This is a genomic window from Paeniglutamicibacter sp. (assembly GCF_046714615.1).
Taxonomy (GTDB): domain Bacteria; phylum Actinomycetota; class Actinomycetes; order Actinomycetales; family Micrococcaceae; genus Paeniglutamicibacter.
In genome coordinates, this window is the sequence record NZ_JBKKAP010000126.1 from 57,672 (window position 1) to 115,342 (window position 57,671).

General features: G+C 62.6%; 50 protein-coding genes (1 of these 50 only partly in view). 21 read left to right on the plus strand and 29 right to left on the minus strand.

The window, feature by feature from the left end:
• The 8 genes from ACLQ7E_RS15040 to ACLQ7E_RS15075 all read right to left on the minus strand — a co-directional run.
• A protein-coding gene (locus ACLQ7E_RS15040; RefSeq protein ID WP_411733388.1) for a DUF5937 family protein crosses the window boundary here: on the minus strand, positions 1-933 show its 5' portion. 165 nt of this gene lie to the left of the window's left edge; 933 of the gene's 1,098 nt are visible here — the first part of the coding sequence; the start codon lies at positions 931-933; the stop codon falls past the left edge of the window.
• A 65-nt stretch (positions 934-998) separates the two neighbouring features.
• Entirely contained in the window at positions 999-2,363 is a 1,365-nt protein-coding gene (locus ACLQ7E_RS15045; RefSeq protein ID WP_411733389.1) for an alpha/beta hydrolase domain-containing protein, read from the minus strand.
• Between the two features lie 46 nt (positions 2,364-2,409).
• Positions 2,410-3,213: an ATP-binding cassette domain-containing protein gene (locus ACLQ7E_RS15050; RefSeq protein ID WP_411733390.1), complete on the minus strand. Its 804-nt coding sequence runs from the start codon at positions 3,211-3,213 to the stop codon at positions 2,410-2,412.
• Positions 3,210-4,064, minus strand: a complete 855-nt coding sequence (locus ACLQ7E_RS15055) for an ABC transporter ATP-binding protein (protein ID WP_411733391.1) — start codon at positions 4,062-4,064, stop codon at positions 3,210-3,212. Before ACLQ7E_RS15055 ends, ACLQ7E_RS15050 begins: the two co-directional genes overlap by 4 nt.
• A gap of 4 nt (positions 4,065-4,068) precedes the next feature.
• The gene (locus ACLQ7E_RS15060) at positions 4,069-5,022 is read right to left on the minus strand and encodes an ABC transporter permease (protein WP_411733392.1); all 954 of its coding nucleotides are present in this window, start codon (positions 5,020-5,022) and stop codon (positions 4,069-4,071) included.
• Positions 5,022-5,906: an ABC transporter permease gene (locus tag ACLQ7E_RS15065; RefSeq protein WP_411733393.1), complete on the minus strand. Its 885-nt coding sequence runs from the start codon at positions 5,904-5,906 to the stop codon at positions 5,022-5,024. Before ACLQ7E_RS15065 ends, ACLQ7E_RS15060 begins: the two co-directional genes overlap by 1 nt.
• A gap of 116 nt (positions 5,907-6,022) precedes the next feature.
• Entirely contained in the window at positions 6,023-7,588 is a 1,566-nt protein-coding gene (locus ACLQ7E_RS15070) for an ABC transporter substrate-binding protein (protein WP_411733394.1), read from the minus strand.
• A 759-nt stretch (positions 7,589-8,347) separates the two neighbouring features.
• Entirely contained in the window at positions 8,348-9,136 is a 789-nt protein-coding gene (locus tag ACLQ7E_RS15075) for an IclR family transcriptional regulator (RefSeq protein WP_411733395.1), read from the minus strand.
• A gap of 151 nt (positions 9,137-9,287) precedes the next feature.
• On the opposite strand from ACLQ7E_RS15075, the gene ACLQ7E_RS15080 reads away from it, so the two are divergent.
• The 3 genes from ACLQ7E_RS15080 to ACLQ7E_RS15090 are packed head-to-tail and all read left to right on the plus strand — an operon-like array spanning position 9,288 to position 11,813.
• Positions 9,288-9,992, plus strand: a complete 705-nt coding sequence (locus ACLQ7E_RS15080; RefSeq protein WP_411733396.1) for a CoA transferase subunit A — start codon at positions 9,288-9,290, stop codon at positions 9,990-9,992.
• Positions 9,993-9,996: 4 nt separating this feature from the next.
• The gene (locus tag ACLQ7E_RS15085) at positions 9,997-10,647 is read left to right on the plus strand and encodes a CoA transferase subunit B (RefSeq protein WP_411733397.1); all 651 of its coding nucleotides are present in this window, start codon (positions 9,997-9,999) and stop codon (positions 10,645-10,647) included.
• A complete protein-coding gene (locus ACLQ7E_RS15090) occupies positions 10,644-11,813 on the plus strand; it encodes an acetyl-CoA C-acyltransferase (protein ID WP_411733398.1) in 1,170 nt (389 codons plus the stop codon). Before ACLQ7E_RS15085 ends, ACLQ7E_RS15090 begins: the two co-directional genes overlap by 4 nt.
• A 96-nt stretch (positions 11,814-11,909) precedes the next feature.
• Here ACLQ7E_RS15090 and ACLQ7E_RS15095 read toward each other — a convergent pair whose 3' ends face one another.
• Both ACLQ7E_RS15095 and ACLQ7E_RS15100 read right to left on the minus strand, forming a co-directional pair.
• On the minus strand, positions 11,910-12,191 hold the full coding sequence (locus ACLQ7E_RS15095; protein WP_411733399.1) for a HigA family addiction module antitoxin: 282 nt from the start codon (positions 12,189-12,191) through the stop codon (positions 11,910-11,912).
• 12 nt (positions 12,192-12,203) lie between these two features.
• Positions 12,204-12,482, minus strand: a complete 279-nt coding sequence (locus ACLQ7E_RS15100) for a type II toxin-antitoxin system RelE/ParE family toxin (RefSeq protein WP_411733400.1) — start codon at positions 12,480-12,482, stop codon at positions 12,204-12,206.
• A 407-nt stretch (positions 12,483-12,889) separates the two neighbouring features.
• On the opposite strand from ACLQ7E_RS15100, the gene ACLQ7E_RS15105 reads away from it, so the two are divergent.
• Genes ACLQ7E_RS15105 through ACLQ7E_RS15120 form a run of 4 tightly spaced genes read left to right on the plus strand, consistent with a single transcriptional unit; the run spans position 12,890 to position 18,055 of the window.
• Positions 12,890-13,540 (plus strand): TetR/AcrR family transcriptional regulator, encoded by a 651-nt coding sequence (locus ACLQ7E_RS15105; RefSeq protein WP_411733401.1) that lies wholly within the window; start codon positions 12,890-12,892, stop codon positions 13,538-13,540.
• 40 nt (positions 13,541-13,580) lie between these two features.
• Positions 13,581-15,191: a carboxyl transferase domain-containing protein gene (locus ACLQ7E_RS15110; protein WP_411733402.1), complete on the plus strand. Its 1,611-nt coding sequence runs from the start codon at positions 13,581-13,583 to the stop codon at positions 15,189-15,191.
• A gap of 6 nt (positions 15,192-15,197) precedes the next feature.
• The gene (locus tag ACLQ7E_RS15115) at positions 15,198-17,234 is read left to right on the plus strand and encodes a biotin carboxylase N-terminal domain-containing protein (RefSeq protein WP_411733403.1); all 2,037 of its coding nucleotides are present in this window, start codon (positions 15,198-15,200) and stop codon (positions 17,232-17,234) included.
• Positions 17,231-18,055, plus strand: a complete 825-nt coding sequence (locus ACLQ7E_RS15120) for an HpcH/HpaI aldolase/citrate lyase family protein (RefSeq protein ID WP_411733404.1) — start codon at positions 17,231-17,233, stop codon at positions 18,053-18,055. Before ACLQ7E_RS15115 ends, ACLQ7E_RS15120 begins: the two co-directional genes overlap by 4 nt.
• A 48-nt stretch (positions 18,056-18,103) precedes the next feature.
• Here the strand turns inward: ACLQ7E_RS15120 and ACLQ7E_RS15125 are convergent, their stop codons facing one another.
• Positions 18,104-19,150 (minus strand): NAD(P)-dependent alcohol dehydrogenase, encoded by a 1,047-nt coding sequence (locus ACLQ7E_RS15125; protein WP_411733405.1) that lies wholly within the window; start codon positions 19,148-19,150, stop codon positions 18,104-18,106.
• A gap of 222 nt (positions 19,151-19,372) precedes the next feature.
• On the opposite strand from ACLQ7E_RS15125, the gene ACLQ7E_RS15130 reads away from it, so the two are divergent.
• Positions 19,373-20,728 (plus strand): D-serine ammonia-lyase, encoded by a 1,356-nt coding sequence (locus tag ACLQ7E_RS15130; protein WP_411733406.1) that lies wholly within the window; start codon positions 19,373-19,375, stop codon positions 20,726-20,728.
• 161 nt (positions 20,729-20,889) lie between these two features.
• Here ACLQ7E_RS15130 and ACLQ7E_RS15135 read toward each other — a convergent pair whose 3' ends face one another.
• Positions 20,890-21,489 (minus strand): TetR/AcrR family transcriptional regulator, encoded by a 600-nt coding sequence (locus ACLQ7E_RS15135; protein ID WP_411733407.1) that lies wholly within the window; start codon positions 21,487-21,489, stop codon positions 20,890-20,892.
• Between the two features lie 282 nt (positions 21,490-21,771).
• On the opposite strand from ACLQ7E_RS15135, the gene ACLQ7E_RS15140 reads away from it, so the two are divergent.
• From ACLQ7E_RS15140 to ACLQ7E_RS15170, 7 genes are all read left to right on the plus strand, one after another.
• Positions 21,772-22,518 (plus strand): cupin domain-containing protein, encoded by a 747-nt coding sequence (locus ACLQ7E_RS15140; RefSeq protein WP_411733408.1) that lies wholly within the window; start codon positions 21,772-21,774, stop codon positions 22,516-22,518.
• A gap of 28 nt (positions 22,519-22,546) precedes the next feature.
• Positions 22,547-23,770, plus strand: a complete 1,224-nt coding sequence (gene torT / locus ACLQ7E_RS15145) for a TMAO reductase system periplasmic protein TorT (protein WP_411733409.1) — start codon at positions 22,547-22,549, stop codon at positions 23,768-23,770.
• Positions 23,771-23,778: 8 nt separating this feature from the next.
• Complete coding sequence (locus ACLQ7E_RS15150) at positions 23,779-25,290, plus strand: sugar ABC transporter ATP-binding protein (protein WP_411733410.1); 1,512 nt, start codon at positions 23,779-23,781, stop codon at positions 25,288-25,290.
• The gene (locus tag ACLQ7E_RS15155) at positions 25,287-26,351 is read left to right on the plus strand and encodes an ABC transporter permease (protein ID WP_411733411.1); all 1,065 of its coding nucleotides are present in this window, start codon (positions 25,287-25,289) and stop codon (positions 26,349-26,351) included. The genes ACLQ7E_RS15150 and ACLQ7E_RS15155 overlap by 4 nt, the downstream gene beginning before the upstream one ends.
• A 58-nt stretch (positions 26,352-26,409) precedes the next feature.
• Positions 26,410-27,855, plus strand: coding sequence for a gamma-aminobutyraldehyde dehydrogenase (locus ACLQ7E_RS15160; protein WP_411733412.1), 1,446 nt, complete (start codon positions 26,410-26,412; stop codon positions 27,853-27,855).
• A gap of 108 nt (positions 27,856-27,963) precedes the next feature.
• On the plus strand, positions 27,964-28,158 hold the full coding sequence (locus ACLQ7E_RS15165) for a hypothetical protein (protein ID WP_411733413.1): 195 nt from the start codon (positions 27,964-27,966) through the stop codon (positions 28,156-28,158).
• A 29-nt stretch (positions 28,159-28,187) separates the two neighbouring features.
• Positions 28,188-28,580 carry a VOC family protein gene (locus ACLQ7E_RS15170; protein ID WP_411733414.1) on the plus strand — a complete coding sequence of 131 codons (393 nt, stop codon included), beginning with the start codon at positions 28,188-28,190 and terminating at the stop codon, positions 28,578-28,580.
• A gap of 83 nt (positions 28,581-28,663) precedes the next feature.
• Here ACLQ7E_RS15170 and ACLQ7E_RS15175 read toward each other — a convergent pair whose 3' ends face one another.
• Positions 28,664-29,869, minus strand: coding sequence for a glycerophosphodiester phosphodiesterase family protein (locus ACLQ7E_RS15175; RefSeq protein ID WP_411733415.1), 1,206 nt, complete (start codon positions 29,867-29,869; stop codon positions 28,664-28,666).
• A 166-nt stretch (positions 29,870-30,035) separates the two neighbouring features.
• The gene (locus tag ACLQ7E_RS15180; protein ID WP_411733416.1) at positions 30,036-30,950 is read right to left on the minus strand and encodes a LysR family transcriptional regulator; all 915 of its coding nucleotides are present in this window, start codon (positions 30,948-30,950) and stop codon (positions 30,036-30,038) included.
• Between the two features lie 164 nt (positions 30,951-31,114).
• On the opposite strand from ACLQ7E_RS15180, the gene ACLQ7E_RS15185 reads away from it, so the two are divergent.
• The 4 genes from ACLQ7E_RS15185 to ACLQ7E_RS15200 are packed head-to-tail and all read left to right on the plus strand — an operon-like array spanning position 31,115 to position 35,273.
• Entirely contained in the window at positions 31,115-32,191 is a 1,077-nt protein-coding gene (locus ACLQ7E_RS15185; RefSeq protein WP_411733417.1) for a cyclase family protein, read from the plus strand.
• Positions 32,192-32,241: 50 nt separating this feature from the next.
• Entirely contained in the window at positions 32,242-32,952 is a 711-nt protein-coding gene (locus tag ACLQ7E_RS15190; protein WP_411733418.1) for an SDR family oxidoreductase, read from the plus strand.
• Positions 32,945-33,901, plus strand: a complete 957-nt coding sequence (locus ACLQ7E_RS15195; protein WP_411733419.1) for a 3-hydroxyacyl-CoA dehydrogenase — start codon at positions 32,945-32,947, stop codon at positions 33,899-33,901. The genes ACLQ7E_RS15190 and ACLQ7E_RS15195 overlap by 8 nt, the downstream gene beginning before the upstream one ends.
• On the plus strand, positions 33,894-35,273 hold the full coding sequence (locus tag ACLQ7E_RS15200) for a short-chain fatty acid transporter (protein ID WP_411733420.1): 1,380 nt from the start codon (positions 33,894-33,896) through the stop codon (positions 35,271-35,273). The genes ACLQ7E_RS15195 and ACLQ7E_RS15200 overlap by 8 nt, the downstream gene beginning before the upstream one ends.
• Before the next feature lie 117 nt (positions 35,274-35,390).
• Here the strand turns inward: ACLQ7E_RS15200 and ACLQ7E_RS15205 are convergent, their stop codons facing one another.
• From ACLQ7E_RS15205 to mmsB, 3 genes are all read right to left on the minus strand, one after another.
• Positions 35,391-36,389 (minus strand): quinone oxidoreductase family protein, encoded by a 999-nt coding sequence (locus ACLQ7E_RS15205; protein WP_411733421.1) that lies wholly within the window; start codon positions 36,387-36,389, stop codon positions 35,391-35,393.
• A gap of 128 nt (positions 36,390-36,517) precedes the next feature.
• Positions 36,518-38,026 carry a CoA-acylating methylmalonate-semialdehyde dehydrogenase gene (locus ACLQ7E_RS15210; protein WP_411733422.1) on the minus strand — a complete coding sequence of 503 codons (1,509 nt, stop codon included), beginning with the start codon at positions 38,024-38,026 and terminating at the stop codon, positions 36,518-36,520.
• A gap of 2 nt (positions 38,027-38,028) precedes the next feature.
• Positions 38,029-38,949, minus strand: coding sequence for a 3-hydroxyisobutyrate dehydrogenase (gene mmsB / locus ACLQ7E_RS15215; protein WP_411733423.1), 921 nt, complete (start codon positions 38,947-38,949; stop codon positions 38,029-38,031).
• 133 nt (positions 38,950-39,082) lie between these two features.
• Here mmsB and ACLQ7E_RS15220 point away from each other — a divergent pair, with 133 nt between their 5' ends.
• Positions 39,083-39,961, plus strand: a complete 879-nt coding sequence (locus ACLQ7E_RS15220) for a LysR family transcriptional regulator (RefSeq protein WP_411733424.1) — start codon at positions 39,083-39,085, stop codon at positions 39,959-39,961.
• 86 nt (positions 39,962-40,047) lie between these two features.
• On the opposite strand, the gene ACLQ7E_RS15225 is transcribed toward ACLQ7E_RS15220, so the two are convergent.
• Positions 40,048-41,445 carry an MFS transporter gene (locus tag ACLQ7E_RS15225; RefSeq protein WP_411733425.1) on the minus strand — a complete coding sequence of 466 codons (1,398 nt, stop codon included), beginning with the start codon at positions 41,443-41,445 and terminating at the stop codon, positions 40,048-40,050.
• 615 nt (positions 41,446-42,060) lie between these two features.
• Here ACLQ7E_RS15225 and ACLQ7E_RS15230 point away from each other — a divergent pair.
• Entirely contained in the window at positions 42,061-43,020 is a 960-nt protein-coding gene (locus tag ACLQ7E_RS15230) for a LysR family transcriptional regulator (protein ID WP_411733426.1), read from the plus strand.
• Positions 43,021-43,095: 75 nt separating this feature from the next.
• Here ACLQ7E_RS15230 and ACLQ7E_RS15235 read toward each other — a convergent pair whose 3' ends face one another.
• The 11 genes from ACLQ7E_RS15235 to ACLQ7E_RS15285 all read right to left on the minus strand — a co-directional run bounded on the left by ACLQ7E_RS15235 (position 43,096) and on the right by ACLQ7E_RS15285 (position 57,603).
• Positions 43,096-44,034, minus strand: a complete 939-nt coding sequence (locus tag ACLQ7E_RS15235) for an ABC transporter permease (protein ID WP_411733427.1) — start codon at positions 44,032-44,034, stop codon at positions 43,096-43,098.
• 80 nt (positions 44,035-44,114) lie between these two features.
• Positions 44,115-45,638, minus strand: coding sequence for a sugar ABC transporter ATP-binding protein (locus tag ACLQ7E_RS15240; protein WP_411733428.1), 1,524 nt, complete (start codon positions 45,636-45,638; stop codon positions 44,115-44,117).
• Complete coding sequence (locus tag ACLQ7E_RS15245; RefSeq protein ID WP_411733429.1) at positions 45,635-46,792, minus strand: sugar ABC transporter substrate-binding protein; 1,158 nt, start codon at positions 46,790-46,792, stop codon at positions 45,635-45,637. The genes ACLQ7E_RS15240 and ACLQ7E_RS15245 overlap by 4 nt, the downstream gene beginning before the upstream one ends.
• A gap of 148 nt (positions 46,793-46,940) precedes the next feature.
• On the minus strand, positions 46,941-47,339 hold the full coding sequence (locus ACLQ7E_RS15250) for an acyl-CoA thioesterase (RefSeq protein WP_411733430.1): 399 nt from the start codon (positions 47,337-47,339) through the stop codon (positions 46,941-46,943).
• A 3-nt stretch (positions 47,340-47,342) separates the two neighbouring features.
• Positions 47,343-48,281, minus strand: a complete 939-nt coding sequence (locus tag ACLQ7E_RS15255; RefSeq protein WP_411733431.1) for a 3-keto-5-aminohexanoate cleavage protein — start codon at positions 48,279-48,281, stop codon at positions 47,343-47,345.
• 1 nt (position 48,282) lies between these two features.
• Entirely contained in the window at positions 48,283-50,559 is a 2,277-nt protein-coding gene (locus ACLQ7E_RS15260) for a hydantoinase B/oxoprolinase family protein (RefSeq protein WP_411733432.1), read from the minus strand.
• Positions 50,556-52,685: a hydantoinase/oxoprolinase family protein gene (locus tag ACLQ7E_RS15265; RefSeq protein WP_411733433.1), complete on the minus strand. Its 2,130-nt coding sequence runs from the start codon at positions 52,683-52,685 to the stop codon at positions 50,556-50,558. Before ACLQ7E_RS15265 ends, ACLQ7E_RS15260 begins: the two co-directional genes overlap by 4 nt.
• 61 nt (positions 52,686-52,746) lie before the next feature.
• On the minus strand, positions 52,747-54,000 hold the full coding sequence (locus ACLQ7E_RS15270; RefSeq protein WP_411733434.1) for an MFS transporter: 1,254 nt from the start codon (positions 53,998-54,000) through the stop codon (positions 52,747-52,749).
• A 99-nt stretch (positions 54,001-54,099) separates the two neighbouring features.
• Entirely contained in the window at positions 54,100-55,098 is a 999-nt protein-coding gene (locus ACLQ7E_RS15275; RefSeq protein WP_411733435.1) for a VOC family protein, read from the minus strand.
• Positions 55,099-55,372: 274 nt separating this feature from the next.
• A complete protein-coding gene (locus ACLQ7E_RS15280) occupies positions 55,373-56,515 on the minus strand; it encodes an alpha/beta hydrolase family protein (RefSeq protein WP_411733436.1) in 1,143 nt (380 codons plus the stop codon).
• Between the two features lie 152 nt (positions 56,516-56,667).
• Positions 56,668-57,603, minus strand: a complete 936-nt coding sequence (locus tag ACLQ7E_RS15285) for a LysR family transcriptional regulator (protein ID WP_411733437.1) — start codon at positions 57,601-57,603, stop codon at positions 56,668-56,670.
• Positions 57,604-57,671: the final 68 nt, after the last annotated feature.

The window sequence follows — 57,671 nt, forward strand, 5'->3', positions numbered from 1 at the left end:
GGATAGATCACTGGTGGTGCAATATTCGTTGACGAGGTGCCGACAAAGCTCCAATCGTGCGCTATCGGCTAGTACTGCCATTTGATTTTGGATTTCGTGGATGCTCTTGTTGACTGTCCCCATGTCAGAGATCGGAAATTGCACAATGATGGGGACGTTGTAGCCCGAGTACGCGTCGTCGTACTTCACAACCACGTGAGGCTTCGTCAGGATACTTGGGACAAGGACGAATTTGCGGCCGCTGCCATTGACGAACGCATTCTGCAGTTTGTCATATGCCACCTGAGCGGTCTGTGGAAAGTAGTGTGCTCCGGGTGTCAACGACGCAAGTACCATCGAAGCGGACCCGCCAGCGAGCCGTCGTTGAACTTCAATTTCGCTGGCTTTGAGCCGAGCGGAACCCGATTCCCAGCGCGCACGAAAGCAAGTCTCATAAAACGTCCAGAGAAACGCAGTCAGGATATGTCGGAAGTGCTCGGGATTGAGCGCCAACCGAGCTCCAAGTTCTTCACGCGCTTCACTCCGTGCCCGACACGCCTCTAGAAATTCAGCACGGTCACCACTGTCGTTCAAGATATCCCAGGGACGGTCGGAGCGACCACCAATGATTGCTTGAACGCTCATTTGCACAAACGCTTCGAGGGGTAGAGCTTCGACGGTTGCCAGCTCCGAACCGAAGCTTTGGTAGGCGCTAGTGTTCAGTGGCATCAAGGCGCGAAATCTGAATCGCGCCCACAGCGGTGAGAACGAGTGCATGGTCCGTCTCAATTGAGCGGAGATTTCGGCATCAATCGCTTTGAGGTCTCGCGACAGTTCAAGATGATGGCCAGGCTCCGCAATGCAGTGAAGCATGGCCATCATCTCGGCCATCTCTGAAACCCTGACAGTAACATTCGCAGGTTCGACGTCGGTCAGGTCAAAGATGATCGGCATGAGACGAGCTTAGCTGACCTCGACTAGCGACGAGGAGCGTCCCAAATCCGAGGAAGCAACCGCATTTAGAAACGCAGCTTCTCCGCAGATAGGCGCAGCTCCTCAGCATCAACACTGAGCAAAAACCCTTGCAATATCAGCCGATCGACAACTCGAGCAACGACACGACGGTAGCTATCAGCATCGCCATAGATCTCTTGCAATCGCTGTCCATCAAACGGTGTCTCATTACCGTGATACCACGAAGGGCGGCCCATGGGCGTCGCAGCTACCAAGGTCGACGTCGGCGCATCGGTATAAGTGCTTCGTACGCCTCCACGAGCGTTGCCCCACCGATCACGCAAAATGGTATCGGTGTGCCCCTCGGTTTCAAGTAATTGGGAGGGGGGCGGCACTAGCTTTCCTTCCGCCCAATCTGCAAGCAGACCCAGTAGTGCTCCGTAAATATGGGAATTCGGGAAGGTCGACCAGTGAGCTCCGGGCGGTAGCGGGCAGTCCTTGAGTCGAAGCACATCCTTCTGACTCATATGGCGTGTTTCCCGATGTGCCATCCCTGCGATCTCGTAAAGGCGGAATGTTTCGGAATCTGCTCGGCGATGGCTCAGTCCGCGAACTTGCCCAGATACCCCGCAATCCCAGCGAACGGACTGAAATTCTGCTTCACCCAATACCTCAATCACAGGAACGTCTATATCCGGGAGTGCTTCACCGCCTGAGGCTCCAGGTAGGTATCCGTCAAAGAGAGGCCCGCCATCCGCCCGACGCATGGCATCGTGGTGTTGCTCAACAAAGCGACGAACCACACCGCCGGTCTGAGATATCCCGGCGAAGAGAAGGGTCTTGACTTCCGAATTCCTGATTCCCGGCAGCCCCCCACGAAGTGCGTGTGCGACCTGTGCAATTATTTCAAATGACTGGGGTGTCGCCTTCCACCATCGTTCCTTGAACGCATCGTATTGGTCAGCAAGAAGCTCAGGGCTCGGGTTCTCTGTGAAGGGAATCGATCCTGCGAAATCGCTTGCCAGCTCCCCCGCCGTAAACACCATGTCTCGATACCGTTCGGGGTTGCCGCCCTTGATCAGGTCCAGCGCCGAAGGAGCCTGCGAGTCAATTTCTATCCACATGTACCCATCACGCATCAGTGCACGGTTGAAGGCGCGCCAGACCGAGGTTCCCCCCCAGATATGGCTTACCTCCGTGAGCGTTCGACCATTGAATTTACCCATGTCTTCAGGCCGTCGAACCAAAATGCGTGTGAGAAATGGTGCCTCGGCTGCGTTACCCGAAACAAAATACTCTTCCTGGATGTATCCATATGCGGGCATTCGTTCTGTTCCATAGGATTCGAGCACAACGGCTCGATTTTCCTCGATTTCAGGGATCGGACCCGAAATTTGGGCGCACGGAACTAGGGTCTGTGAGGTGGTCATGTTCTATATCTCCTGTTTTGAAGCCAGATGCCAGCGAGTGAGCGCGCTAGAGACTGGGCGAAGAGTCCAGCAATGTACGCGTGTATGCGCTTTTCGGGTTAGCGAAAACATCTTCCGCTGACCCGTTTTCCATAATTTTCCCGTTGTAAAGCACCGCTACCTGATCACTCATGAATTCCACAACGGCCATATCGTGGCTCACGAAGATCATCGAGAGGCTCCGCGATTCTTGGATGTCCTTGAGCAGATTCAAGACGCGTGCCTGAACTGAAACATCCAGCGCCGAAACCGGTTCATCAGCAACGATAAGCTCCGGTTCAAGTGCCAAACCGCGTGCAATAGATATACGTTGCCGCTGGCCACCCGAGAACTCATGCGCGTAGCGTCCCAACCAGCCCTCGGCCAACTGCACTTCATCTGCAAGGGCTCGAGCCCGTATGCGACGTTCCTCGGCAGAATATAGATTCTGTACGCGCATCGGTTCTTCAATGAGCTCTTGCAAACTCATCCGCGGATTCAGCGAATTTGATGAATCCTGAAAGATCATCTGCATCTTGCGACGGTACAAACGCAGTTCTTCTTTGCCCAAGCCAAAGATGTCTTGGCCCAGAACACGGACAGACCCAGAGGTCGGTTTGATGAGCCCAATCGAGATCCGACCCAGGGTGGACTTTCCGGATCCGGATTCCCCGACCAGCCCCACGACTTGATTTCGTTTGACCGAAAGCGAGGCGTTGTCTACGGCGACGTGTTTGGAACGCTTGAACATGCCGCCAAGCTTGAACTCTTTGCTTACGTTGGTAAGCTCCAAGACGAGATCGTTTTGGGCTTCGAGCTGATCCGTTTTCATAGCGTCACCTTTGAATAGATGGACTTATCGATCACCGGAAGTCGGTGTGGTTGCCGGCCCAGCCGAGGCGCCGCTTCCAAAAGGCCTTGGGTGTAACCAGATCTCGGATTGGCAATGACTTCTTGGGTAGCGCCCTGCTCCATTTCGTAGCCATCCAGCATGACAACTACGTCGTCGGTATATTGCGAAACTAAACCAAGGTCGTGACTGATCAGGATCAATGCCAGACCGAGGTCATCGCGCAATTTGAGCAACAAATCCAGGATCTGTTTTTGTATAGTGGCGTCCAGGGCGGTTGTCGGTTCATCCGCAAGCAGCAGGGCCGGGTTGCAAGAAATACTCATGGCGATCATGACGCGTTGTCGCATACCCCCGGAGAGCTGGTGAACATAGGATCCCAGTACACCTCGCCGTGGCGGAATCCCCACGAGATCCAGCAACTCACTGGCGCGATTATGTGCCTGTTTTTTGCTTAGGCCCAAGTGCATACGCATGGGACGAATCATTTGCTCGCCAATAGTCATCGTCGGGTGCAGCGCACTCATTGGTTCTTGAAAAATGAAGCCGATCTCGGAACCGCTTAGTTCGCGCCGTTCTGCATGAGTCGCGGTGAGAAGATTTTTGCCCTTGTACAGGATCCTGCCCGAAGCAACGGCTACATCCGGCAATATCCCCATGATCGCAGTGGCAGTCATGGATTTTCCGGAACCGGATTCGCCAACAACGCCCAGTGTCTTCCCCGCTTCAAGCGAGAAGCTCAGCGAATGCACGACTCTGCTTGGACCTTCTGGCTTAAGGATGTCGACGTTCAGATCGCAAACTTCAAGTAACACTTTTTCACCTACGCTCATGGCGCTAGTCCTTGCTGTCTAAACGGATACGCGGATCGATCAACGCACAGACCACATCCACCAAGAGATTCACCAACACAAAGATGATGGCAATGAGGAAAATGCATCCTTCAATGAGCGGGTAGTCACGGCGATCTACGGCTGTGAGCAGGAGCTTGCCCAAACCCGGAAGCGAGAAAACGTTTTCGGTAACTACTGCACCTCCGAGCAATGAAGCCATGGAAAGCCCAACCACCGTAACAACCGGTACCAGCGCCGCGCGGAACACATACTTTCCAGTAATGGTCTTCTCGCCAATGCCCTGGGCACGTGCGGTATTGACGAAAGGCTGGAATTTCGCGTCCAAGACGCCATTGCGTGAATACCTGAAGAGTGTGGCCGCTTCCAAGACGCCCAGCGCCAGGGCCGGCATCGCCATGAAGGAGAGGAACTGAACGAAGTTTTCCGTAGGGGCCACATAGCCGGCGACAGGGAACCAACGCAAGATCACACCGAACACCAAGACCATCAAGATGGCAAGCCAGAACGTCGGCATGGCGATGCCGACCGCCGAACCAACAACCATGGCCTTATCCGCAATTCTTGATGTGGTTGATGCAGCAATCGCGCCCAGAAGCGGGCCAAGCAAGACGGCAACAATCAATGCCAGAACGGCAAGTTGGGCAGTCACTGTGGCTGCAGCAAGGACTAGCTCGCTCACGGGGGCCCGGAGAAATATCGAGTCCCCGAAATCAAATCGGACCATACGTCCGAGCCAGACAATGAATTGAAGGATGATGGGCTGGTTGAGTCCCATCTCTTCTCGAAGCTTTTCAACATCAGTAGCAGTGGCTTCTTCGCCAAGGATGACCGCGGCGGGGTCTCCGGGAGTCAGCCGCAGCAATACGAAGAGCAGAACCATGGGCACGGCGATGGTTGGCAGCAACGCCAATAGGCGCTTGAGAATGTAATTGAGCATTAGTGCTGTCCTTCCTGTGACGTGACCTTGGCAAGTGTCTTGAGCTTTGCGAGGCCCGCGATGCGGCGTGCTCGAGGATCCATGGAGTCTCGCAGCCCATCACCTAGGAGAATGAGGCCCAGTACCGTAACCAGAATGGCCGCACCGGGGAATACGCCAATCCACCAGGCAACAGCGATGTATTTTTGCGCGGCCGAGAGGCTGGCACCCCAGCTCGGTACTTCGGGTGGGATTCCGATGCCCAAGAAGCTCAACGCCGCTATGGAGAGCACAGTTGCAGCGAAACCCATTGTTGCTTGAACGATCAGGACGGAGACGGCTTCGGGGGCAACGTATTTGGAGAGAATCCATGAGTCTTTGGCACCCATTGCCCGGGCGGATTCGACCATGGCAGTTGATTTCACACTGAGTGATGCCGAACGAACCACGCGCGCAATCGGGGGAATCAAGACCACTGTTAGTCCGAAGACGACTGGTCCAACACCCCTGCCAAGAACGCCGACCAAGCTCATGACCAGAATGATATTTGGGAATGACATCATGCCATCGATGATGCGCATGACCACTGCATCAATTTTGGGGAAGTAACCGCAGATGATTCCGATCAGGTAACCAATGATGACCGCCAAGACCGTGCAAAGCGCGGAGATTCCGAGGGCAGTTTGGGCACCAAAGAGCAGCATGGTCCACATGTCGCGTCCTTGATCATCAGTACCAAGCGGAAATGCCGCTTGCGGTGCTTTCAACCGGTTTATCGGGTCGACAAAATTTGGGTCTCCGCCTAGAACTGGCGCTAACAGGGCTAGGCAGGCCACCAGCAAAATGATGGCTGCACCCGTCATAGCGGAGGGGTCCCTTAGCAGGGTCTTCAATGTTGGTTTCATGTTTCTCTTCTTATCTGCGAACGATCAACAGCGAGATTTCTTGCGCAGGCTGTGGGTGGTCCCGTCATCATGAATCACACGGAGACGGAACCACCCGCTCACACCCTCGTGTGTGCTTAGTTGCCGATCCATACGTTGTAGAAGCCGCGCACAGTTCCCTGCGTCGGTTCAAACCCACCGATACTGGCTCCGATTACGCTCAACCGCGGTTCGTGCCCGAGCTTCACAAATGGCAACTCGTCCCAGATCAGCTGTTGCATTTCATTCCAGGCAGGCAAACGGGCTTCGATGTTTTTGCCCGCAGTGACATCAGCCATCAACGACTTCTTTTCATCGGTGGCCCACCATCCCGGGAAATCGTCGTTGAGGAACACTACTGTCAGCGGGTCCGAATAGGCGGTACCGCCGGCAAGGAAGATATCCCACTTGGAGGGATCAGTACGGGCGGAGCCGAATGTGGCTGCGTCCATGGCCTGCAGGTCCACTACAAAACCAATGCCTTCCAGTTGCTGCTTGAGCAGGGGGCCGTAGCCATCGGAGTCGGGGCGGTAGAGCACACGGACCGGAGTGCCGTCGTATCCTGCCTCTTGCAGCAAAGCCTTACCGGCATCAACACTCCTGTTCTTGTAAATATCTGCACCGGCATCCGAATACCATGGCGAGCCCTTGGGGAACAGGCTCGAATCATCAGCAAAGTACTCGGTCCCGCCAAGTTGCTGGGTGGCAATCGCTACTGGATCTACGGAGTTCAAAACCGCTTGACGGATTTTCAGGTCAGCCATAAGACCGGATTTGTTGTTCAGCTGCAGTAGCGAGAACCCAGCACCCTCACTCACCACCGGCTTCAGTGATGGGTCCGCCTGATAGACAGAAAGCTGATCCATGCTCATGAACTGCGGAACGATGTGCGCCTGACCGGTACGAACTTGGTTCAGGGCATTGGCGTCGTTAAAGGGGACGAACTTAATCGTGTCAGCATAGGCTGTCTTGGATCCGGTTGCACCATCTGCTTTTTCGCTGCGTGCGGCGTAGTCGTCAAAACGCGAGATCACGGCTTGCTGGTCGGTGGCGAAGCTGTCCAGCTTGTAGGGACCGGTGCAATCCAGTGAGGTCAGGTCCCCTGAACCGGCCGCTTCCAATGAGGCGGCCGACATGATGTATGCACCAGTGTCCGGTGTTGCCAGCAGTGCTGGGATAGCACCCGTCGGTTGGTTCGTGGAGATGGAAACGGTCAGCGGGCCGACCGCGGAAATTTCCTTGGTCAATGAGCTGAAAAGCTCACCGGCATCCCCGCTGCCATAGCGCTCCAGCGAGGCGACCACATCTGCGGCCGTCAGTTCGCCGCCGCTATGGAATTTGACGCCTTCACGAATCTTGATGGTGTAAATACCGGCTTTTTCGTCATACTCATAGCTTTCGGCAAGCCCGTTTTCCACCGAGGTGTTCGCTGCGTTGGCGAAGAGGCCCTCACACGTTGAGGCTGCAACCATCCAGTTCGAACGCGAGGTCGTAACATATGGGTCGATCATCGCTGGGAGTGATGCAACGACAAGCTCACCACCGGTAACCGGTTCGCTGGAACCAGCAGCAGCATCCGAGCTTGGTCCACCGCCGCAGGCAGAGAGTGCCATTGCAGCACAGAGCAGTGCACCGATCTTCACGGCACTACGTTTCGAAATCATGGCGCAGCCTTTCAATACATTCCAGGGGGGGGAGCCCGCGAGCGGGGGTTCAATCAGAGTAGGGGGTTTCGAATGTGACGCCCATTTCAGTTACCGCGACCGCGATAACTGAAGAAAATGCCGATCCGCAGATGATTTCCACCAAAAGTTAGCGATCCTCCGGGACATCAAAAGTACATGACGACACCTAACTTTGGTCCGGCACCATAAACGGTCCTGTGGTCAGTGCCTCAAATCGGGCATCGCAGTCGGCACCCAAAATAGCGACGGTGAGGTCAGAAATATCCTTCTCGAACGCCGCCTTGGCGGAGTCTACGATGCGGTGAATCCTGCCTGGCGGCTTAATCCGCTCAGGCCGTTACCGAATGGGTCCGGACGCGCCCAGGTGTTCATCCCGCTTCCGGGCACACAACCCGCATTTCATTGTCTAATACCACGGTCATCAGCCCGGCATTCCATACCGCTAACGATGACACGATGGACAACAAACGATCCAACACGAGGCACCCTTCGTTGTTGGGCAAAGTTCACCCTTGCATATCACGTGTTCACTCGCTGGATTGGCTCGAGACCTCCCGGATTACCGTCGCGCACTCCCTCATACTGGAACGCATCGGGGCCGGGGTCCCCGAAAAGGCTGTCAACGCCCTGGATGCGCATCCTGCCTAGGCCAGGGCACTGCTGGCAGCTTAGCTCGCAGGATCTTCAGACCACTGCTTCTGACCAGTGCCCGTCGGTACGGATTGTAGGTGCCCAGGCTCATCGAGCAGTCGCAACCTGCTCGCCGCGCAATTTCTTAGACAACTCGTGGGCGTGGTGCATCAGCAGGCGCCCCAGCTCGGGGCGCCGCTCGGGCGCGAAGCGTGACTCGATGCCCGTGAGGCTCAGGGCCCAGGCCGGCTGTCCCGCGGCATCGAACACCGCTGCACCCATCCCCCAACTCCCCTCCACGATCAGTCCCGGGTTCTCCGCCCAGCCGCGCTCCCGGGTTTCGGAAATGCGCCGACGCAAGGTTTCCTTGCTGTGGTCGCTTCCATGCTCCGCTGCCAGATCGTGGCTTTCCAGGAATCGCCCAACCATGTTCTCGGGCAGGAACGAAAGGATGGCGAGCCCCGCCGAGGCCACGCCGAGCGGGAATCGCTTACCCTCGTAGAGCACAAACGAACGGATCGGAAACGCTCCGTCGGCCCGCAACAGACACACGGTTCCCTCGCCCCTTCGCACCGAGAGAAACGCGCTCTCTCCCGTGGAATCGGCCAGGGCGGCCACGTGGTCGCGGGCGATGTCGGTGATGTCGTAGCGTTCAGCCGCCACGGTTCCCATCAGGTACATTTCCGGGCCCAACAGCCACAATCCCTCCCGATTTTCGTGGTCGCAAAATCCCTCGGCCGTTAGTGCAGCCAGCAGGCGATGCACGGTCGGCCGGGCGAGCCCGGTACTTCGGGCGACCTCTGCCGTGGAGATGCCCCTGGGCATCGCGGTGCTGACGGCACGCAGCACCGCAGCCATCCTGCCCACGACCTGGGCCCCGGGAAACGAAGTATTCATGTCCATATTATGGACGAGATTCGCTCTGCAAACCACCAGTCGAGCAATCCAGGTCACATTGACACGATTCGTTGACCCGGGGATCGAACGATCATTACGGTAAATCCAGAACAGCGAACCAATCCACATCGTGGACGACCTAAGGAGAACCATGGCAACGAAAGTCATCGGCAATGCCGCTGAGGCATTGGCCGCCCAGGTGCGCGACGGAATGACCATTGCGGTGGGCGGCTTTGGCCTCAGCGGAATCCCCAGCAGGCTGATTACCGCCCTGCGCGACTCGGGCGCCACCGGGCTGACCATCGTCTCGAACAACATGGGTGTGGACGGCAAGGGGCTGGGTTTGCTGCTGGAAAACAAGCAGGTCGCCAAGGTCCTGGCTTCCTACGTGGGCGAGAACAAGCTCTTCGCCCAGCAGTTCCTCAACGGCGAGCTCGAGGTCGAGTTCGTTCCCCAGGGCACGCTGGCCGAACGCCTGCGGGCAGGCGGCGCGGGCATCCCCGCCTTCTACACCCCCACCGGCGTGGGCACTCCGGTCGCCGAGGGCAAACCTGTGATGAACTTCGACGGGCGTGACGCCATCCTGGAACGCGGCATCGTTGCCGATATTTCGCTGGTCCGCGCCTTCGAGGCCGACCCGGAAGGCAACCTGCGCTACCGGATGACGGCACGGAACTTCAACCCGCTGGTCGCCGCGGCCGGACGCGTGACCTTCGCCGAGGCAGAGGTCATCCACGACGGCTACCTGGATCCGTCCCTGGTGGACACCCCGGGCATCTTTGTACAACACGTTGTCGCAACGGACGGCATCAAGGACATCGAACAGCGGACCGTGCGCGTCCGCCAGGAGGCATAGCAACATGTGGACACGCGATGAAATGGCAGCGATTGCCGCCAGCGAACTAACCGACGGCCAGTACGTGAATCTGGGCATCGGCATCCCGACCCTGGTGGCCAACAACCTGCCCGAGGGCGTGAACGTCACCCTGCAGAGCGAAAACGGCCTGCTGGGCATGGGCCCCTTCCCCTACGAGGGGGAAGAAGACGCCGACCTGATCAATGCCGGCAAGCAGACGGTCACCCTGCTGCCCGGCGGCAGCTACTTCGACTCGGCCACCTCCTTCGGCATGATCCGCGGCGGACACGTGGCAACCGCGATCCTCGGCGCCCTGCAGGTCGCAGCCAACGGCGACCTGGCAAACTGGACCATCCCCGGCAAGCTCGTCAAGGGCATGGGCGGTGCCATGGACCTGGTCGCCGGCACCCCGCGCGTCATCGTCATCACCGACCACGTGGCCAAGGACGGCACCCCGAAGATCGTCGAGACCTGCGACCTGCCGCTGACCGGGGTCGGCGTGGTGGATAGGATCATCACCGACCGCGCGGTGTTCGACGTGGTTGATTCCGCCCTGGTGCTGCGCGCCGTGGCGCCGGGCATCACCATCGAGTCCCTGTACGAGGCCACCGGGGCCGCATTCACCATTGACCTTGAGGAAGAAGAAGCAGCATGAGCGCATTGATCGCCGGGTACGCCCGCACCCCGTTCGCCCGATTCAACGGGGCCTTCGGCACCGTCTCCGCCACGGCGCTGGGAGCCCACGCCGCGGCAGCGGCCCTCGAGCGCGCAGGGATCTCCGCCGATCAGGTGCAGCGGGTCTTCGCCGGACAAGTGCTGCAGGCAGGTGCCGGGCAGAACCCGGCACGCCAGTCCGCCGTGGGAGCCGGCATCGGCTTCAACATCCCGGCACTGACGCTGAACGCCGTGTGCCTCTCGGGCACCGAGGCCGTGGTGGCGGGCACCCGCATGATCGACGCCGGCGAGGCCGACGTGGTCGTGGCCATCGGCCAGGAATCCATGTCGCTGGCGCCCCACGTGCAGCGGGCGCGGGCCGGGACCAAGTACGGTGCCATTGAAATGATCGATACCTTGGAATTCGACGGGTTGACCGACGCGTTCGAGGCCCGCTCCATGGGATCCTCCACCGAGGACGGCAACACCGCCATGGGCATCAAGCGTGCCGAGCAGGACGAGTTCTCCGCCCGCTCGCACCAGTTGGCCGCCGCGGCAGTCGAGTTCCACGCCGGGGAGATCGCGCCGTTCACCATCACTTCCCGGCGGGGGGACACCGTGGTCTCCCTCGACGACGGGGTGCGCGCGGAGACCACCGCCGAGACCCTGGGCAAGCTGCGCCCGGCATTCAGCAAGGAAGGCACCATCACCGCGGGCAATGCCTCGCAGATCACCGACGGCGCCGCCGCGGTGGTGCTGGTCAGCAAGGCTGCCGCCGAGCGCCTGGGGATCGCCCCGATGGCCGAGATCGTCTCCCACGCCCTGGTTGCAGGGCCTGACGTGCTGCTGCACGAACAGCCGGCCAACGCCATCCTGGCCGCACTCGAAGGCACGGGCATTGCTCCGGCGGACCTGTTGGCAGTGGAGATCAACGAGGCGTTTGCCGCCGTTGGCGTGCGCTCGACGGCCAAGCTCGGCATCGACCCGGAGATCGTAAACACCAAGGGCGGGGCCATTGCCCTGGGTCACCCGATCGGCGCCTCGGGCGCACGCATCGTCGGCACCCTCGCCCGCCAGCTCGCCGAGCTTGGCGCAGGCTCCGTAGGCGCCACCGGCATCTGCGGCGGCGGCGGTCAGGGCAGCGCAGTGATCTTGCGGGCTCTGTAGATCCGACAGCCTCGGGTATCACTGCGACGACCCTCGAGCACGGGAACTCTCCACACCTCGCAAGAGGTACGGAAGGTGCCCGTGTTTTCTTGCAATTTAGGCAACGTCGAGCGGCTTCACGTCGTGCGCCTTGCCATCCTGCTCCCGGGCGAGGTCGTGGTTCACCTGCGTGGCGAGCCAACCCCGGGCGGTTCCGGTTCCCGCTAGTTCCAGCCTCACGGCGAGATTTGGGCTGATGCCGGCTCGGCCGTTGACGACTCTGCTCAGGGTCACGCGCGCGACGCCCAACCTGAGCGCTGCATCCGAAACGGTGAGGCCGAGTTCGGCGAACACGTCTTCGCGAATGATCCCACCCGGGTGTGGTGGGTTCTTCATCATGGTGCGGTTCCTTCAGTGGCAGTCCAGATAGTCAACGAGCTCGACGTCTTGCCCAACGAATCGGAACGTCACACGCCAATTGCCGTTGACCCATATCGAGAAGTGTCCGGCAAGATCGCCCTTGAGCTCATGCGTGCGGAACGAAGGTATGGCGAGGTCCGCTGGCGCCTGGGCTATATCGAGCACACCCAAGATGCGGATGAGCTTTGCCGCATGTGCGGGCTGCACGGCCTTCTTGGAATTGTCGCGATAGAGCGCCTCCCACCCCTCATGCCGGAAACTGACGATCAAAGATTGAATGTATCGCGTATCGACTCACGATACGCGATGTCGCGGGGCTTCACGATCGCCCCATGGCGAAATTGCTCGGCTTGCGGAGCGATTATTCAAGGGTCGACGTCCAGGTTTTTCACCGAACGAGTTTCCCGCGGTTCATGTCTGACGTCCGAGGCCTGACTGTTGAACCATTAACTCAGAGTTAATGGTTGTTCGGCCCAATCCTTCATAGACATGGGCCACCGTCCTCATTCCCAAACCTCGAGGTGTGCCCGTACCCCCGCATGCCACGTCAAGAACGCCCTCAGCCACCCGATTCCCAATCAAGTGATTGACAGTGGTACGCATCACGGTGTTTGCTGGAAGTGAATGGGCCAATCAATTGATTGGTTCGGGTCTCGCTCTCGGCAATGGAGTCCATGGTGAACATCGGCAAGGTCCAGCAGGCGGCCGTCCTGCTCTTTGCTCGGCAGGGCTTCGCCGCCACCGGGATCCGCGAGCTGGGCACAGCCGCCGGCATCAACTCCGCGACGATCTACCACTACACCGGCAGCAAGGAAGAACTGCTGGTGCAGGTGATGCGCAGCTGCCTGGAGGAGATGATTGCTTCGGGCGCGGCAGCCCTGCGCATTAGTGCGGAGCCGACGATTCAGCTCGCGGCACTGGTGTCTTCCCACATCGGGTTCACCGCGACCAATCCGCTGACCGCCCGCGTGGCCGAATACGAAATGCGCGCACTTTCCCCCGAGAATCAGGCGGCGATGCAGAAACTGCGCGATGACTATGAATCGCTCTTTGCGCAGGTGGTCGAGCGCGGGATCCGCGTCGGCGACTTCTCCGCGGACGACGCCACCATGGCACGCCTTGCCCTGATGGAAATGGGAACCGGCGTGGCCCACTGGTACCGGCCAGATGGACGACTGACACTTACCGAGGTCCAACGCAACTTCGTGTCCATGGCCTGCAAGATCCTCTCCGCCGACTCGGCCATGCTCTCGGGCATCGACTTCATGCGCCCTCCGGTGCATCTGGCCAGTGAACCTCCGGGCGTACCCCTTGCCACAGCCCGCTGACACGACACTCCCCAAAGCTTTCCGCTTCGAAAGAGGATCAATGGAAACCCTACCCAGCACGATCGAAACCACCAGCCCCGGCTTCCTGAAAAATGCCGCCGAGCAAACCCGGCTGGTCACCGAACTGCGCGAACGCCTGGCCGCCGCTGCCCTGGGCGGATCCGAAAAGACCCGGCAGCGCCACGTGGACCGAGGCAAGCTGCTGCCCCGCGACCGAGTGGATGCGCTTCTCGACGTCGGCTCGCCTTTTTTGGAGATCGCCCCACTGGCCGCCGAGGACATGTATGGCGGCGACTGCCCGGGGGCCGGTCTGATCACCGGCATCGGCATGGTCCACGACCGCTACGTGATGGTGGTCTGCAACGACGCCACCGTCAAGGGCGGCACCTACTTCCCCATGACCGTCAAGAAGCACCTGCGTGCCCAGGAAATCGCGCTGGAAAACGGCCTGCCCTGTGTCTACCTGGTCGATTCGGGCGGCGCGTTCCTGCCCATGCAGGACGAGGTCTTCCCCGACCGCGATCACTTCGGGCGGATCTTCTACAACCAGGCCAATCTCTCGGCACGAAAGATCCCGCAGATCGCCGCGGTCCTCGGCTCCTGCACCGCGGGAGGTGCCTACGTCCCGGCCATGAGCGATGAGACGGTCATTGTGCGCAACCAGGGAACCATCTTCCTGGGCGGCCCTCCCCTGGTGAAGGCGGCCATCGGCGAGGTTGTCACGGCCGAGGAACTCGGCGGCGGGGACCTGCACGCCAGGACCTCCGGGGTCGTCGACCACCTGGCCGAGAACGACGCGCACGCCATCTCCATCGTCCGGGACATCATCGATACCCTGCCGTCCTCTCCCACACCCGTCTGGGACGTCATCCCCGCAGCCGACCCGCCAGTCGAAGAACCCACCGAGATGTACGGTGCCGTGCCCACCGACGTGAACGCTTCCTACGACGTCCGCGAGGTCATCGCCCGGGTCGTTGACGGCAGCGAGTTCCACGAATTCAAGGCCAACTACGGCACCACGCTGGTCACCGGATTCGCCCGCATCCACGGGCACAAGGTGGGCATCGTCGCCAACAACGGCGTGCTGTTTTCCGAGTCGGCGCTCAAGGGCGCCCACTTCATCGAGCTCTGCGACCAACGCGGCGTGCCGCTGTTGTTCCTGCAAAACCTCTCCGGATTCATGGTGGGGCGGGACTACGAGGCCGGGGGCATCGCCAAGCACGGGGCCAAGATGGTTACCGCCGTGGCCACCACCCGGGTCCCCAAACTGACGGTGATCATTGGCGGATCCTTCGGGGCCGGCAACTACTCGATGTGCGGGCGAGCCTACTCCCCGCGTTTCCTGTGGATGTGGCCCGCGGCCAGGATCTCGGTCATGGGCGGGAACCAGGCGTCCTCCGTGCTGGCCACCGTCAAGCGAGACACCCTCGAAGCCGCCGGCTCCACGTGGAGCGCCGAGGAAGAGGCCACCTTCAAGGAACCGCTCAAGGCCCAGTACGAGGACCAGGGAAACCCCTACTACTCCACTGCCCGGCTGTGGGACGACGGGGTCATTGACCCGCTCGACACCCGCAGGGTCTTAGGTCTGGCCCTGGATGTCTGTGCCACCCAACCACTCCCGGAGACTTCCTTCGGCCTCTTCAGGATGTGATGCACCATGAAAAACACACTCTTTGACACCGTGCTGGTGGCCAACCGCGGGGAAATCGCTGTCCGGGTGATCCGCACGCTGCGCACCATGGGCATCAGGTCCGTGGCTGTGTACTCGGACGCGGACGCCGGAGCCAGGCACGTGCGCGAGGCGGATACGGCAATCCGTGTCGGTGGTTCCCCTGCCTCCGAAAGCTACCTAAACATCGGGGCAATCATTGCCGCCTGCAAGGCCTCCGGCGCCCGGGCGGTGCACCCGGGTTACGGGTTCCTGTCCGAGAACATCGACTTTGCCCGGGCTTGCAAGGATGCAGGGATCACGTTCATCGGCCCGGGCGTGGACGCGCTACTGCTGATGGGCGACAAGATTCGTTCCAAGAACCACGTCTCGGCCCACGACGTCCCGGTGACCCCGGGCATTGCCGAACCCGATCTCAGCGACGAGGAACTCATCGACGCGGCGGAAGGGATCGGTTTCCCGGTGCTGATCAAGCCCTCCGCCGGGGGCGGTGGCAAGGGCATGGTCGTAGTCGACTCGGCCGAGAAACTTCCCGAGGCGCTCGTCAGCGCCAGGCGCACCGCGTTGAGCTCCTTCGGCGACGACACGCTCTTCCTCGAGCGCCTGGTGCGGAGCCCACGGCACATCGAGGTCCAGATCCTGGCCGACACCCACGGCAACACCGTGCACCTGGGCGAGCGCGAATGCTCGCTCCAGCGCCGGCACCAAAAGGTCATCGAGGAGGCGCCTTCTCCGTTGCTCGAGAACCTCGGGGACGGCGAGCGCATCCGCGCCGAGATCGGTGCCGCCGCCGTGGCCGCAGCCCAGTCGGTCAACTACGTGGGTGCGGGGACCGTGGAGTTCCTGATCTCGGACGAGGCACCCGGCGAATTCTTCTTCATGGAAATGAACACCCGGCTGCAGGTCGAGCACCCGGTCACCGAGGAGGTGGTGCGCGTTGACGGCGAGCGCTTGGATCTGGTCGAGGCACAGGTGCGCATCGCGGCCGGAGAACCGCTGGGCTTCACCCAGGACCAGGTTTCCCTGTACGGGCACGCCATCGAGGCCCGCGTCTATGCCGAGGACCCAGCCCACGACTTCATGCCCTCCACCGGGCGGCTGCTGCGGGTGCTCGAACCAGCCGGTGACCACGTGCGAGTGGATTCCTCCATGGCAGAGGGACTGGACGTCTCCCCACACTACGATCCGATGCTGGCCAAGGTCATTGCCTGGGGCACCGATCGGGACACCGCGCTGGCCCGCCTGGATAGGGCCCTGGCGAACACCGTCATCTTGGGCGTGCTGACCAACATCGAATACCTGCGCCTGCTGCTGGACGATCCCGACGTGCGTGCCGGCAACCTGGACACCACGCTGATCGAACGAAAGATGCCCGACATGGTCTTCCGGTCCATTGGCGACACCGAGCTGGTCTTGGCGGCGGCGCTCGAGGTGGCACGCGACCCGGGACACGGCGGAACCTGGCAGGCCCGGGACTCCTGGCGTTTGGGGACACCGGCGAGGCTGGACACCACGCTCGAAGTCGACGGCAAACTCTACACCCTGACCTCCATCCCCACGTCCGGCGGCCGCAGATTTGCCATGGGCGGCCAGGACTTTGAGGCGGTCAGGCTCCCCGGAGGATCCGTGGCCGTCAATGGCATGCGGGAGCATGTGGCAACGGCATTCGGGGATAATTCCACGCTTTGGCTCGGCCGCGACGGCTGGGTGGCCTCGGTACGCAGTCTGGACCGGGAGGAGCAGTTGCGCCGGGAACTGTCGAATCGCGCGCACGTCCCTGGCGAAGCCTCACCGGATGTCCGCTCCCCCATGCCCGGGACCGTGATCGCGGTGGAAGTCAGCGACGGGCAATGGGTCGAATCCGGTGAGATCTTGGTGACAATCGAGGCCATGAAGATGGAACACCCCATGAGGGCCCCCGGGACGGGTACCGTACAGATGGGACGTTTGCGGGTCGGTGACCTGGTCAAGGCCAACCAAATCGTCGCAACCCTTAACTACGACACCGAGGACGACGCACCATGAGCATCTTCACCATGGGACCCGCAATCCTGTTCTGCCCTGCGGACCGCCCCGATCGATACGCCAAGGCACTCGAACGCGCCGACGCGGTGATCCTGGATCTGGAGGACGCGGTGGCACCGGAGAACAAGACGGCTGCCCGCCAGGCACTGGTGGATAACCCCCTGGATCCGGAGCGCACCATCGTCCGGGTGAACCCGGTGGGCACCGCGGACTTCACCGCGGACCTGAGGGCCCTGTCCTCCACCCATTACCGCACCATCATGCTCGCCAAGACCGAGGGGGCCGAAGACCTGTCCCGGCTTTCCTCCTACGCGGTCGTGGCCCTGTGCGAGACCGCGCTGGGCATCCTCAATGCCCAGGTCATTGCCGACACGCGCAATGTCGTGGCCCTGATGTGGGGTGCCGAGGATCTGGTCGCCTCCTTGGGAGGATCGTCTTCCCGCAGGGAGTCGGGCACCTACCGGGACGTGGTCAGGCATGCCAGGTCCCAGGTCCTGCTGGCAGCCGGAGCCTATGGCAAGGTTGCCATTGATTCGGTCTACATCGACATCGACGACCACGCGGGTTTGCTGGGCGAATCCGTTGACGCGGCAGCCTCGGGCTTCGGGGCGAAGGCCTCGATCCATCCCGGGCAGATGCCGATCATCCGCCAGGCTTTCATTCCCACCACCGAGCAGGTCGACAGGGCCAAAAACGTCCTGGCGGCGGCGGAGAAGTCGGCCGGCGTGTTCACGTTCGAGGGGCAAATGGTCGACGAGCCGCTGCTGCGCCATGCCCGGGCCACGTTGGCGCGGCATTCATCCACGACGACGACCCCATGACGGATGCCCCGTCGCCGCTTCCGTAAGCGGCGACGGGGCATCGGTTCGTTAAGCCTGGTGCGGAACGATGACCGCTCGGGCATTCAGCTTGCCCGCCACCATTTTCCTGTAGGCCTCCAGTCCGTCCTCCAACGAGTACGTCTCGATTTCCGGAGTGATCTGCCCCGCCCGGTACATATCGACAACCTCGTGGAGCTCCTCAATGGTTCCCCAGTAGGTGTTGGTAATGACCGACTCGTACGGTGTGGTGAAAAAACTCCACTCATGCACGCCACCGGCGATCCCGACAACGACGAGCTTGCCACCCTGGGCCATGGAACCCGTGGCGGTCGCCAACGTGGGGGTGACACCCACAAAATCGAATGCCGCGTCGACCCCGCGACCGCCCGTGATCTCGCGGATCTTCTGGACTTGGTCGGGTCCGGACGGAACGGTGATTGCCCCGGCTTCCTCGGCCTTGGCCATCGCTTCGGGCTTCATGTCCGTGGCGATGACCGTGGCGCCGGTAAGCGCCTTGAGTATCTGCACGGCGATCTGGCCCAGTCCTCCCAGGCCCACGACCAACGCAAATCGTCCGCCCGCATTCAGGTGCGGCAGTGCACCCTTGATCGCGTGGTAGGGGGTTAGTGCCGCGTCCGCGAGCGGTGCGGCGGCAATCGGATCGGCATCGCCCAGCGGGATCAGGTTGCGTGCCGGAACCGTGACATACTCGGCCATGCCGCCGTCGCGCCCCAATCCGATCCCGGCGTATGGATTGGTCGCGGCGTTTTCGCAGTACGTGTCTTGGCCACGCGAGCAGGCCTTGCACCGGCCACAGCCAACGGGACCATAAACCAAATAGGCGTCTCCAATGTTCACACCGCTGACACCCTCGCCGACTGACTCCACCCACCCGGAGTTTTCATGCCCGAGCGTGAATCCCGCTTTCATGTTGCCTGGAATCTCTGCCGTGAAATCCTGGAAAATGCTCACGTCCGAATGGCAGGCCCCGGCACCTGCGACCTTGAGCAGGACTTCTCCGGGACCTGGCTCGGGCTTTCGGACTTCCTTGAGAGCCGGAAACTGCTTCCATTCCTCGAAAACTATCGCGCGCATATTGTGCCTTCTTCCTGCTGGATGGGCAAACTCTTCACGGGACTCACGCTAACGGTTGTCACTCACGAATTCCACGGTCGTTCCCGCCGGTGCGTCCCTCCGCCGCTCCGGTGCCTCCGAACATCCTTCCGACCGGGTCTGACCGCCGCCGATTCGCCGCCGACAATCCCGTGCCCTACATTTGGAAGCAGAATGCCCGCAACCAAGGAGAATCCAGCGACAATGAACCAAGCCTTCGACCTCGAGCAACTTCTCAGCGACCGCGTCGTCGCGGCCCTGGCCCGCTCCGAGGAAACCGCGTGGTTCACCGCCCGGCCGACCGACACCGCTGAGGGAATCGATGCCTCGGGCATCGACCCGGCGATCATCGAGGACGCACGGGCACGCTTTGGCCGCTTCGCACCCTGGTTCGCCGAGCACTTTTCCGACACCCGTCCCACACACGGCATCCTCGAATCCCCGCTCGTGGGCATCCCGGACATGCAGGCGGAACTGGGCGACCGCTTCGGGCGTGTTCTGCCGGGCAAGCTGTGGCTCAAGCGCGACGACTCCCTGCCGGTCAGCGGATCGATCAAGGCACGCGGCGGCATCCACGAGGTGCTCGAGGTAGCCGAGCGCATCGCCATCGCCGCCGGTTTGATGGCTCCGAGCGACGACGCCCGGGTTCTGGATCGGCCCGAGGTGCGCGAGGTGCTCTCCCGCCATGGCATCGCCGTGGGTTCCACCGGCAACCTGGGCCTGTCGATCGGCATCGTCGCCTCCGAACTCGGATTCAACACCACCGTGCACATGTCACTGGATGCCCGGGCCTGGAAGAAGGAACTGCTGCGCTCCCGCGGGGTCAACGTCATGGAGCACGCGGGGAACTTCTCCGATGCCGTGGCTGCAGGGCGCCGCACCGCCGAGGAGGACCCGAGTGTCTGGTTCGTGGACGACGAGGCCTCGCTGAGCCTCTTCGCCGGGTATTCGGTCGCCGGCGCTCGGCTTGCCGGGCAGCTGGCCGCCCTGCAGGTCGTCGTCGATGCGCAACACCCGCTGATTGTGCACCTGCCCTGCGGGGTAGGTGGCGGTCCGGGCGGCGTGACGTTCGGGCTCAAGGCGGCCTTCGGGGACGCGGTGCACTGCGTCTTTGCCGAGCCGGTCAACTCCCCCTGCATGTCCCTGGGCGTGCGCACCGGCCTGCACGATGCCATTTCCGTGGCGGACATCGGGCTGGACGGGCTCACCGCGGCGGACGGACTGGCAGTGGGCCGCCCCTCGCGCCTGGTCGGCGAGCACCTGCAACAGCTGATCGACGGCTACGTGACCGTCACCGACGAACGCATGAAGGCCTTCGTCGGCTTGCTGCACGACACCGAAGGCATCGACGTGGAGCCCTCCGCCGCGGCCGGGTTCGCCAGTCCCTGGCGGGTGCTGGAGGACCAGGGGTATCGCTCCGCGTTCGGACTCGACGACACGGCCCTGGCCAACGCCACCCACGTCATCTGGTCAACCGGCGGCTCCATGGTTCCCCCGGAGGAGATGGCCGGCTACGTGGCCGAGGGCCAGACGCTCATCAACGAGGTTCCCTGGCGCTGAGAATTATGGAAGCATGCCCAGTCTGACAGGGCCCCATGCTGGAATCAGGTTATCTACGCACCGGAATTGTTCACCGTGTGCAATCAAGTTGTTGGCTACACGGATGGCCACCGCCCCGGAAGTCGTCCGGTTCTGGGGCCGACTCGCAATGTATTTTCAGCCTAAGTCCGAACCGGTACAGCAACTTGTTGCAAGACGGCTTCGACAAGAAACTCGAACAGGCGCCGATGCGAGGTCAAATTGGGTTGAGTGATGTATTGCAGGCTGCAGCCGTCAATTATGGCGATAAATATGCGAGCGAGCTCCTCCGGCGGCAGGAGTCGATCGTGGGTATCGGTCTCCATTGCCTTCCCGAAAAGCGCGCCCAGACCGGATTCGTAACCTGGATATATGCTGGCTGCAAGTTCCTGGCCCCCTTCTTGCCGCGCAGCCCAAACGACCAACTCGATTTGGGCCAGCACATCACTGGGAGTCGCTTCCAGCTCATCCCAGTAGCGCCGGGCCACTTCGTTCACCGTAGAACGGAGACCGAAGGACGGATCAACGTCCTCGGCGTAGGTCATCATATTTTTTAGCCACCGCTCTACTGCAGCCGTAAACAGCTCGTCCTTGTCGTCAAAGCAGTAGTGCACAGCAGCCAGGGATGCACCTGCATGTTTGGCTATATCTCGCAGTGTTAGGGCCACCACGCCCCGAGTTTGCATCAACGCGATTGTGGCGTCAATAAGTTGCTCCTTGCGTTCGTTCGCCGGGATGCGCATTTCTCCTCCTTGGAACCGCTAAGGCTCGGCACGTTCTTTTGTCCGTAACTTGATGTAATTGCTACGACAAACTTAACATAGACCCTTGACTAAGACAACCGTCCATGAAACTCTCTCCATACGAATTGTTACCCAGCTCACACTAGTTGAGCGCATCCGATGGAGTGGATTTCCATGTATCCCCATGTTCAAGTCGTCGATTCCCCACCCGTTCGACAGTCCACCGTACTTACGTGTTGGCCCAAGAGACTTCCAGAGCCCTTAAAGCCCGAATGGAATCGCATGGGCACCCGACAGATTGTGCCGATCCGCAAGGATGGCTGGGGAAACTACTCGATATCTGAATGGGACCTCAAGGCGGCATCCTGGCAGGACTTCCACCCACACAGCGAATACAACATGGTTCTCGAGGGAGAACTATTCGTTGCAGCCGGAGGCGACGTCAAAGTTCTTCAGCCAGGTGATGTCGCGCGTGTACCCGCAGGACGGATGGGCCGCTATTGGGCACCTGTATACGCCAGGATGATAGGCGTATACGGTCCGAACCCGGCGGGAGATGCGTCAACCGGTTTCGAGTACTGGCCGTTAGACAGCGACCTAGAAATCCATCCGGTAGATCCAACCGCGGAAGACCCACTGGAGCATTTGCCGGGTTTCACAGGCGTAGAGACTTGGCCGGATGGCCCAAATCTTCACCAGCGTCCGGAATGGGAACGCAATCGGGGTCGATTCATCACGAATTCGCCGCAGAGTGGATCGTGGAACGACCCCATCCTCTCGACATGGGAACTCGAACGTGCTGCTTGGACCGACAGGCACCCGCACACGGAGTTCAATTTTGTGGTTGCAGGAGAGCTAATCGTCGAGGCCGCCGGGGAACGCGTGGTCTTGCACGCCGGTGACTCCATCGAAATCGCCGGCGGACAGCTTGCCCGGTACAGCGCCCCGAAATTTGCACGAATGGTTGGTGTCTATGGGCCCAACCCGCATGGCCTGGCCAGCACTGACTTCCAATACGAATCCATTTGACACCTAGTCCCCAAAGGATCGAAGCGAAATGAACAAGAGATCGCGTACCGGCATTGCACCATTAGCCCTTGCTCTAGCCGTCGTATTGGGTGGATGCTCCCAAGTCGGCGACACTGCTGGGGCGGAACGACCAGCTCCGGAACCAGTGGTGGCCGAAGCAGCAGGAGTCTTCGCCGACCCGGCCAAGAACAGCCCGGACACTCTGGCCTTGGCGGCCACCGCCCAGGACTGGGCCGTGCCGATCGAGGTGATCGATTGCCAGACGCCGGGCTGTGAAGGAGCGCGAACCCCCGGCGTCTACACTCCACTTGCCCCGTCCGACTTAACCGAAAAATGGAGCATTTGTGCCGTCTTACCGCATGTGAAGGACCCCTATTGGGTCGGACAGAACGCTGCGATGGTATCCGAGGCACAACGCATGGGCGTCGCCCTCCAGACATACGAGGCAGGCGGTTACACCGAAATCTCCAATCAACTGGACCAGCTATCCAACTGCGCAGCCGGAGGCGCCGATGCGATCATCGCCGGCGCCGTCAGCAATGAGGCCCTCAATACCCGCATTGAAGAAATTGCGGCACAGGGTATACCGGTGATCGATGCAATCAATGGTGTCACCAGTGAGTCGGTGGCTGGCCGGGCACTCTTTGACTACTGCACGCTGGGCGGCAACCTCGGGCGCCATCTTAAGGAAACCGGAAAGAAGGTCCGCGCGGTGTGGTTCCCCGGTCCGGCAGGTGTAGGTTCCCTTGAACAGCTCATGTCTTGTTTCAAGAAGGAATCCGCAGGCGGGGATGTGGAGATGCTGGGTGTGCAGTACGGCGATACCGGCAAGGATGCACAGTTGAACCTCATCGAAAACGCATTGGGCGCCTACCCTGAAATGAATTACATCATCGGCAGTGCCACCACCGTAGACGCTGCGGTCGGGCCGCTAGCCGAACGTGGATTGGCAGACAAGATCAACACTGCCTCGTATTACTTCACCCCTGAAGTGCACTCGCTGCTGAGTTCGGGGAAAGCCACTTGTTCCAGCGCCGGCAACGACTTGGTTCTCTCGCGCATCGCCGTCGACATGGCGCTTCGGGTACTTGAGAACAAGCCGTTCGTGGGTGGCAGCTACGTCGGAACCACGGCCAACGTCATATGCGGCCGGGCGGCAGGCAAGGATTATGACAATCTTGATTCGTTGGTCAAGGAACTGAATTTGCCACCTGAGGGCTACCGTCCCGTCTTCACCGTCGAGGCGAAGTAGGCATCCCGATGTTCACCATGACACAAGCCCCCACGGTGCGGGTGCGCGGACTGACCAAGAAATTCCAAGGCTTCACCGCGTTGGACTCGGTCGATATTGATTTCCATCCAGGCCGCGTACACGTGCTCTTCGGGGAGAACGGCGCGGGGAAGTCGACGCTCATCAATTTATTGGCCGGTGTTCATCGGGCCGATGGCGGAACCATCGAAATCAACGGAAAGCCGTGTTCGATCGGTTCCCCTCTAGCGGCCCGTCAAGCCGGGATCTCGACGGTTTTCCAGGAGCCGGCATTGGTGCCGCAGCTTACCATCGAGGAGAACTTGAACATCGGCCGCGAAGAAACCTACGGATGGTTCCTGCGCCGGCGCACCATGCGCGCCAAGGCAGCCGCAGCGCTAGCACGGGTTGCGTCGCCGATAGACCCTTGTACCCATGCCGGGGACCTCAGCCGGGCGGAGCAACAAATCATCGAGATCGCGAAGTCGGTGCAGGACGAGGCCCGTCTCGTGATCTTCGATGAGCCGACCGCGTCGCTAACTGAAGAGGAAACGGCCAGGCTGTTCGAAACAATCCGTCGGCTGAAATCCGAGGGACTGGCCATCATCTACATCACGCACCGCATGTCAGAGCTACGCATCATCGGCGACGACATCAGCGTTCTGCGCGACGGTAAGCTCGTGCAGACTTCCTTTCTCGACGCAGTCGACGACAATCAACTCGTCACCTTGATGACAGGACGAAAGGTTGAAGCGCTTTTCCCGGCCATCGCCCACAATCCGGGAGTCGGAGGACTTGTGCTGGAGGACGTCCACGGACCCGGGTTGCACGGGGTATCGATGAGCATCAGGCCAGGCGAAATTGTCGGACTAACCGGACTCGTTGGTTCCGGTAAAGCCGACGTCGGAGAAACAATCTTCGGACTCGCGCGACATCATCGCGGCCGCATCATGCTCAACGGCCGTGAGCTCACCTCCCGAGGGCCTCGGGGCCGTGTCGATGACAGGATCATCCACTATCCGTCGGACCGCAAGAAGGCAGGATTGGTACCGACGCGGTCAGCACGGGAAAATGCTTCCCTTTCGGCTTTGGACACCTATGCAAGGGGGCCGATGCTCAAACGCGGCACGGAAGCCCGCGCGGCAGACAGGATTCTTGAGCGGTTGGCCCTGCGGCCCATGCGAACCACGTCATTGCCTGGCACTTTTTCCGGAGGAAACCAGCAAAAGATAGTGCTGGCTCGCGGTTTCAGCCGTGTCTACGACTTGCACGTCTTTGACGAGCCGACCACCGGAGTGGACGTGGGCGCAAGATGCGAGATCTACCAGGCGATTGCTGATCTTGTGCATGCGGGAGCAGCCGTACTCGTGATCTCGAGCGACCTGCCCGAGATCGTCAACTTAGTCCATCGGGCATATGTGATCACAGAGGGGCGCATCGTCGGTGAGTTCACCGGATCAGACCTGACTGAGGAGAACCTGCTTCCTTGGTTCTTCCACCACACAGCGGAGGCCACAGCATGAGCATTCTCAAAGACAAACCCGTCGTTACAACGTTCCCGATGGCCGATCCACGGGAGTATCGTCTCTCCGGCTTTTCGTTCCATTCGCTTGCCAGGAAGACTTTCGTGGCCTACGGAATCTTGCCGATCCTCTTAATTCTCCTCGTGGTGGGGTTCGCTCTCGCCGAACCTCGTTTCATCTCCTCCGGAAACATTGTTAACGTGATGCGGCAGGTCAGTTTCCTGGGGATCATCGCGATCGGCCAGATGATGTACCTGGTGACCAAGAATTATGATCTGTCCAATGGCGGAACCGTGGCGCTGTCCTCTGTTGTCTGCGCCATGGTGCTTTCACGGGGCGACGCCTCGCCGCTAATGGGCATACTCGCCGGCCTGGCCGTCGGCTTGATCGTCGGCTCAATCAACGGGGTGCTGATTGCGATATTCAAGATCTCCTCATTCATGGTGACGCTTGGCACGGGCTCTGCTGCAGTAGGCGTCGCGTTGATGCTAACCGGTGGAGTTCCGATTACAGGACTGCCCCAGGCCTTTACCCGCGCTTACGGAAGCTCCATGGTCATGGGCCTCCCTTTCTCCACGTTTATCATGTTGCTGGTGTTGGCTGGCGCCTATGTCCTGTTCAACTGGACGCGGCTGGGCCGTAGGGCCTTCGCCGTCGGCGGTAACGAACATGCTGCCCACCATGCGGGCGTCAATGTTAAGTCGACACTTCTGAAGCTCATGATCACTGGAAGCGTACTTGCTGCGCTGGTCGGAGTCCTGATGACCGCCCGCATCTCAAGCGGCGAAGCAAATATCGGCCTGCAGTTCCCCATGGAGTCCATCATCGCCGCGGTCATTGGCGGTATCGCACTCAACGGCGGCGAAGGCAAGGTGTCCGGTGCCTTCATGGGAGCCCTATTCATCATCCTTCTCAGCAACGGCATGGACCTGATCCGCGTCCAAAGCTACGTGCAGGACATCCTGCTTGGCGCCTTGCTGGTCCTTGCCCTCATGGTCGACCGACTGCGCACCCGAGTGCGCTTGACCGCCGATCCCAAGCCCCGACGCCGGCATACCTAATCGCAGTTCGCCCCCACAACCATTCATATAAGCACTAACAACCTCAAAGGAACCAAACGTGAGCGAAAAACTCGTCCTCAAGAACTTCATCAATGGGAACTACGTCGAGTCCGAGGATAAATCATCCATCGACCTGGTCGATCCTTTCACCGGCAACGTCTACGGCACATCGCCCCTTTCTGGACCGGCAGACATTGACGCTGCGTTCTCCGCCGCGCAGGCCGCCTTCATCACTTGGCGCCGTACCACGCCCGCCGAACGTCAACTGGCCCTGCTTCGACTTGCCGATGCAGTGGAAGCAAGGCAGGACGAATTCATTACATTGGAGTCCCGCAGCTGCGGCAAACCGAGAGCATTGGTAGCCAGTGAGGAGATCCCCGGGATGGTCGACCACTTGCGCTTCTTTGGCGGTGCTGCACGCATCCTGGAAGGTAAATCCGCCGGTGAGTACATGACCGATCACACCTCGTGGATTCGACGTGAACCCGTGGGCGTCATCGGGCAGATCACTCCATGGAACTACCCGATGATGATGGCAGTCTGGAAGATTGCGCCGGCTTTGGCTGGCGGCAACACTATTGTGCTCAAGCCGAGTGATACAACTCCCGAATCGACCTTGTTGTTGGCGGAGATTGCGTCCGAATTCCTTCCCGCGGGAGTCTTCAACGTGATTTGCGGGGATCGCGATACCGGCAAGGGCATCGTGGAACACCCCACCGCAGCCATGGTCGCTATTACCGGCTCAGTGGGAGCGGGAATTAGTGTTGCAACCTCTGCAGCGGCTGACGTCAAACGGGTACACCTTGAGTTGGGCGGCAAGGCACCGGTGGTGATCTTCGATGATGCCAACATCACCGCCGCCGCAGAGACTATCGCTATCGCCGGGTACTTCAATGCCGGCCAGGACTGCACCGCTGCCACTCGGGTCCTGTGCCAGTCGGGAGTGCACGACAAATTCGTTGCCCTCCTCGCGGAACAGGCCGACAACGTTGCAACCGCCTACGAAAAGGGTTTGGATGATGAGGACGCCATGCTCCCTCCGCTGAACAATGCGGCGCAATTTGAAAGGGTGCAGCGCGCCATCGACTCGCTGCCGGCGCATGCGGTAGTCAATGCCGGGGGTCGACGTCTGGGCGAATCCGGCTTCCACTATGCCGCCACCGTCGTCAGCGGCTTGCGCCAGGACGATGATCTGGTGCAGAACGAGGTTTTCGGCCCGGTAATCAGCGTCCAGAGCTTTGAGTCCGAGGACGAGGCAATGGCCATGGCGAACGATGTCGATTACGGCCTTGCCTCGTCAGTGTGGACCACCGACTTCGGCCGAGCAATGCGCTTGAGCCGCGAATTGGACTTTGGAACGGTTTGGATCAACACGCATATCCCGCTAGTTGCTGAGATGCCGCACGGCGGATTCAAGCAGTCGGGCTACGGGAAAGACCTGTCGATGTATGGGCTTGATGACTACACCCGGATTAAGCACGTCATGGCGAACATCGCCAGCTAAAGGCCATCAGCAGACCCGAGAGGTTGTGCCGGTTCCCCTGATTCCGGGAACCGGCACAGCGGCCTTAAGGGATTGACCGGTCTCTCGTGAGATCCAGTACCACTCTGAATGACATCCGCCGCGGACGGGCTGGCCGTGGGCCGTCGCTCGCGGCTGGGTGGCGAGCACCTACAACACCTGATCGTCGGCTATGTGGCCGTCACCGACGAGCACAAGATGGCATTCCTCGGCCTGCTGCACGACACCGAGGGCATCGACTTGGAGCCCTCCGCCGCGGCCGGGTTTACGGTTCCCTGGCGCTAGGCGCCGGCACCACCGGTAGATTGGGACCCATGGAAATCCTCTCAAGCCGGGTGCTGCTGCGGCCCGTGAACCTGCCCGAGACCCAGGGCTTCTACCGCGACGTGCTGTGCCTGGCGGTGTCCCGCGAGTTCGGCACGGCCGAGCATCACGGCATGGTGTTCTTCCTGGGCAACGGCCTGCTCGAGGTTTCGGGTGCCCGCGAGGCGGGCACCGCCTCCTCCCTGGTGTTGTGGGTGCAGGTCCGCGACGTGCAGGCCGAGCTCCTGCGGTTGGCGGGGCGCGGAGTGACCGTCGTTCGGGAGGCACTGACTGAACCGTGGGGACTCATCGAGGGATGGATCCAGGACCCGGACGGCACCCGGATCGTCGTGGTGCAGGTTCCCGAGGACCATCCGATCCGGCGCGATGTGCGTGAATTGTAGGCAGGCGCAGGAAAGCCGTGCCCACCCCTAGAGCGATTGGGGCGGGCACGGCCGTCTTTGGGCGGCTGGTTAAGCGGCCGGAATTAGTTGGAGAAGGTGTCCATCAGCTTGCCCTTGGCGTTCCAGAGGCCGAGCGCGTCGCCGCCGTTGTTCAGGATTGCTGCGCCGTCCAGGTAGAACGCGTCGGCGCTGTTGGTGCCCGGACCGGAGTACACGCGCAATTCTGCGCCCGGAGCCAGCACGTAGCCCTCGCCGATCTGCATCAGGTTGTTCGCTGCATCGCGCAGCACGTAGCCGCTGACGTCGATGGTGCGCTTGCCCGTGTTGGCCAGGACGACGTGTTCGCCAGTTTCCGGCTGCAGGTCATTGCCCGGTGCGTCGTTCAGGGCACCGGAGACGACCACGCCGTCGTTCGACGGGAACACCTTCTGGCCCGCCAGATGGCGGTTGATCTGCTCCGGGAAGTCACCGGTGAGGCGCTCGACGCCCAGTTCCAGGGCTGCATCCGCCGCTTCGGTGGAGTTCACGGTGTAGACGCCGAGACCCAGTCCTGCATCCTTGACGCGCTCGGCGCCTGCGGCGTCAAGCGTGCGGTAGCTGGTGCCGAACGAATCTGCATAGGTTGCGTAGTCGGCCAGGACCTCTGCGCCGGGGACGGTGCCGGTCAACTGCTGCAGCGGGACCTCCGGGGCCAGCTCGGCGAACAGCTTGTTCGACGTGGCGTCAAAGCCCAGGACCTCGATCTTGCCTGCCCGGTCCAGCGCGCTCCACTCGGCATCGGTGGCCAGTGCATCGGCGACGATCTGCTCGACGCCCGGGGACTTGGACGGGGACTTGATCTCGATGAACACGCCGGTTTCCCCGGTGAGAACGTCGGCGACAGCGTCGAAGTGCGGGATCTTCTCGCCGGCGAAGTCGGCCGAGAAGTAGGATCCGGCGTCGAGCTGCTGCAGCTCATTCCAGCTGAAGGAGGTGATCGGGTCGTTGACCCGCTCCGGGAAGACGTCGGCGACGTTGGTCGTGCGGGCCGGGGTTTCGTCGTGGAAGATGAACGGAACGCCGTCGCTGGACAGCTGGATGTCGATCTCGACAAAGTCGGCACCCGACTGGCTGCCGGCCTTGACGGCGGCCAGGGTGTTTTCAGGTGCGACGCCCGCGGCACCGCGGTGGCCGATCAGGATGGGCGACTCGTTGTCCTGGGACACGACCGGCGCGGCAACGGCCGGGACTGCGAGTCCGGCGGCCAGGCAAACGGTGAGTGTTCCAAGGGTGATGGTGCGTAGCTTCATGGTGTGGATCCTTCGGTGTCGGGGACGGACACCCACCACGTTGCCTTCCCGGAGCAACCATGCGGCCACGGCAAGGTGAACCGCGCGTTAAGATCCCGCTGACCGCCTCGGGGCGACGGGCAGGTTTGCCTTGGACCGCGCCCGAGGTGTTGGTTCCCGGCTTCACCTATCCGAGCACTTGGCCGTCCGGGGGATCCGGGGTTGGAAGCAGTTCCTCCATGATTTCCAGGACCCTGGCGGTGGCCCGGCTCGGGTTCTTGCGCCAGATGATGATTGCCGCAAGATGGATCGGTCCGCCTGCCAGCTCACGGAAGACCATCCCGGGGGTCGCGATGTGTTTCACCGATGAAACCGTCAGCGTCACCCCGACCCCGGCGGCCACCAACCCGAGGATCGCGTATGAGTCCGGGGCTTCCTGGGCCACGCGCGGGGTGAATCCGGCTTCGCGGGCGAGCCGCATTCCGGCGTCGCGGACGGTGGATCCGCGAGTGGCCGGGAACATGACCCAGGGCTCATCGGCAAGGTCCGCCAGCTTGATTTGCTTCCCCATGGCCAGAGGGTGGTCGCTTGGAAGTGCTGCCAAGATCCGTTCGTAGGTGAAGATCCTGGATTCAACGCCCGGGTGTTCCATGGGCAGCCGTGAAAAGCCGATCTCCAGGTCACCGGCGGCCACCATACCCGGGGTGAAACCGGCATAGATCATCGATTGCAGGTTCAATTCGATGCCCGGCTCCTGGGCCCGCACGTTCCGGGCGATCAGTGGCAGGACCTCCCGGCTGCTGGCCCCCGCATAGCCAACGCGGACGAGCCCAACCGCGCCCGGCCCTTGAAGCCGGGCTGCCAACTCGACCCGGCGGGCACTTAAGAGCATCTCGCGGGCGGGTTCCAGGACGGCGAACCCTTGTTCCGTCAGGCTGACTGATCGGGTGCTTCGATCAAAAAGCTGGCAGCCCAGGTCTTCCTCGAGCCGCCTGATCCATTGGCTCAGTTGCGGCTGGGCAATCCGCAGGCGATTGGATGCACGCCCGAAGTGCAATTCCTCGGCCACCATGAGGAAGGCCCTGACGTGTTTGAGCTCCATGGACACAGCTTATAAGAATTCATTCATGATGAGTGATCGATTGTTTATTGGACAGGCATCAAAAGTCAGCGCATCCTGTATGACGTGCCGTGGGTCATAACCCCTTGTGCGGTCGACCACTTGCACGGACATTTGCACGAACGACTTCGGAAAGGCGCACCGGCATGGACAATGCATTGCCCGCGACCCGGCGGGGGAACCCGCGCTGGGTCAATCGGCCCGAGGGTTCGACCTGGGGCGACTTCGGCCCCGACGACCATCTGGGCCGGCTCAACCTGTTGACCGCCCAAAAGGTCCGCGAGGGACTGGCCGAGGTTCTCGACTGCAACACCTTTGCGCTCAGCCTGCCACTGGATCTGCCCGGCGGCACCGCGCTGAATCCCAACCGCCTCCCGCCAGTTCTGCGCCCCAACCTGCGCGGAGGAAACGTGAACTTCAATTGCCGGTTGGATGACATCCATCCCGGATCCTCCGACGTGATGAACGACGACCTTGCGGTGCTGCACCTGCAGTATTCGACGCAGTGGGATGCACTCTCGCATGTCGGATCGCTCTTTGACGCCGACGGAGACGGCATCCCCGAGCCGGTGTACTACAACGGATTCCGGGCCGGGATCGAGGTCCGCGGCCCCGAGGACGCCGAGGATGCCGGCTTCGACACCCTCCACCGGCACACCACCTCCAGTGCAGGTGTGCTGGGCATTGGTTCCATGGCAGAACGCCCCGTCCAGGGCAGGGCCGTGATGATCGACCTTGCCGCGCACCTGGGCGAGGCACACACCGTGGTCGGCTTCGATACCCTGCAGCGGATCATGGAGACCGATGCCATCGAGGTCGAGCCCGGAGACATCCTGGTTTTGCACACCGGTTATGCGGAAAAGGTGCTCTCCATGGGTGGAAACCCCGACCCCGCGATCCTGCACCACTATGGTGCGGTGCTCGACGGCCGTGACGCGAAGCTGCTGAGGTGGATCACCGATTCGGGTGTCGCCGCCATCGCGGCGGACAACTACGCGGTAGAGCTCTACCCGGCCACGCCGGCTCCGGCCCCCTATTCGGTGTTGCCGCTGCACGAACACTGCCTGTTCAAGCTTGGCGTCCATCTGGGCGAATTGTGGCGCCTATCGCCGCTGGCCGCGCACCTGCGCAAGTCCGGCCGGTCGCGGTTCCTGCTCACTGCGGCCCCGCTGAACCTGCCCGGTGCCGCCGGCTCCCCGCTAACCCCCATCGCCACCACCTGACCCGGCACCGCCCGGTCCCCCCGATCCGCACCCCAAGGGAGTCATACCCCATGCCTGAACTCATCCGCCCCCGCATCCTGGTTACCGGCGGCGCAGCCGGCATCGGCGCAGCCATCGTCGAACGCGCCCGCGTTGACGGCTACGACCCGGTGGTCGTCGACCGTGCCGGGGATGGCATCATTGCCGATCTCTCCGATCCGGATTCCACCGCGGCCGCCCTCGAGCAAGCGCTCGCTGGCGGGCCAATCACCCGCGTGGTGAACAACGTGGGCGCAGTCTTCCCGGCCTCCGCCGGGGAGCAGACGCTCACCGAGCTTGAAGCCGCCTTCTCGCTGAACCTGCGCACCGCAATGCAGGTCACCCAGGCACTGCTGCCGGGCATGCGGGATGCCGGTTTCGGCCGGATCGTCTCCATCTCGTCCCGCGCCGCACTGGGCAAGGAAATGCGCTCGGCCTACGCGGCCACGAAGGCGGCATTGATCGGCCTGACCCGCGTCTGGGCCCTCGAACTGGGTGAGTTCGGGATCACCGCCAATGCCCTCGGACCCGGGCCCATCGCCACGGACCTGTTCAACAAGGCCAACCCCGCCGGTGCCCCACGAACCCGGGCCATCATCGAAGGAATCCCCGTCAAGCGCATGGGCAGCGCGGCCGACGTGGCCCACGCAGCCTCCTACCTTCTTGATGACCGCTCGGGGTTCGTCACCGGGCAGACCCTTTATGTCTGCGGCGGCATGACCGTGGGGCACTCCGGTGTCTGAGCCGACTGCCGCCAAGTCCCCGGTCGCCATCGTCGGCGCCGGGAGCATCGGCGTCGCATTCGCCCTGGTGTTTGCCCGTGCCGGGCATCCGGTGAAGCTCACCGACCCCGATGCCTCACGCCGGAAATCGGTATTCCCCGAGGTATCCGCCCGTCTGGCCGCCCTGGCCCGGCATGGCCTGCTGGAACAGGATGCGGACTCGGTATTGGGACGCATCGCCACCACCGACTCATTGGCAAAGGCCCTCGAGGGGGCAGCGCTGGTTCAGGAATGTGCACCGGAGCACTTGGCCATCAAGCGTTTCCTCTTCGCCGAACTAGATGCCTTGGCAGCACCGGAAACCGTGCTGGCCAGCTCCAGTTCCGCATTGGCCGCCGGGGCGTTCGCTGCCGGACTGCCCGGCAGCGAACGCTGCCTGGTGGCCCATCCGGGAAACCCGCCGTACCTCATTCCCGTCATCGAATTGGCGCCGACGGCATTCACCTCCACCGCCACCCTCGCGGTGGCACGGGAGTTGTATGCCGCCGCGGGCCTTTCCCCGGTGGTGGTCCACGGCGAGCCCGAGGGCTTTGTCTTCAACCGCCTGCAGGGCGCCGTGCTGCGCGAAGCCTATGCGCTGGTCCGGGACGGGGTCGCCAGCGTCGAGGACATCGACACCGTGGTCCGCGAGGGACTCGGGCGCCGTTGGTGCTTCATGGGGCCGTTCGAGACGGTGGACCTGAACACCCGCGGCGGCATTGAATCGCATGCCGCCAAGATGGGCCCGGCCTACGCCCGGATGGGTGCCGAACGCGGCCAAGACGACCCTTGGCATCCCGGGCTGGTGGCCACCGTTGCCGCCCAACGCCGGGCACTCCTGCCCCTGGACCATTGGGAAGACCGCGTCCGCTGGCGCGACGAAGAACTGATGAAACGCCTGAATCACACCGCAAAGGAAATCAATGAGTAACAAGCTCAAGGCCCAGACCCCGGCCAATACAGGGGTCATGCAGAAAATTACCGGGTTCTTCACCGAGTTGATGCGCCGGTACCTGCCCGATCCCTTCGTTTTCGCCGTCGTCCTGACGTTGCTGACTTTCGTCCTGGCCTTCGCCATCCAGCGCCAGAACCCTGTCGATGCGGTGCTGAACTGGGGCGAAGGATTCTGGGGCCTGCTGGCATTTACGACCCAGATGGCAGTGATTCTCGCTGCCGGCTTCGTGCTTGCCAATTCCCCGGTCGTGGACCGATTGTTGGATCGCATCGTTTCGAGCGTGCACACTCCGAAGGCCGCCATCGTGGTGGCCACCTTGGTTGGCGGCTTCGGCTCCTACCTGAACTGGGGCTTCGGCCTGGTCATCGGCGGCGTCGTGGCCCGCAAGCTGGCCACGGAAATCAAGGGCGTGCATTACCCGCTGATTATCGCCAGCGCCTATTCCGGCTTCACCATGTACGGCTTGGGGCTTTCGGCAACCATCCCCTTGACCATCGCCACCCCGGGGCACCCCCTCGAGGAAGGCATGGGCCTGATCGGCCTGGACCAAACGATTTTCGCACCTCCCATGGTTGTCACGGCCATCGCGGTGATGGTCAGCCTGCCGATCCTCAACGCTGCCCTCCACCCCAAGCCCGGGCAGTCTGTTCGGGAGATCGACCCAGGACTATTTGCCACGGCAGACAAGGGGCCGATCACGGATGATTTCTCCGAGGACACCTTTGCCAACAAGCTGAACAAGTCGCGCACGCTCTCGATGGTCATCGGCCTCGCCGGCATCCTCTACGTCGTGTTCCACATGGTCCAGGGCGGCAAGGTCGACCTGAACCTGATCAACTTCATCATCCTGTTCCTGGGCATCATCCTGATGGGCAACCCGATTGCCTACGTCAATAAGCTCAACGAGGGCATCAAGACGGTCTCGGGAATCATTCTCCAGTTCCCGTTCTATGCGGGCATCATGGCCATCATGGCCGGCTCGGGGCTGGTTGTGACGATCTCCGGATGGTTCGTCAACGTCTCCACCGCCGAATCCCTTCCGTTCTGGGGTCTGGTCAGCTCGTTCGTGATCAATTTCTTCGCCCCCTCGGGCGGCGGCCACTGGGTCATCCAGGGACCGTTCATGATTGAGGCAGCCCACACGCTGGGGGCTTCGATGCCGCAGACAGCAATGTCGGTCATGCTCGGCAATGCCTGGAACGACCTGGTCCAGCCGTTCTGGATTCTTCCAGCCCTGGCGCTGTCCCGCCTGAAGCTCAAGGACATCATGGGCTACACCGTGGTCATGATGTTCTGGGTTGGCTTGGTCTACATCGTTGCCATCCTTGCCTGGGGATTCCTGGGCTAAATGCTGTGGCGGGGCGGGCGGCTGAAATAGCCGCCTGCCCTGCCAGCATGCTCAGCCCTCGTGCGAAGCAGGACGATCACCGTACGCCAGGCCGACGCCGATTCCAGAGTCGCCTGGCTAATCCCGAGCAATGCCAGATGGGTGCTTCAGGACCACCTTCCCGGTGGTGCCGCGGGATTCCAGGGCCTTGAAGGCCTGGCCGACATCCGTGATGCCGTAGTGCGTCACGTGCGGGACCTTGATGGCACCGGATGCGATCCAGCCGAAGATTTCCGACGCCCGCCCGGAGATTTCCTCGGCCGTTCGGACGTGGTGGAGCACGGTCGGCCGCGTCACGAAGAGGGACCCAAGCCCGGCAAGCGCGTTCACGTCCAAGGGCGGAATCGGCCCGCTGGCGTTGCCGATCGCGACCAGCGTGCCGCGTATCCGCAGTGCCCGCAGGCTTTCGGCGAAGGTCGTCTTTCCGACCCCGTCGTAGACGACGGACACACCTTCCCCGCCGGTGAGCTCGCGGACCTTGTCGGCGAATCCCTCGTAGCCGATGGCCTCGTCGACCCCGTTGGCCAGTGCCACGTCCGCCTTGGCCTTCGTGGAAACCGTCCCGATGACCCGCGCGCCCTTTAGCTTTGCCATTTGTGTCAGCCATTGGCCCACTCCCCCGGCGGCCGCATGGACCAGCACGGTGTCGCCCGGGCCGACGGCGTAGGTGTTGTGGGCCAGGTAGTGCGCCGTGATTCCCTGCATCAGCGCGGCCACGCCGGTGGAATCGTCGATCCCGTCGGGGATGGCAACCACCTTCGAGGCGTCGACCACCGCGAACTCGGAGAAACTGCCCTGGCCTCCGGCAAGCCACCCGACACGTTGCCCCGGTTCAAGGCCGGATACGTCCGGTCCCAACGCCTCGATGACGCCGATGCCCTCGACGCCCGGACGGAACGGGGCCCGCAACGGGGTTGCCCCATTACGCTGGGCGACATCGAGGTAGTTCACCCCCGCGACGCTCAACCTCACCAGGACCTGGCCCGCCGTTGGCGCCGGCCGCTCGACCTGCTGAAACTCATAGTTTTCCGGGCCCCCGTGTTCGGAAACCACCACGGCGTTCATCGTCTCTGGCATCCCGCGTCATCCTCTCTTGGCGTTGTCGAAATCCGGAAGCGATTGCTGGTTCCGGCCCATGGCGCCAGAACCGAAGATGTCGGCAACCCCAGGCGGGGCTGCCGACATTTCCTACACTGGGTCCTCGCTCAGTGCGTGGGGAATCCCAGTTCGATCTGGGAATCACTCGGGTCGGGCCACCGGCTGGTGACGACCTTGCGCCGCGTGTAGAAATTGAACGACTCCGGGCCGTACATGTGGGTGTCGCCGAAGAGCGAGTCCTTCCATCCGCCGAAGCTGAAGGCGCCGATGGGCACCGGGATCGGGACGTTGATGCCCACCATCCCGACCTCGATGTCGAACTCGAATTCGCGGGCGGTCTTGCCGTCGCGGGTGAAGACCGCCGTGCCGTTGGCGAACCGGTTGGAGTTGATCAGTTCCACGGCCTGCGCGTAGTCGTCCACACGCACCACCGCCAGGACGGGGCCGAAGATCTCCTCGTCGTAGACCCGCATGCCGGGCTTCACATGGTCGATGAGCGAAACGCCGATGAAGAAGCCGTTCGAATCGAAGCGCTGGTTCCTGCCGTCGACCAGGACGGCGGCGCCCTCTTCTTGGGCGGATGCAATGAATCCAGCCACCCGGTCCCGCGAGGCGGCGGTGATCAGCGGCCCCATTTCCGAGTCCGGGTCCGTGCCGTCGCCGACCTTCAGGCCGGGGACGCGCTCGGAGATCTTCGCGACCAGATCGTCCGCAATGGAACCGACCGCAACCACCACCGAAACGGCCATGCAGCGCTCGCCGGCCGAACCGTAGGCCCCGGAGATCGCGGCATCGGCCGCGGCGTCCAGGTCGGCGTCGGGCATGACGACCATGTGGTTCTTGGCACCTCCCAGCGCCTGGACCCGCTTGCCGTTGGCACCCGCGGTTGCATACACGTACTTGGCGATGGGGGTGGATCCAACGAAGGAGACACCGGTGATCCCGGGGTTTGCCAGGATCTCATCGACGGCCTCCTTGTCCCCGTGCACGACATTCAGGATCCCGGCGGGCAGGCCCGCCTCCTCGAAGATCGCGGCGATCCAGTTGGCGGCCGAGGGGTTGCGCTCGCTGGGCTTGAGGATCACGGCGTTGCCGGCGGCGATGGCGGTGGTGATCATCCACAGCGGGACCATGGCAGGGAAGTTGAACGGGGTGATGCAGGCGACCACGCCCAGCGGCTGCCGCGTCTGGTGCACGTCGACGCCGGTGGCCACCTGCTCGGCGTACTCGCCCTTGAGGTGGTGCATCAGCCCGGTGCAGAAGTCCACGTTCTCCAGGCCGCGCACGATCTCCCCGTCGGCGTCGGAGAGCACCTTGCCGTGTTCGGCGGTGATGATGGCGCCGAGTTCGCCGCGCCGCTCGTCGATGAGCTGGCGGACCTTGAAGAGGATCTGGCTGCGCTTGGCCAGGCCCAGTCGGCGCCAGCCCCGCTGGGCGGCGGCAGCGGTCTTCACCCCATCGCGGACGGTTTGTGCGCTGGCGAGCGCAACCTGTCCGGTTTGTTCGCCGGTTGCCGGATTGTAGACCGGGCCGAAGCGTTCGGATTCGGCGATGGACTTGCCGCCGATGTGGTGGCCGATCGTGGATACGGCCAGGTGTTCAAGGGTTTGCGACATGGTTAGTTCTTCTCCTGGGTGTAGCCGGCAACGGTGCCGTCGGGGGAAACGTTCTTCACGATCAGGGAGCAGTCCTTCTCTCCGAGGCCTTCGGCGATCAGCGCATCGAAGTGCTCGCGCGCCAGGGTCGCGGCGGGGAGCTTGACCCCGGTCATCTCCCCTGCGTCCAGGGCCAGCCCGACATCCTTGCGGGCCAGGTCCACCCGGAACGTCGCGTCGAAGTTGTTGTTGGCCGCCGCGCTGTCAATGACGCCCGGCACCGGGTACCAGGTCTGTTGTGCCCACGAACGTCCGGAGGAGACCGAGGCGATCTCCCAGAAGACCTTGGGATCCAGGCCCAGCTTTTCGGCCAGCTGGGAACCCTCGGCCGAGGCCATCAGGTCGATGAAGAGCATCATGTTGTTGCAGATCTTGGCGGCAATGCCTGCCGTCGCGGCGCCTGCGACAATGGTCTTGCCCGCCATAGGCTTGATGTGCCCCACAGCCTCGGCGGTGTGCTCGGCCAGTCCCCCGACCATGAAGGCAAGGGTTCCCGCAGCGGCGCCGGAGATGCCTCCGGAGACGGGCGCGTCGACGAACTTCAGGCCGCGTGCGTTGGAGCCCTCGTGGCAGAAGCGCGAGGTCTCGATGTCGACCGTCGAGCTGTCCAGCAACAGGGTGTCGGCGCCCGCTGTCGCCCAGATCCCGTTCCCGCCCTCATATACGGCGCGCACGTGCTCGCCCTTGGGCAACATGGTGAAGACCGCGTCGGATCCCTGCACGGCCTCGGCAATGCTGCCCACGATCTCGACACCGCTTTCCTTCGCAGCGATGCAGGCGTCCGGGTTCAGGTCGTAACCCTTGACCTGGTGCCCTGCAGTAACGAGATTCGCGGTCATCGGACCGCCCATGTTCCCGAGTCCGATCCAGCCATAAACTGCCATGATTTCCTCCTGCGCCGTGGTCTGCCCGCTCGGGCCGTGATGACCACCACACTATGGGCCAAAGTCCTCTCGTTCAACGCACACGACCAGCCCAGGTTTGCACCATTCATGTGCATCAACGCACAATGAGTGCATGGAACGCAGCATCGATCACCATCACCTGGAATCCCTGATTACCTTTCTCTCGGTGGCGCGGCTCGGGCGCTACACCGCCGCGGCCGACGTGCTGGGCGTGAACCACTCGACGGTGTCGCGTCGCATAGCCGCGCTCGAGAAGGCCATGGGCGGCCGCGTGCTCACGCGCACGCCCGCCGGCTGGGAGGTCTCCGACCTGGGCCGGCGCGCGCTGGGGGCCGCCGAGGACATCGAACGCGCGGTCTCGGGCCTCACCGAGTCACGCGACAGCGGCGAACTCTCCGGGACCGTTCGCATCGGGGTGCCCGACGCCTTCGCCGCGCATTTCGCCACCCCTGCCATGGCCGCATTGCAGCGCCGGCACCCGCGGCTGGCCGTCGAACTCATGAGTGCAACGCAGCGGGCACGGCAGACCCGCTCGGGCGTCGACCTGGAGGTGGTCGTGGGCAAGCCCCACGTGCACAAGGCGGTGGCGACCGAGCTGCTCACCTACCACCTAGGGCTCTACGCCTCCCGCGAGTACCTGGCCAGCCACGAGGAACCGCGGGGCATCGCCGAGCTGGTGTCGCACCGGCTGAACTACTACGTGGAATCCTCGCTGACCATCGACGAGCTGGACAGCGCGACCGAGTCGCTGCCGCCGATGCCCCGGGGCATCACCTCCACCAGCGTGTTCTCCCACATCGCGGCGACCAAGGCCGCGGCCGGGATCGGGATCCTGCCCGACTTCCTGGCAGACCTCGATCCCGACCTGGTCCGCCTGCTGCCCGGCGACTACGCGCACGCCGCCACCTACTGGGTGGTGGGACGCGAGGAGGCGCTGCGGAACCCGGCGGTCCTGGCGGCGGTCGCAGCCATGCGCGAGGCCACCTCCTAGGAGCCCCGCGATGCAGCAATGCCTGCGGGAAGCGGCGACGGCCGCTTCCCGCAGGCATGGTTGTTGCACCGCTGGCGGCGGCGCGGCTACTTGACGCTGTCCCGGGCGGCGGCCTCGGTCGCCTCGGTGTTGATCACGATCGTCCGGGCCCTGTCGGCCGCGTCGATGTCGTGAAGGGAAATGCCGTTGGTTTCACGCATGGAGTACACGACGGCCAGGGTGATGATGGCCGCAATGCCGATGTAGATGGCCACCGGCACCCACGACCCGTAGATGCTCAGCAGGAAGGTGGCGATGATCGGCGCCATCGAGCCGGCCACGATCGAGGTCACCTGGTAGCCCAGCGAAACGCCGGAGTAACGCATGCGGGTCGGGAACATCTCGGCCATGATGGCCGGCTGCCCGGCGTACATCAGACCGTGGACCAACAGGCCCGCAACGACGACCAGCAGGATCACGAAGTCGTTTTGCGTGTTGAACAGCGGGAAGGCCACGAATCCCCACACCAGCATGAGCGAGGCGCCCAGCGCGTACACGGGTCGACGGCCCAGTTTGTCCGTGTAGCGACCGATCACCGGAACTACGGCGAAGTGGATCGCGTGTGCCACTAGCATCAACAGCAGGATGGTTGAGGTGTCCATCTTCAATTGCGTCTTCAGGTAGGTGATCGAGAACGTCACCACCATGTAGTAGAGGATGTTCTCGCCCAGCCGCAGGCCCATGGCGGTGAACACGCCGCGCGGGTAGCGGCGGAAGACCTCGGCGACGCCGTAGCCGGCTTCCGCGTTCTGCTCCAGCTCGGCCTTGGCCTCCTGGAAGATCGGGGCGTCGGAGATCCGGGTGCGCACGTAGTAGCCGACTGCAACAATTACCACCGAGAGCCAGAAGCCAATGCGCCACCCCCACGCCAGGAAGGCTTCCTCGGAAAGAGTCGAGGAGAGCACCAGCAGCACGATGGTTGCGAGCAGGTTACCGGCGGGCACCGCCGCCTGCGGCCAGGAGGACCAGAACCCGCGCTCCTTGTCAGGTGAGTGCTCGGCGACCAGAAGGACCGCTCCGCCCCATTCGCCACCGACCGCGAATCCCTGGAAGAAGCGCAAGACCACCAGGAGAACGGGGGCGGCGTAGCCAATCGCGTCGAAGGTCGGCAGGCAGCCCATGAGGAACGTCGTGACCCCGACCAGCACGATGGCGACCTGCAACAGGTGCTTGCGGCCGTACTTGTCACCGAAGTGGCCAAAGACGATGCCGCCAATGGGTCTGGCGATGAAACCAACGGCGTAGGTCATGAACGCCTTGATGATGTTGTCCAGCTCATTGGCCGACTCGGGGAAGAAGATCTTGTTGAAGACCAATGTTGCTGCTGTCGCGTACAAGAAGAACTCGTACCACTCGACGACCGTCCCGGCCATCGATGCAACGACCACGCGCTTGAGTCCCTTGCGCTCCTGGATACTGGCACTGCTGGGGCGAGATGAAGACACTTCCAACCTCCGAAGGTTCCGCGGATGGCACCTGGGGCAATTGCCGCCTGCCGATCACCCCATGAGTATGTCCTAGATCACATTGAAGTTGGAAGCGGTTACACCCGCGATGACGAGGATCGTTTGGGCACATGTACCGTGCGGCAACGCACAGCCGGTCCGATGCTTGCCGGCTTCGGCGAACTCAAACATGCAGCCAAGCTGTCCAAGGCCACCGTGGTTTCTCGATGTCGACGGCCGCATGCGTCAAGGGGAGCAGCGCGCGGAATATGCCTTGTTTGCAGCGCATCTTGGACCTGATATCGCAGCCGATTGCATTTCGGGAAGGGCTTCCCTAGCAGCGTCCGGGTTCGCCACGAGTGTGTGCTTAACGGATTCCGGTTTCGGTTCAACTGCACGTCTTTGATTCGCCGATTCGACTGGTCACTGTGATGAAATGAAGTAGCTCATGCGGCGGTCGTGATGGGCAAACGGCCGCGTGGCCGCCCCCGTTTCGAGCCGGAGCTGACAGGAATTCGGGAAACCATCTGTCTCAGTTGTCTGCACCTCGGCTACGCGACGTTGACGTAAAGTACCTTTCACAAGAAGCGAGGCAACCGGATGAATGGCGTGGAGTTGAGCCGAGTCGATCTCAACCTGCTGGTGGCGTTCGACGCCCTCATGGCGGAGCGCAACGTCACCAGGGCGGCGGCCAGGCTTTCCGTGGGGCAGTCAGCCATGAGCGCAACCCTCGGTAGGATCCGCAAGTTGTTCGGCGATCCCATTTTGGTCCGCCAAGGACGGGAATTCGTGGCCACGCCGTTTGCCGAGGAACTGGCCGGACCCGTCCGGGAAACGCTCGCAAGCGTCGTGGCCTTACTGGAACGCCGAACCCAGGAATTCGATCCAGCTCGCGACTCCAGGCAATTCACCATCATGGCCAGCGACTACGTAACCCTCATCCTGCTACATGAAATGTTGGTCAGGCTTACCGAAGACGCTCCAGGCGTCCGGCTCCACATCCAGCCGTTGGGTGCAGACTTCGCCGAACGGATTGCGGCGAACGATGTGGACCTGTTGATCGTCCCAGCCGGAGCCATGCCCGACTACGGGAAGCACCATCACGCACCCCTTTTCACGGATCGATACGTCTGTGCGGTTGCCATCGACAATCCGGATGTGGGTGAATCCATCACCGAGGAAGAATTCTCCGCGCTACCCTATCTAGCCACGCGAGTGGGAGGGCTGCCCTCACTTGCCGAGATGCAACTGGACGCACTCGGCGTCGGACGCAACGTGGAATTGACCACCAGCATGACCCTCGCACCGTTCTTGCTCCGTGGCACCCGTTTGATGTCGCTGATACATGAAAAACTTGGGCTTCTTGTGGCAGGCGAGGTCGAACTACGTCTATTGGAACCACCGATCCGCCTTGAGCCCGTGCGGGAAACCATGGTGTGGACTGCACGCAATGAGACCGATCCCGGCCACCGGTGGCTACGCGAAACCCTGGTGCATCTGGTGGATGACATCTCCGGTCGCCCGTCGCGGCGTCGCGGCAGACCACACCGTATGGGCGGTCCGCCGCACGCCTGAACCGTCACCCGGCCCGTTTCACTTACCCACTGGAACCAAGTAATCGCTCCGCCCGGATGTTGGGCAACCGGAATCCTACGCCGGTGTTCTGCGGCGGCCGAAGTAGGTTGCGAGGGCAATGGCGCCAACAAGCGCCACGCCGTTGAAGACCGGCCCGACCCATGCTTGTGCCCCGGCGATGCTCAGGCCGCTCACGGTGAAGGCCACGAACAACACGCCGATGATCGTTCCAGGGACGTTCGCCTGCCCAGGTCGGATCGTTGTTTTTCCGAGGAAAACGGCAGCAAGCACGGGAAACATCAGCCCGGGTCCGGTCAATGGGTCGGCGCCGCCGGAGCGCGCGGTGAGCAGGACCCCTGCAATTCCGGCAATGGCACCGCTGAGCAGGAAGCTGGTCCAGATGACTCGCTTCGTCCCGATGCCGACCATGTGGGCAGCCCGGGCATTCGAGCCAATTGCCGTCAGCTCGCGACCGAAAGGCGTGTGTTCCAGCAGATACCAAGCGATGGCGATGACGGGGATGAGCAGGAAGACCAACCGCGGAATCCCCCACCATGTCAACGAACCGAAATCCTGCAAGGCCAGTGACAAGCCGGTGGTGATCGGCATGCCGCCCGTGTACCACTGCAGGATCCCGGAAAGAAAGGTTGCCATGCCCAACGTGGTGATAAAGACATCGAGCTTCGCCACCGTCACCAAGAAGCCGTTCAGGGCCCCGACCAGGATCCCTGACAGCAAGCCAAGGCCGATCGCTCCCCAGAGGGGCAACCCGAAATGTGCCATGCCTGCAGCCGTCATGACGGAGGCGATCCCAATGCTGGCGCTGACGGACAGGTCCAGGAAGCCCGCCCGAAAAGGGATGACGGTAGCTAGGGCGGCCAGCGCGACCACCGATGAGTTGCCGATCGTGGTCGTGATGTTCGCCTGGGAAGAGAAAATTCCGGCGGTCTGGCTGTAGAGGCAGCAAAAAACAAAAACGATGATCGAGACGCCGACCAATCCGTAATTCTCCAAGAGCTGGTTCCGGGAGTGGGCTCGAGCCGGAACCGGACGTTGAACAGGTTTCCGCTGATCGGACGCTGTCGAGGTGATGGTCATGCGGTCCTGCTTTCGTCGGTAGTGAAGCAAAGACGGGTCAACGTAGAGGCCGTCAGGTTGTCTCCGGATACTTCATCGATGATGCGGCCGTTGCTGAGGATCAAGACGCGGTCACTGAGTTTCGCCAGTTCCTCAAAGTCGGAGCTGACGACGAGAGCCGTCGCTCCGCCGTCCGTCCGGGATCGGATCATGCGGTAAATCTCGCGGCGGGCTCCCGCATCGACGCCTTGGGTCGGTTCGTCCAGCAGCATGACCCTCGGGAACCTGCGCAGCCACCTGGCCATGATCAGTTTCTGTTGGTTTCCGCCCGAGAGCGATGTCAAGAGCTGGTCCTGGGAATCCGCCTTCACCAGGTATTCGGCCAAGGATTCCGATGAATCGGCTTTCTCCCGGCCGAGGTCGAGCCACAGCTTCCGCCAGTAGCGGCGTATCTGGCCGGCCGAGAGATTTTCCCTCAGCGACAGATCCGCAAATCCCGCCATGCCGAGCCTGTCTTCGGGAACGAACGCCATGTCCGCGTCCATTGCCGCAGCGATGTCACCGGCCGGGACGTGAACCCCGTCAACGGTGAGGGTCCCGGCGCGCGGGGATGCACCAAAAAGGCATTCCAGCAGATGGCTGCGCCCACTTCCGAGAAACCCCGCGATGCCCAGCACTTCACCGGCACGTGCGGTGAAGGAGATCCCCGCAAGCCCAGGCGCGGACAGCCCGTCGACGCTCAGCAGCGGTCCAGCCGGTTCTGCTGCAGCGCTCGGGTAAACCTCGCCCAAGGCCCGTCCTGCGATGTGCTCTGTCAGCACTTCGAGGGAGTCGGGGCCGTAGGCTCCGGTGTGGACCTTGGCGCCGTCCCGCATGACGGTCACCATGTCGGCGGCCTGCTCGAGTTCGTGGAGCCTGTGGGTGATGTAGAGGATCGAGGTTCCCTTGTCCGCCAGTGCCCGCATATAGGCAAGGAGGTGGTCGGCCTCCGTGGCGGACAAGGACGCGGTGGGCTCGTCCAAGACCAACAAGCGCCCGGCATCCGCGTCGTCGAGCTCGTCCTGCAGCCCCCGGGCAATGGCAACCATGGTCCGTTGGGCAGGTCCAAGACTGCCGAGCCTTGTCTCTGGCGCGCAGTCAAGGTCGAAACGCTCTATCAATGCGGTTGCCCGCTGCCGCAGGGCCGACCATGACACGCGTTTGAGCGTTGTTGGGTACCCGTGCCCGAGGGCCAGGTTTTCCATGACGGACATGGTGGGAAACACCGCGGGATCCTGGTGGACGAAGCGCAACCCCAGGAGTTTTGAGGCATTCGGGGTCACGTCCCGTGCCGCAAGTTCCTGGCCGTCCAGGGAGATGGTCCCGGCGTCGGAGGTAACCACGCCCGCGAGGATCTTGACCACCGTGGATTTCCCCGACCCGTTGGCGCCCAAGAGCGCATGGACTTCACCGGCACCGATCTCGAGGTCCAGGCAGTCCACGGCAATCGTGTTCCCGTAGGCCTTGCGCAGGTTTCGCAGGGCAAGACGGGGCGTTTTCACTTCACATTCCAGGCGGTTCGGTAGTCGGCCCGGAAGTCATAGGTCGATGTGTAGGCACTTTCCCCCTCGGGGGTGTTGTGGTCGACGTCAACCGTTTGCCATCCAAGGCCCTGGATCTGCTGTTCCGCTCCGGCTAGGGCACGGGCCAGCACATCCACGGTGGCCCATCCGAGCCATTGTGCGTCATAGGCTACGGCCGCGCTTTGCCCCCGGCCGTCCTTGATGAAGCCCATGTTCGGCTTGAGCCCCTCTCCGCCCATGGCGGCGATCGTGGCGCTCCTTCCCGAGGAGTTGATCGCCTGGGCGAGGCCGGAAGCGCTCATCCATCCATCGAAGAGTGCATTGGTGGCGTTCGCCGTCGGGTTGGCGGTCAAGGCCGAAGAGAACTTTTGGCGCAGGACACCAGAGCCGATGTCCGAGTCTGCGACATGGACATCCTCGAGGATTTCGCAGTTGCCGCATTCGGCGAGTTGCTCGGTGAAGCCCTTGTTGGCGTGGTTGCCCAGGATCTTGCCATCGAAGACGGTGTTGATGATCCGGGCCTCGCCGTTGGTTTCGGCCATGAGCCACCGGGCCTTGGCCGCACCCCATTGCTGCATCCAGCCGGCGAGATCCGGGTGTTCCTCGGTCATCTTCATGGAGGCGGTGAACAGGGCATCGCCTCCGACCTGCGGATCGTCGCAGTCAAAGGAGAATGCCTGGACCACGGGGATACCTGCCCTTTTGGCCTCGCGCAACGGCGCCTGGATCAGGTTGCAGTCGACACTGACTACGATGATTGCGTCGGCCTTGGCAGCGATGGCCTGGCGAACGCCCGTGGGGTACGCGCCACCGGCGCCAAAAGCACCGTCGTAGACCGTGGATTTCCACCCGAGCAGCCCTGCCGCCTCGGTCGCGGCCGAGCTGACGGTTGCGCAGCCCTCGGACATTTGGGAGCAGGAGAGTATCCAGACGTTCTGGCCGGGCTCCGTCGTGACGGCGGTTGTCGGGGCCTTCCCGCTGGTTCCGGCGAAGTCGGCGTCCGCGATCGTGGCGAAGTTGGTGCCCGCACCGCTCGCCTGCCCTGTTGGTTGTGCCGTCCCTGGGCTGCTGCAGCCTGCGGCGGCCAGTACCAGGGCGGTAAGCGTCGCTGCGAGCCAAATCTTCTTGTGCATCATTGGATCCTTTGTTCGTCGTTGAACAGATGGTGTGACTGGTGCAATCAGCCATGCAAGGTCTTTGCATGGCCTTGGGCGAGGGCACCCATGGGGCGCCCTCGCATTTTTGGGATCGGTTGGCGTGCCGGGTACGCCCTTCGATTTCCTAGCCGGCTACCTGTTCCGTCAGCAACGCGCGCAGCTGGCCGGGCAGGGCCTCTGGCGTTCCCTCGGACCCGACGTGGACCACGGTGTAGTTGCCTTCAATGCAGGGCACACCGTTGTGACGGATCGTCCATTCATAACCGATCGACGTGTTGCCGATCCGGGTCGGACGCAGCTCGATGCCAATCTGGGCCCCCGCGGTGAGCGGCCGTTTATAGCTGGCAGCAACGTTGATACGGGGCAGTGATTGGATGTGCTCCCCCAACCCGGCCGTGCGGTAGGCATTGTGCTCCACTGCCTCGACCCAGCGGAAGGCGGCGGTGAAGTGGATCCGGCCCGATGCATCGGTATCAACCCAGGCGACGGTGCTATCTCCGCGCAAGGTTTTTGGATTCTCCATGGATTAGCCCGCCACCGCGTTGGCGGCGGCCCGGTCCAGCGCAGGCAGGCCCATGAGTACCCTGGCTTCGGCCGGCGTTGCCGGTTCCATGCCCAGTTCGCGGATGATGCGCACCATGCGCTCAACCAACGCCACATTGGTGGCCGGCACGCCCTTTTCATAGAACAGGTTGTCCTCAAGGCCGACGCGCACATGGCCGCCAAGCAGCAGGGCATGGACGGTGGCCGGAAGCTGGACCGGGCCAATGGCGCTGACGTTGAAGATGGACCCTTCCGGGAGATGTTCGACCATGGACTGGAGCAGTTTGGGCGTGTACGGAAGGGCACCTTGGAACCCTTGGTGGGCGCCGAGGACCATGTTGATGAAATACGGGGCCTCGTCCAGTCCGTCCTCGATCAATTCGGTGACGTCCTGGATGATGTGGGCGATGCTGAACACTTCCCACTCCGGCTTGATGCCGCGTTCCTTCATCTGCTCGGCGAGCCAGCGCGAGCGCGAAGGCGTGGTGGTCACCAGCAGTTCCCGGCCACCGCCGTGGGCGCAGACCGTATGTGCGTCAAGCGTGCACATCTCCGCCCCTGCCCCATCGAGTCCCTTGATGCGTTCGTTGAAGTCGATCTCCCAGAGCCCGTTGTCCAGCTGGTGGATCATGTCGCCGTGGATACCGCCGCCGGTCGAATTGTTCAGCACGATGTCGCAGCGCGAACGGATCAACGAGTTGATCCGGCTGTAGGTCTCCGGTTCACATGTTGCCAATCCGTCCGGGCGACGGGCATGGATGGCGGCCACGCTGGCACCGGCCTCGAAGCAGGCGACCACGTCGTTGGCAATCTCCTCGGGAGTGACCGGGAGATTGGGAACCTTGTCCTTCGTGGCCATGCCGCCTGTGGGGGCGACGGTCACGATGACCTTGCGGGGACCGAAAGGTGAGTTCTTGGCCATGTCAGTTCTCCTTGGTGTTCAGTGCCAGCCCGACGGTGATGTCGGAGCCTAGGTCGAGATCGAGATCGTGGAAGGGTTCTTCTGCGACCAAATGGATGTCCACGGCCAGCAACGCTCCACTGACGGGACACAGCCACCCCACGACGGCAAGATCACGATGCAGCGATCTGCCCACGCGCTCGGGCAACGGCAATTCGTAGCGCACCGCACCCTCACGCCACTTGGTGGATCCGGTGGACAGGACGGCACCCGACAGAGTCTGCACGCGCCATTCCCCGGAATCCGAGACGATGGCACGCAGCCGGTCACCCAGCGGGAGCCAGCGCTCACCGGCTTCCAGGCCCGCCGGAGCGATTTCCGGGCCCACCGGGGAGGCTTCCAGCGGAAGGGTCTCGGCGGCAACACCGAGGCGTTGTGCGCGGATACCGCGGCGGGTGGCAGCGGTGGCCGTTGCGTCCCAACCGGTCGGGCGACCGGTCCGGGCATCGATGAGGTCAACGCCATAGGTCTGGAACGCGGCGTCCACGCTCACGACGCCACGGCGCACATCGGCCAGGACATCGGCGGGATCCCTGTCCAACGGATCCCCGATTCCGCCGCCGCCCTGCCAGGTCACCGCAAAAACATCGGTGTCCCGCATCGGGAAGGCGCCGGGCTTTGACCCCAGGTCGGTGAAGCCGCCGGGCACCGTCAGCGAATCATTCAGCTCTGCGGAAGGATCATTACGGTTCAGGAACCCCGGTGCGAACCACTGGGCGATGGTTCCGCCGGGCAGGCCGCCGGAGAGACCCGTTGAGTTGGGGACCTCGACGCCGTGGGTCATCACAAGGGCCTCGGCCTCCGGAATGGAGACCGTCAAGGAAACTTCCGCTGCGACACCGCCGCGGCGCCTGCCGGCACCGCCGGTGTCCTGCGCCAGACGACGGTATTGGTAAACCAGCGGGGTCTTTTGCTCGTTGACCTCCACGTCGGCGATCGACGGGCAGGGTGCATTGATCGGGCCCGCCGCGTCCTGGCCGTCGTGTGCGTTGAATGCCCCGAACCCGCCGGCAAGCGGGTCCATCAGGTGCAGCCCGAACTTCTCGCCGTACTGGTTGATGCCGCTGAGGTTGAACGTGGCCATGGTGCCGCTGCTGACGCCCTGGGCGCGCTGTGCGTGCTCCGGGGTGGCAAGCAGCAACCGGTTCAGGGCAGCTGAAACAACATTGCTGACCACCCAGATGGTTTCAACCGTCGCGCTGCCGACCGGGGCCGGAGCCATGGCAGTGCAGATCAAGCGATCGGGGGCGGAGACCTCCACCGGGCGCAGCAGCCCGTCGTTCCAGGGAAGCCCGAATCCCAGGGTGGGAATCAGTGCGCCCGCCACGCCTCCCATGAGGCCTGCCCGGGAGCAGTTGACGAACCCCTGGGCCTGCGGCGAGGAGCCGGAGAAATCCAGGTGCAGGGAATCGCCCTTCTTGGTGGCCACCAGGTCCACGGTGTAGAGCTTGTCCGTATGGCCGTCGTGTTCCAGGAAATCCCGGGTGTGCACCACGCCGTCGGGGATCTCCAGCAGGCGTTGGCGCATGCGCTGCTCGGAGTCGGCCACCATGGAGACCATGACCCCCTGGATCACGTCGGTGCCGTAGCGGTGGCACAGCTCGGTGAGACGCTCCGAGGCGACGTTCAAGGTGGCGATAAATGCCCGGATATCCAGGCCCACTTGGGCAGGAAGCCTGGTGGCGGCCAGAATCATGTCCAGCACGTCCTGACGCAGTTCCCCTCCGTCCACCAACTTCACGGCGGGGATCCGCAGTCCCTCCTGCCAGATTTCCTTGGCCTTGGGGGACCATGAGGCGAAGTCCATGCCACCCATGTCGGTCTCATGGGCCATGACCCCGGCCCAGGCGATGATTTCCCCGTCCACGACCAGCGGCGCACACATCTGCACATCGTTTTGGTGCAGGGCTCCGATGAAGGGATCGTTGCCGATGATGCGGTCGCCGTCTCGAAGCTTCATGTTGCTCGAGAGCAGGTGGCGGATCAGCGCGCCGACGGGAGGCGCCTCGAAGGTGACCTGGTGTCCCATGGTGGCGAAGGAGCCATCGGGCAGGTACAAGCCGGTGAAGAAGTCGCTGGCCTCGGTCACGGTGGGGCTGCCACTGACCGATTGAAGTGCCACCCTCATCTGGTCGGTAATGGCCACCAGCCGGCTGCGGACGATCTGGGCAGTTACCGCATCGGTTCCGGAGAATGCGGTCGAGATGGCCGGTGCGTCGTTGAGGTTGAGGGTGCTCACAGGATTCCTACTTTCACATGGATGACTCCGGCGTCGTCGGTTGCGGCGGAGCCGTTCGGCGGCACCACAACGACGCAGCCGGGCAGATTGATGAGGCACGGCCCAAAGACCGTTTGGCCACCGGCTGGCCAGCGGCAGGAATAGATGCGGGTGGCCTCGGGAACATCGGGATCCTCGAAGACCACTTGCCGTACGCCAAGTTCCTCGAAGAGTTCTCCGTTGGAGGCCGAGGGCTGGGCCGGGGTGGAGCGCGATGCGATCGAGCGCACCGAAAGGATCTCGAACCCGGCCTCGCGGAAACCCGCACCTGCCCCGAAGAGCAGTTCGTAGTCCGCCTCGAACCTCGAGAGCATCTGGGTGACGTCACCCGCGTTGGGTGCTTGGGGCAGGTAAACATCCAGGTGATTGGCCTGGCCGTGGTAGCGAACGGCAGCGGAGTGGGTGAGCGTCGCGTGATCCGGATCCGGCACCGAGTCCAAGACCGCCGTGGACGTGCTGGCAAGTGCATGGGCCAGAGTTTGTGCATGCTCCGCCTGCGGCGTGAGACCGCTGGAAAGGCGGATGTAGCTGGTTCGCGACGACGTTGTCTTCAGGTCGCTTGTGCCTGCACCATACGCCGATTGGGCGGTGGCCGTGGCCGGGACCAGGAACCCTTCCATCCCCAGTTCGCGGCAGAGCGCCCAGGCGTGCGATGGGCCCGATCCGCCACCGGCTACGAGCGTGAATTCGCGTGGATCGTGGCCGCGCTCAATGGTGACCGAACGCAAGAGGTCGGACATGGTGGTGTCAAAAACCATGCGAATGGCCCGTGCGGCCTCGACCGCGTTCAGTCCGAGGGGACGGCCCACCTGTTCCTCGATGGCGCGTGCGGCTGCATCCCGGTCCAGGATGATGCCGCCGGAGGAGAAGGCTTCCGGGTCAAGCACGCCAAGGACCAGATCGGCATCCGTGGTGGTCGGTTCGGTTCCGCCCTTGCCGTAGCAGACGGGTCCAGGCGTGGCGCCTGCGCTGCGTGGGCCGACGCTGAGAATTCCGCCGTCGACCGAGGCGATGGAGCCTCCTCCGGCGCCGACGCTGGCGATGTCAACCGACGGCACGCGCATGTCCGCGCCGCCAAAGGTCACTGCCTCGCGCAGCAGCGGTACACCCTGGACCACAACGCCGACGTCGAAGGAGGTACCCCCGACATCCATGGTGAGGATGTTGGGCAGGCCCTGTTCCTTGCCCAGGGATTGTCCGGCCACCACACACGACGCGGGGCCGGAAAGTAGCCCGTTGACCGGGGAGGAAGTGATCGCCGCGGCAGGCACAACGCCGCCGGCGCTGGTGGTCATCATGATGGGCGCCGTCATGCCCAGTTCGCGCAACTCGCGCTCCAGCTTCAACAGGTAATGTCCGGCGATGGGACCCAGGGCGGCGTTGGCGGTGGTGGTTGATGCCCGTGCATACTCGCCCACCGAGGGCGCGATGACGTGGGACATGCTCAGGAAGGCCTCGGGGAGGATGCGGGCCACGACCTCGGCAACAGCCTGTTCGTGTTCCGGGCGTTCGGTGGCCCAGAGCAGGCAGATTGCCACCGCTTCAACGCCCTCGGCCTTCAGGATTTCCGCTGCCTGTTCCACGGAGGCAAGATCCAGGGGTGTGAGCACGTTGCCATTGGCATCCACGCGTTCGTTGACTTCGACCACGAGTTCGCGGGGAACCAGCGGCGGAACCTGGCCGCGCAGGAAGTAGTCGCCCAGATCCATGCCCTTGAGGCTGGCGGTCCCGCGGCGCAGCCTGCCGATCTCCAGCACATCGCCAAAGCCGCGGGTGGTGATCAACCCGGTCTTGGCGGAGCGGCCGGTAAGCAGCGCATTCAGTCCCACGGTGGTGCCGTGCCCGAACCGCTGCACCTTCGCGCAGAGTTCCTGGGTGCCCAGCCCCGCCAGGTCGGCGGCCAGATGGACCGCGTTGACGACCCCGGTGACAACGTCTGCAGTGGTCGGGGACTTGCACACGTACGATTCGCCGGACGGCGATCGCAACCAGAGGTCGGTAAAGGTTCCGCCCACATCGGTGCCGATGCTCCAGCCATGGGTGGTCTCATCCGGCAAGGTGCCGGGAATATCTGTGGTGAGTGTCAAGGTCAATCGCTCCTCGTGAATATCGTTGGGTTTAGTGGGGGTTGGGCGGCGCGGGAATGACTCAGGCTTGGGTGGTGGCCCGAACGGTTTCGGGCAGTTCCGCCATGTCCCGATTGCGTGCGAAGGCTTGTTCGCGGGGAAGCAGAAGCACGATGCCGGACCCTGCAGCCAGGAGGACCGCGACCGTGATCAGTGCTCCGTCATAGCTGCCTGTCCGGTCAAAGAACGCGCCGGCCCAGATCGGGCCGATCGAAATGGCCACCGAAAACGCCGCGTAGATCAACCCGTAAATGAAGCCGTAGCTTTTGAGGCCGAAGTAGTTGCCGCAGAAGAATGCAATGAGGTCTGCCTCGGCCCCGAAGGAGAGGCCCACCATAAAGGCCGCGACCGGAGCCATGGAGGCCCCGCCCCACAACAGCAGGAGGCATCCGGCGGCGGTGAGCAGGAATAATGGAGCGGCGATGAATGGGGCGTGAAATCGGTCAACAAGTGCGCCGATGCACAGGCGCCCGAGGATCACGCCGAGACCGACAAGTCCGGCGATGCCGGCTGCGGCTTGCGGAGCCATGCCCGCGTCCGTCAGGAGCGGAACGAGGTGGGGGATGATGGCGGGGACGGAGCCGCCCACCAGCAGGAATCCAGCCAGCAACATCCAGAAGGTGCGTGAGCGAAGTGCCTCCCGCCGGGTGGCGCCCACGTTCTGCAGCGGCGCATGTGGTGAGGCCGGGTCCGTCTTGAAGCCGAAGAACACGAACGGTATGACCAGCAGCGACAATCCGGCCAGGGCGAGGAAGCCAGCCCGCCATCCATACGGCTGCACGATCGTGGTGACAAAAGCGGGCAGGACGAGCGCCGCCACCCCCAGGCCGGCAAGGCTGATGCCCAGGGCCATTCCCCGCTTGGCGAAGAACCTGGAGTTCAGTGCTTTGGTGTAGACCACCGAGGTGGTTCCGGCTCCGAGCAACCCGGCCAGGCCGAAAAGCAAGTGGAAGGTCGTCAGGTTGCCGTCAAATCTGCCCAACAGCAGCAGGGTGATCGTCAGTCCGGGAACGGAGACCAAGGCAACGCGGCGCGGCCCAAAGCGATCCAACATCCAGCCCAGGGGTGCTGCCATCAAGGCCAGGACGATGGTTGTGTACAGGAAGGACGATGAGACCTGCGCCCGGCTCCAGCCGAACTCCGCATTCAGCGATCCGGTGAACGAACCGAGGCTGTAGAACAAGAGTGCTGTCACGCCGACGGCCGACCCGACGGTCACCGACAACAGTGTCGGCCACCCGGTCCGGAATTCTGCATAGGGGCTGTTGCTTGCCATGGCTTCTCCAGGGAAGTTTGTGGGGAATGGTGCGGTGAAGGACTTGCTGGTGGATGCTGCGCCGGCACTTCTGGCGTTCTCGGCGCAGCATCCAGGCGGTTAGGAAATGACCAGGGCTGCGTACATGTCCGGGTGGATGCCTTCTTCGGTCGCCGTCAATCCATTCGCGGCCGGGAAGGACTGGAAGATCGAGTCGGGAATCGGTGCGTTGCGGTAGAAGTTGCTGCCACCGGCGCTCGGCGTCCAGGTGTTGGCTTCCCAGTCCGGCACGTAGTTCCGGTAGCCGCCGGAGTTCAGTTCAACGCGCAGGCCGCTCGGTTCGCGGAAGTACAGGTACTGCTGCTCGCCGATGCCGTGCACACCGGGGCCGTGCTCCATCGGTGTGCCGTTCTCCATCAACACGTCTGCCGTGATGAGCAGCTCCTCGTGCGTGTCGACCCAGAAGGCGATGTGGTTCACGCGGCCGGGCGTAGTGGAGTGGTCGAGGACCACTCCGAGGTCGTGGGACTTCTCGTTGGTGGTCAGCACCGAGAACACGCTGACGTTGGTATCGTCCAGCTGGGTGCGCGCCATCAACCGGAAGCCCAAGACGTCGCGGTGCCACTCGGCGAAGCCGTCAACGTCGGTGCTGGCAATGGTCACGTGGTCCAGGAAGCGCGGGGCGGCCGCGTGGCTTGAACGCTTCTCCGGACGGTCGGGGTAGATTGATGCGAACTCGGACTCGGCCTCGAACCGCTCCAGCTCCCAGAGCAGGCGCACGGGGTGCCCGAAGGGACCAACGAATTCGAAGGCGCGTCCGTGGCCGTTGCCGGAGTCGACCCAGGTGCCCTCGATGCCGGATTCCTGGACGCGTGCGGCGGCCACCTCGAGTGCCTCGGCGCTCTGTGTCCGCCATGCCATGCGGGTCAGTGCGGGAGCGGCACCCTCGCGGACCACGAGGCTGTAGCGGTAGTGGTCGCCCCAGCAGCGCAGGTAGACGGCACCGTCGATGCGATCGACGATCCGCAGGCCGAAATGCTTTTCGTAGAACTCGGCAGAGGCTTCTACATCCGGGCTGGCGATCTCAAGATGGGCAATGTGGGAGAGGAGCTTTTCCACGGGTGTTCTCCTGGTCAGTGGTTTTTCCGCCGGCATTCCTGGCGGTTGATGCGCTTCGTTCGAGCGTTGGTACAACTGTCGCCCAGATCACTAACGCCCCGGAAGGGACCAAAACCGCATGGTTGGCATTGATGGAATCAATACTGAATAGATCGATCATCACCAGAGCCAACTCCTTCGGGCAGCACAACGAGCCCCGCACCAGAGGTTCCCGCGGGATGCGGGAACAGCGGCACGGGGCTCACGGCGCCGGGCAGGTGCCCGACCAAGATGGCTAAATGTTCTCGGACACCCAATCGGAAATGAAGTTCGTGGCCACCGGCTGGTTGTCCGCACTCACATGCTCGACACCGCCCTCCCGGGGCGTGAAGATCTTCAACTCGCGCTTGGGGCTGTTGACTGCGTGGTCATATTGCGCCTGCGCATACTCCAGCGGGATCTGGCGGTCGTTTTGTCCGTGGGTGACCAGGAAGGGAACGGTGATGCGCTCAACCACACCCTCCAATGTCATCTTGGGAGCGAACTCCATGAACTCGTCGACGTTCTCATACCCCCACACCCAGAGGACGTGGTCCCAGTAATGGGGCACTGGGCGGTCGCCCTCGCGGTTGAGGCGGCGTTTTTGCAGTTCTCCCCAGTTGTAGTTGGCACCCCAGGCCACACAGAGACTGAAGCGCTTTTCGAAGGCTGCCGCGCGCGGCGCGAAGTATCCGCCCAGCGACCAGCCCATCATCCCGACTCTCTTGGCGTCGACATCATCGCGCCCTTCCAAGTAGTCGACGCAGGCCGAGGCCCAACGTTCGCTGTCGTGGATGGCAGTCAGGCCCTGCAAGCGCAGGGCGCCACCCGTACCCGGCTGGTCAACCATGAGTGTTGAGATTCCGCGGCGGGCCAGCTCCTGGCCAATCCCCGACCAATAGATCATCTCTTTGCTGCTGTCCAAGCCGTTGCAATGCACCATCACGGGTGCCGGGCCGTCAACGCCTTCGGCACGGACAAACAGGGCAGGAATCATCGAGTCGCCATAAGGCACCTCGACAATTTCGCAGTTGTCCCGGCCGAGGCGCACGGAGTCGGCGAACGCGTCGAGCATCTTCTTGTACGCACCCTCGCGGGGGGTGAACCACCGGCTCTGCATGCGCTCGGAAATCTGGTAGTAGATTGCCGCCCGGCGCAGGCGGGTGGCGGCGCTGAGTTCGCGTCCTTCGCCAATGTTTTCGTTAGCCAATTCAACCTGTCGGTCGGCCACCGCCTGCCATGAATCAAAAAAGTCCTCGGTACCGGGTTCCTCACCGCGCTCTTGGGCCTCGGCGAGCGGGCGGCACGCCTCCAGGATTTCTTCGATTTCCCCACCGCTGCTTAGCGCAATGTTGGCCGACAGATTCCACACATACTTCTCGGGAAAGATTTCAAACACGGCAAACGCCTCTCTGCAAGGATCCGGACGCCGCAGGACTGCTGGTCCGTGCGCGACGTTTCTCCTTCGGACTTTAGGGCGTTGGGCGCGAGGCCCGGAAGTGGCCCAAGCGGAATGCTTGGCATTGATGAAATCAATGCTAGATCCCACAATCATCTTTCCTGCGCACTCCCTCCAAGCTCACGCGCGACGTCCAAAAGCCTCAGTCGCAGCCACTCGTGCCCGGCATCGGTGTTGTGGCGCGGGGTCCAAACCATTACCTGTTCCAACCTCCGCAACTCCATCGGAGGTTCAAGCAATCGCAGTCGATGCTGTTCGGCCAGAAGAAGCCCCAATTGGCGGTGGGCCAGCATGATCAGTCGGGTCCCCCGCAGGAGCAAAGGTGCGATCAGGAACGACTGGGCCGTCACCTCCACGTTTCGTTGGATCTGCAACTGGTCCAACTGGAGATCCACCAGGGAAGCCCGGCCACCGGATTGATACGCGAGGTACGGCAACGTGCTGAATTTCTCGATGTCGATCTCATTGCCGACATCGGGATTCTCCGCGTCCACGGCGACGACATACGCGTCGGAAAACAGCGGGGCCTGCACATAGCCGGCCTGCCGGGGAAAGAGCTCTCCCGGAACGATGAGCAGGTCAGCTTGTTCCCTCCTCAAGTCTTCCGTGTAGTCCCCCGCGGAAACCGGGATGATCGTGACCCGAACATTCGGCGCCTCCTCGGCCAACTTCTCGATCAGGGGCCTGAGCAATACGAGCGTGACGTAGTCACTGGCACTGATCGTGAAGGTCCGATGGTGGACGGCGGGGTCGAAACTGCTGCGCACCGTGAGCACGGATTCAATGATTCCCAGCGCTTGGCGCACCGGGGCAATCAGGGACTCGGCGAGCGGCGTCACGATCAGCCCCCTGCCCTCTCGGACCAGAAGCGGATCGTCAAAAAGCCGCCGCAGTCTCGCCAGCGTCGAGCTCATGGCCGATTGGCCCACCAGAAGTCGCTCGGCGGCGCGGGTGACATTCCGCTCGGCCAGCAACGCGTCGAGGGCCACCAGCAGGTTCAGATCCATGTTGGCCAGGTTTTTCGCCATGATGCGCGGCCTTTCAAAAGGTGGGGATGCAGGTCGAAACCGCGCGGAGGGCGGAACACCCTCCCCCG

Coding starts and splice junctions, on each gene's coding strand:
- ACLQ7E_RS15205 (WP_411733421.1), bottom strand. CDS start 36,389: ATGCCAGAGACGATGAACGCCGTGGTGGTTTCCGAACACGGGGGCCCG.
- ACLQ7E_RS15075 (WP_411733395.1), bottom strand. CDS start 9,136: ATGAATACTTCGTTTCCCGGGGCCCAGGTCGTGGGCAGGATGGCTGCG.
- ACLQ7E_RS15170 (WP_411733414.1), top strand. CDS start 28,188: ATGGAAATCCTCTCAAGCCGGGTGCTGCTGCGGCCCGTGAACCTGCCC.
- ACLQ7E_RS15115 (WP_411733403.1), top strand. CDS start 15,198: ATGAAAAACACACTCTTTGACACCGTGCTGGTGGCCAACCGCGGGGAA.
- ACLQ7E_RS15065 (WP_411733393.1), bottom strand. CDS start 5,906: ATGAAACCAACATTGAAGACCCTGCTAAGGGACCCCTCCGCTATGACG.
- ACLQ7E_RS15285 (WP_411733437.1), bottom strand. CDS start 57,603: ATGGCGAAAAACCTGGCCAACATGGATCTGAACCTGCTGGTGGCCCTC.
- mmsB (WP_411733423.1), bottom strand. CDS start 38,949: ATGGCAGTTTATGGCTGGATCGGACTCGGGAACATGGGCGGTCCGATG.
- ACLQ7E_RS15220 (WP_411733424.1), top strand. CDS start 39,083: ATGGAACGCAGCATCGATCACCATCACCTGGAATCCCTGATTACCTTT.
- ACLQ7E_RS15135 (WP_411733407.1), bottom strand. CDS start 21,489: ATGCGCATCCCGGCGAACGAACGCAAGGAGCAACTTATTGACGCCACA.
- ACLQ7E_RS15055 (WP_411733391.1), bottom strand. CDS start 4,064: ATGAGCGTAGGTGAAAAAGTGTTACTTGAAGTTTGCGATCTGAACGTC.
- ACLQ7E_RS15120 (WP_411733404.1), top strand. CDS start 17,231: ATGAGCATCTTCACCATGGGACCCGCAATCCTGTTCTGCCCTGCGGAC.
- ACLQ7E_RS15255 (WP_411733431.1), bottom strand. CDS start 48,281: ATGGCCAAGAACTCACCTTTCGGTCCCCGCAAGGTCATCGTGACCGTC.
- ACLQ7E_RS15090 (WP_411733398.1), top strand. CDS start 10,644: ATGAGCGCATTGATCGCCGGGTACGCCCGCACCCCGTTCGCCCGATTC.
- ACLQ7E_RS15060 (WP_411733392.1), bottom strand. CDS start 5,022: ATGCTCAATTACATTCTCAAGCGCCTATTGGCGTTGCTGCCAACCATC.
- ACLQ7E_RS15155 (WP_411733411.1), top strand. CDS start 25,287: ATGAGCATTCTCAAAGACAAACCCGTCGTTACAACGTTCCCGATGGCC.
- ACLQ7E_RS15190 (WP_411733418.1), top strand. CDS start 32,242: ATGCCTGAACTCATCCGCCCCCGCATCCTGGTTACCGGCGGCGCAGCC.
- ACLQ7E_RS15045 (WP_411733389.1), bottom strand. CDS start 2,363: ATGACCACCTCACAGACCCTAGTTCCGTGCGCCCAAATTTCGGGTCCG.
- ACLQ7E_RS15180 (WP_411733416.1), bottom strand. CDS start 30,950: ATGGAGCTCAAACACGTCAGGGCCTTCCTCATGGTGGCCGAGGAATTG.
- ACLQ7E_RS15270 (WP_411733434.1), bottom strand. CDS start 54,000: ATGGCAAGCAACAGCCCCTATGCAGAATTCCGGACCGGGTGGCCGACA.
- ACLQ7E_RS15050 (WP_411733390.1), bottom strand. CDS start 3,213: ATGAAAACGGATCAGCTCGAAGCCCAAAACGATCTCGTCTTGGAGCTT.
- ACLQ7E_RS15130 (WP_411733406.1), top strand. CDS start 19,373: ATGAACCAAGCCTTCGACCTCGAGCAACTTCTCAGCGACCGCGTCGTC.
- ACLQ7E_RS15250 (WP_411733430.1), bottom strand. CDS start 47,339: ATGGAGAATCCAAAAACCTTGCGCGGAGATAGCACCGTCGCCTGGGTT.
- ACLQ7E_RS15070 (WP_411733394.1), bottom strand. CDS start 7,588: ATGATTTCGAAACGTAGTGCCGTGAAGATCGGTGCACTGCTCTGTGCT.
- ACLQ7E_RS15150 (WP_411733410.1), top strand. CDS start 23,779: ATGTTCACCATGACACAAGCCCCCACGGTGCGGGTGCGCGGACTGACC.
- torT (WP_411733409.1), top strand. CDS start 22,547: ATGAACAAGAGATCGCGTACCGGCATTGCACCATTAGCCCTTGCTCTA.
- ACLQ7E_RS15185 (WP_411733417.1), top strand. CDS start 31,115: ATGGACAATGCATTGCCCGCGACCCGGCGGGGGAACCCGCGCTGGGTC.
- ACLQ7E_RS15140 (WP_411733408.1), top strand. CDS start 21,772: ATGGGCACCCGACAGATTGTGCCGATCCGCAAGGATGGCTGGGGAAAC.
- ACLQ7E_RS15080 (WP_411733396.1), top strand. CDS start 9,288: ATGGCAACGAAAGTCATCGGCAATGCCGCTGAGGCATTGGCCGCCCAG.
- ACLQ7E_RS15095 (WP_411733399.1), bottom strand. CDS start 12,191: ATGATGAAGAACCCACCACACCCGGGTGGGATCATTCGCGAAGACGTG.
- ACLQ7E_RS15245 (WP_411733429.1), bottom strand. CDS start 46,792: ATGCACAAGAAGATTTGGCTCGCAGCGACGCTTACCGCCCTGGTACTG.
- ACLQ7E_RS15200 (WP_411733420.1), top strand. CDS start 33,894: ATGAGTAACAAGCTCAAGGCCCAGACCCCGGCCAATACAGGGGTCATG.
- ACLQ7E_RS15175 (WP_411733415.1), bottom strand. CDS start 29,869: ATGAAGCTACGCACCATCACCCTTGGAACACTCACCGTTTGCCTGGCC.
- ACLQ7E_RS15110 (WP_411733402.1), top strand. CDS start 13,581: ATGGAAACCCTACCCAGCACGATCGAAACCACCAGCCCCGGCTTCCTG.
- ACLQ7E_RS15085 (WP_411733397.1), top strand. CDS start 9,997: ATGTGGACACGCGATGAAATGGCAGCGATTGCCGCCAGCGAACTAACC.
- ACLQ7E_RS15210 (WP_411733422.1), bottom strand. CDS start 38,026: ATGTCGCAAACCCTTGAACACCTGGCCGTATCCACGATCGGCCACCAC.
- ACLQ7E_RS15165 (WP_411733413.1), top strand. CDS start 27,964: ATGACATCCGCCGCGGACGGGCTGGCCGTGGGCCGTCGCTCGCGGCTG.
- ACLQ7E_RS15125 (WP_411733405.1), bottom strand. CDS start 19,150: ATGCGCGCGATAGTTTTCGAGGAATGGAAGCAGTTTCCGGCTCTCAAG.